The sequence below is a fragment of the Paenibacillus sp. JT22N15 genome, assembly GCF_059383755.1.
The window spans coordinates 1-57,671 of the sequence record NZ_JBXENV010000006.1; the positions used below are offsets into that span (position 1 = coordinate 1).

Sequence of the window (57,671 nt, forward strand, 5' to 3'; positions counted from 1 at the left end):
GGTATCTGGAGTTCTTTTATAACCGAAAACGTTCAAACAGCACGCTTGGCTACATGTCACCCTTGCGTTTCGAACAGCTTTATTACGAAAAAATAGCATAATGGGCGTGTCTACTCTATTGACAGAAGAGCAGGAAAGCCGTTATAGCTCACATTATCCCGTCAAACTAACTAATAGCAGCGCATTAGCGTCTTCTGAGTCCGCAACCTATGCCGTCTCCTCTGTTCTGGTTGAAATAGCTGCGGCTGTGTCCGCCAAGTCATTGCACGAAGACGCCTTTCGTTATGTGCGTTCAAATTCATATTCGAGGAATTCATAAGCGAGGACATTTTAAGGCAGGAGCTGAAGCGCGTTTGACGTGAAATTCAATTAGCATCTGGCTCGTTCACATTTGCATATATATCCTAAGTAATAAACCATCTGGAACAAAAAACTCCCTTCTGTGCGCTATACAGCAAACTGAAGGGAGTTTATTATTATTTTTTGCTCTATGATGAGCTTACTTAGGAAATTGCAAAGGGATAAAATGGTTGAATATCCCCGCTGCTTTGATTTTTTCGGGTCCACTAATTTTGGTGGTGCACACACTTAAAACGACATAGCTTTGGCAAGTTGTTACTTTCTCAATAATCGTTGTGCCAAGCAGGTCCACACCCAAATTGATAATTAAACTATTGTTTTTCTCTTTAATGTGCCCTTTCAGCCACTCAGCGTATTGCTGCTTGCTAGGTACTGTTAAAGCAGCTGCTACAAGTAGGAATAGAACGATAATAACCGTATATTTTTTCACACCCAACCATCCTTTTAGAGCATAGTCATATTTCGAATCAGTCTCGATTTCCCTAGCAGCCTCGAGCCATTACGATGTCTATATTGTATTGGATTATGTTAGCATGTCTACAAGCATTATAGCTATTATAGCTAGTAAGCAACTTAAGAGGAATACATTTTTGGAATTTATTTGATGAGAGAGAAAGGGTGGTAAAGATGAACAAGTATGGAGTTGTGGCTGTTCATGCTGCGCGGCTTATTTTAGATGACAATAATGTGAAGCCCATAACAGCCTGGAATTCAGCTGCTACCAATGTATTTGGCGAAGGTACTTCTCAACAGAAAAAAGGATGTCCTAAAAATTCCTTTCTTGGCTTGTGTGAGGAGGGGCTAGTGAATGGTATTCATAAAGGTAAATATACGTTTACTGATGGGCCGCAGTTAAATAAGCAATATGCTGTTCGTGCTGTTCAAATATTAAGGAGCAAGCCTGAACTGATTGAGGATAAGTCTGCATTATGGCGGGAAGTTTTGAATGGGGTTCAGAAACAGCACAATTCACAAATGGATGTTGTACTCGCATTATGGAACAGCAAGTTAATTGTAGAGGAGTAAAGGGGTATGCAGATTTTCCTAGGTGCGAATACGTAACGTCATAAAATCCTTAACGCATTCGCACCTTAAGAAACTGTCTAACTATGATTTAACCACCATCATTTTGATTGCTTTGCCAGCCATTCCATAAGGGTGACGGCTTTGCCTTCAACCTTTACAGGCTTGCCATTATAGTCGCTCGACACTTCATTGTTCAGTACATAAATCCAGGACCAGTGCCCATTATATTCATAAGGACTGTTATCTCCTTTGCCTTTGACATACTGGCCGCTCAAATCGAGCACAGTGTCAAAATAAGAATAATGGACATTAGGCGCACCTGCAGCAATAAGCCTCTTATAAGTTGGCGTTGTGTTATTTGCAGTATTCACGGTTTGATCCGCTCCGGCGGCCGTAAACCAGATAGGGATATTTTTAAGCTTGGCGATATCTTTATTGGTTAGCCAAGTATCAAAATAGGCCTCTGCCGCCGGATAAGCAGCTGCAAAATAATTAGGATTCTCAAGAAGCATTTTAAGGGACATAAAGCCGCCGTTTGAACAGCCGCCAATATATATTCGCTTCGGATCAATATTCGCTTTATTGTCTTTGACATATTGTTTGATTAAAGCCGTCAAGGCGTTCGTATACATGCTGCTGCCATCTTGCGTATATTGCCCAGTGCCGTTATTCATCCAGAAGGTAGGGGTTTGTGGTACGAGAACAGCCGCATCGCCAAAAAATTTCTGTACAGCGTCTTCAGCTAACGCCGTTACCCGGTTGCCCAAAAGAGCAATTCGGGGATCGGTTCCCCCTTCTCCAGCCCCGTGCAGCCAGATGATCAGCGGGAGCTTCTTCCCATCGGTGTCAGGCAAATAAGATGCATAGGTAAGCGCAATGTCGCCATATTTAGCGTCTTTATAATCGAATTTTCCTGTTAGATCAAATTTGTCAACGGATTGCTCGATAACCGTATACGGGGTCTCCTGCGTTGTCGTCAAATCGTTGATTACATTACCAGCGGCGTCCTTGAGCACCTTCTGCTGAATAATCGTATATTGAAGGTCTACATATTGATTCGTAAAGGTCTGCAGATCAAAGTTAAACGTGCTTGCTGTAGCCAGATCAGGGTGGACGCTCATCTCAATCGTAATGTATTGGCCTGTTTGCTGGTCTAGCTTGTTGCCTTCCTCGTCTGAAAGGTAGGTGCTATTTATGCTTCTGCTGCCGCTATCGAAGCCTTCATAGGAGCTTTGGGTATCGAAGTTAAACATGGGATAATTTCGCTCTACTAAAATTTTGAAGCTGTCTTTAGCCAGCGAATTTCCTTGAATGGTGCTTCCTGTGTTCAAGACGATTTTATGCACGCTGGGACCCCAGTCAAAGCCTTTCACAACTAAGGAGTACGAGGGCTGCTTAGATTCGGAGCTTGAATTGTTTGCGCTTACATTTGTAAATGCAAAATGGGTTGAAGTAACCGCCAAAACAAGAAGGCTGGAAAATAACCCTTTATTCATCTTCATCATCATTCTCCTCCAGTTCAATAGCCTGCTGTAAGTAAGCGTATCACCTCAACCATAAAATGACAATATGATTTAAGGACTAAGCGCGACCCATTCTTTTACGAGCCAGCCTATTTGAAAGGATTCATAAAAATTGTCCGAAAATTCATATCCATTTAAGGTTGCATGTCTATAATTAATATTGTTCACATCCATATGGGACAGAAATGAGAGGCTACCACTATGAAAAAGACATTAGCAGCAAGCATGCTGATGATCAGTATTATGTTCAGCAGCACATTGGCGTCAAACGCAGCAGCAGCGGACAACTTGAATCGACTACAAGGCAACCAAAGTTCAATCGCGAGCGCACAACCAGATGGAGCGGACAACCCTGCTTCCAAATAGTCGAGCATACCTTAACGATTGCAAATAGCCAAAAAAGACTGATGAATGCTCATCAGTCTTTTTTGTACGCTTTTCCAGATGGAGCAGGGCGGAGGAGCAACTTGCTGCTAACCCCGCCTAACCGCTCAAGAAAGATGAACATAAAAGCTTGTAGACTCGCCTACTGTGCTTTTCGCGTAAATTTTCCCTTTATGCTGGTCGATAATGGACTTCGCAATCGCCAGACCAAGGCCGTAACCGCCTTGCTTGCGCGCCCGGGAGGAATCGGTACGATAAAACCGGTCAAAAATGCGGGTCAGATGCTCGGCGGCAATTCCTTCACCGGTGTTGGTGACCGCCAGCACAATATCGTTCTGCTGCTTCTGGAGCGACATGGTGACCGTTCCTTTGGCACTCGTATATTTGACAGCATTGTCCAGCAAAATCATAACGACTTGCTTAATCTGCTCACTGCTGCCCTGCACCATTAAATCGGGTTCAATGTCGTAGTCCAGAGACACATTTTTCTCAAAGATAACAGCCTCCATCGTTAAAATAATATTTTCAACCGCATCACTCATATTGAACTTGCTGTAGATCATGCTTGTTCGGGCATCATCCATTTCCGTTAAATACAGCAGGTCATTGGTCAGCTTCGTCATTCTTTCTGTTTCTGATTTGATGTAATGCAGCCACTTCGCCTGGTTGTGAATGGTATCTTCACTGTTGGAGAGCAGCACATCCGTATTGGTGTTAATGATCGTAAGCGGTGTTTTCATTTCATGCGAAGCATCGGCAATAAATTGCTTTTGTTTATCGAACGCTTCTCTCACGGGTCTGATCGACTGATTGGCGAAGAAACGGCTGGTGAAAAACAAGATGATCAGCATCGCGAGCCCAACGACAGAAAACGTATAAATTAAATTGGTCAAAATATCTTGCTGGGCAGTGACGTCAAGGAAAACCAGATTATAGCCTTCATTCGTCTGCTGCTTGAGAAAAGCCCAGTGGCTCCCATCCAAGCTGAACTGTCCGGTATTTTTAGTGACCGTCGAAGCCTCCTGCACCGCAGCTGCATAAAATTCACTGTCCATTTCGAATGGAGAGGTCGTGCTTGTAATGTTCCACTCGGCATCTGTTTTCAGCGAAAAAGCAACTGAACGCTCTGGACGTGAATCCCCATTATCCATAGGCCCGCTATCCATAGAACCTTTATCTATTGCCCCGTTATCTAGAGGTGCAGAAGGAGATTCGCCCTTGTGTCTGCCGGAGGGGGAAGCATCAGAACCGCCAGAGGGCTTCTGATAAAAATCGGCTACCCGGTGAATCTCATCATTAATATCTGCCTGCACATTCCGGTACGTAATGACGTAAATGGAAGCGAAGGCGATCAGCATGACTACCGAAATGATGACCAAATTCACGATCAGGAACCGATTTCTGAGCTTCGTGAACATTAGGCAGTCACCTCTAATACATACCCTACGTTTCGAATCGTGTTAATGCGTACGGACGAATGCAGGAACGTAAACTTTTTCCGTAAAAAAGAGATATAAACCTCCACATTGTTGTGCTCCGCTTCTGAATCAAAGCCCCAAAGCTTCTCAATAATCAACTCCTTGGAGGTAATCGCCTGCTTCCTGACGATCAGCAGCTCGAGTAGAGCACTTTCCTTTAAATTGAGCTTGATTTCTTTATCTTTAACGGAAAGCTTCAAATTCGACGTGTTTAATTCGATATCCCCGAACTTTAAGGCATCCTCCGGCAGCACCTCGCCTTTGCGTCTTAGTGCAGCCCGTATTCGGGCAAGCAGCTCCTCGGATGAAAACGGCTTGGCGATATAGTCATCCGCCCCATGATCAAGTCCAGCCACCATATCGGTAATTTCCCCTTTTGCGGTCAGCAGAATGACGGGGGTGGATACGCCCTCTTTACGAAGCTGCGTCAATACGCTGATTCCGTCCATTTCAGGCATCATAATATCAAGCAGCAGCAAATCATAAATGCCGCTCCGCGCATAATCGAGCCCGGAAACGCCATCATGGACCGCATCAACGGAGTAATTATGCTTCTTTAATATTTGGCTTAAAGCTTCAGCTAAATGAAGCTCATCTTCTACAATTAAAATTCTCATGGCCAGTCATCCTTTATATATAGGTTGTGTATCAAGTTGAAACGGCTGTCGCCGTCCGGCTCGGCGCGTTTCATTCCGAGAAATATAGAGATAGGATAACGAAATGATATCCTTTCCTATATTTTTAATAAGGCCATTATATCAGGATTACCTTTAGTCAACCTTAATGTTTGCAGCGGAAAGGGGAATGGCGATCGGAAGCCGATCTTTTCATGAAGTGAAGCCCCATTCGCACCACTTTTTTTAAAATTAAAATTTTGTAAATTCATTTAAGTTTCGTTAAAGGTTTGGGGACTAAGATACGAATATAGCAAGCGAGAACAGGGCGCAAACAACGAACCAGATCGCCAAGCGAATAACATGCGAGACCAAATAGAGAGGATTTGAACGATATGGCCATTGAGGTTTTCAATCGATACGAGAACAAATATTTGCTCGATAGTGTTGCCTACCGCAATTTTTACCTTCAACTGCTGGAATACATGGAACTGGATGATTACAACAAGCAGCATGAATTTTACTCCATCACCAACTTGTATTATGACACCGAGCATGATGCCTTGATTCGCAACAGCCTGTCCAAGCCGAAGTATAAGGAAAAGCTTCGCCTGAGAGCTTACGGCACTCCTAAGGAGGATGCGAAGGTTTATCTGGAAATTAAGAAAAAGGTGTTCGGGCTCGTTAACAAAAGAAGAACGGGACTGAAGCTGAACGAAGCCTATGAATTTGTCCGTACGGGACTTCAGCCAGAGCTGCAGGGGTACATGAACAAGCAGGTGCTGCAGGAAATTACATATTTTCTTCAGCAATATGAATTGCAGCCTAAAGTGTATCTGGGCTATGACCGCAAGGCGCTGTTCAGCAAAGAGAATCGCGACCTCCGCATTACCTTCGATACGAATATTAATTGCCGGCGATATGATCTGAGGCTTGAGAGCGGCAATTATGGCGAACCGCTGCTGGAGCCTGGACAATGGCTCATGGAAGTGAAGGCAGAGAAGACGATCCCAATGTGGCTGTCGAGAATGCTGTCCGAGCATCAGATGTATCGCACAAGCTTTTCGAAATACGGCAATGAATACAAAAAAATGCTGAAAAACAGCAAGCTAGAAATGGAGAGTGTCCTTTATGCTTGATTCTCTTTTTTCCACAACGCTCACGACAACGGATTTGACCTTTAGCTCAGCCGTTATCACGATTTTGTTATCCCTTGTTCTTGGCGGAATGATCAGCTACACCTATATGAAAACGAATCCGAATGGCTACTCGCAAAGCTTTACACTGACAATGGTGCTGCTGCCCGTCATCGTGGCCATTATCATTTTGCTTATCGGCAGCAATATCGCTAGAGCGTTCAGCCTTGCAGGAGCGTTCTCGATTATCCGGTTCAGAAGCGCGCCGGGCGATCCTAAAGATATCACCTTTGTATTGTTCACCATGGCAGCAGGGCTTGCCTGCGGAGTTGGCTCGTTCGGTTACGCGATCTTGTTCACGATTATCCTTTGTGTACTCATGGTTATCCTTAACCGCGTTAAATTTGGCGTAAGAAAGACGCTGCAAAAAGTACTGAAAGTAACAATCCCGGAAAATCTGGGGTATGAAGAAGCATTTGCTGAAGTTTTTGCCCAATTCAAAGTGGGTTACGCGCTTAACAAGATTCGGACGACTGAGCTAGGCAGCTTATACGAGCTGGTTTACACCGTGACCATTGATGAGCAGACGAATCAAAAGGAATTCCTCGATGCGATTCGCTGCAGAAACGGCAATCTGGACATTTCATTAACGATGAGCCCTACCACGTATGATTTTTAAGCAAACCAAACCCGAGAGGATGATTCATATGAAAAAGAATAAATTTCGCGAGATGCTAGGTGTTTTGCTCATTTGCTCGGTCGTATTATCGGCCTGCAGTACTTCATCGCAAGCATCAACAACAGCAGCGGTTACTACAACAGCCACTACCGCAGCAGCTGCGGCGAGTTCACAAAGCGGCGAGACCATTGCTGCCGCGCCAGCAAGCGTTGCCGTATCGGATGTAGTAACGTTCGATGAGGCGGACAAGGCGGTGGATTGGAGTGCCGAGACGTCGACGGCCATTAAGCTGAACGGAACAAGCGCAGCGGTTACCGGCTCAGGTGCAAAAGCTTCGGGCAGCACCGTAACGATTTCGGCAGCCGGCACCTACGTTCTAAGCGGAACGCTGAGCGACGGGCAAGTTGTCGTGGATGTACAGGATGATGGGGACGTTCATCTCGTGCTTAATGGAGCTAACATTCATGATAACGACAGCGCTGGAATCTACATCAAGGAAGCGGGCAATGTAGTCATTACGCTGCAAGAAGGTACGGAAAACACGATCTCCGATGGTGAAACCTACGTATTCGCGGATGCTGCTACGGATGAGCCAAGCGCAGCTATTTTCAGCAAAGCGGATCTGACGATTAATGGCACAGGCAAGCTGACGGTAGTCGCAAGCTACAATGATGGAATTACAAGCAAAGACGATTTGAAAATCGTATCTGGAACCATCGATATTACGGCTGCGGATGACGGTATTGTCGGTAAGGATATGGTTGCTATTGAGGAGGGCACGGTAACGATTAAAGCCGAAGGAGACGGCATTAAATCGACCAATGACACCGATGAGGGCCGTGGATTTATCGCCATTGCAGGTGGAACGTTCACCATTGAAGCGGGCAATGACGGCATTCAAGCTGAAACGGCGCTGATTGTGGATGGCGGCACCTTCAATCTGGTAACAGGGGGAGGCAGCGTGAACGGTGAAGTGAAGCAGGAGGAAGGACCAGGCGGCATGGGCATGCAAAGAGGCGGTATGAATGCCACTTCAGCAACCGGCACATCCCAAGGCGCAGCGGCGACAGCAACTACGGAAACGACAGAAACCGAATCAACGAGTGCTAAAGGGCTGAAGGCAGGCGGAGATATGACGGTCAACGGCGGTACCTTTACGGTTGATTCCGCAGATGATGCCTTGCACAGCAACAGCAATGTGACGGTAACAGGCGGCGAAATGGAAATCGCGACTGGTGATGACGGCATCCATGCTGACGCACTGACAACGATTGCCGGAGGCAGCATTAACATCACGAAAAGTTACGAAGGCATTGAAGGAGCAAACATTACGATCTCCGGCGGCGAGACGCATGTCGTTGCTTCCGATGACGGCATCAATGTAGCAGGCGGCAGTGATGAGACGAGCGAGGCGGCAGGAGGCCGAGCAGATCAGTTCAGCGCATCCTCCAGCAACCTGCTTACCATTAGCGGTGGATATGTGACTGTGGATGCAGCAGGCGATGGACTGGACTCGAACGGCTCGATTACGATGACGGGCGGCACGGTTATTGTGAATGGACCAACGGGCAACGGCAATGGTTCATTGGATTACGACGGCAGCTTTGACATTAGCGGAGGAACGCTTGTGGCAGCAGGAAGCTCAGGCATGCTTCAGGCCACAGCTGATGATTCCAGTCAAGCCACAATCGCGATGACGTTCTCCCAAGCTCAGCAGGCAGGTACGTTAGTCCATCTTCAAGATAGCGACGGCAACACGATTATGACCTTTGCACCATCGAAAAACTATCAATCTGTAGTGATTAGCTCACCGGAGCTTGCGCAAGGCGGTTCCTACACCCTCTACACAGGTGGAAGCTCGACCGGCAGTAATACAGATGGCATGTATATTGATGGTACCTATACAGGTGGAACGAAAGTGACCGATTTCGAAGTATCAAGCATCGTAACTTGGTTGAATGAATCCGGCGTAACGACTGCCAGCAGCGGAGGCGGCTTCGGCGGTGGTGGAGGTGGAGGCGGAAGACCTCAAGGCGGAGGCCGATAATAACGGAAATAGATAAAAAAATGCCCTTTCGGACATCTTATCCGAAGGGGCATTTTTTTCCGTTATTCGCATTTTCATCAAACGCTTTCATTTTCGGAAGGTTGCGATTAAAGGGACGGAATTAAGGCCGTTATCAGAAAATTCGCAATCAAAACCGAATGATTAAAGAGCGCTTATTGTAAATGTTCGTTTTAAATCATTGACAAACAAGGAAGCAATTGATTAAAATGAGTTTCTAAAAATAGATGCATCAGTGCGCAGTATAATTTGACTTTAGGAGGCTAGTGAATAGCGATGGAACGATTTTTTCGCTTGAAAGAGCATGGTACGAACATTCGTACGGAGATTATGGCAGGACTGACGACCTTCATGACCATGGCGTACATACTGGCTGTTAATCCGATTGTGCTCACACCAGCCGGATTTGACTGGGGAGCCGTATTTTTGGCGACGGCACTGTCAGCAGGTATTTTCACGATTGCCATGGGGCTGTTCGTTAATTTTCCCGTAGCTCTCGCGCCCGGAATGGGGCTTAATGCGTATTTTGCAGCTACGGTTATTTCTTCACAGGCGACTGGAAAACCGATTTCCATCGCGATGGGACTTACAGCGGTTTTTATTTCGGGTATTATTTTTATTATATTGACCGTCACTCAAATCAGGCAAATGCTGATTACAGCCGTACCAGACAGCCTTAAGCATGCGATTACTGTCGGTATCGGCTTGTTTATCGCGATTATCGGCCTGAAGGGCAGCGGCATTATGACGATTGCCGTATCCAGCTTCACGGACATTAAGCAGGGCGCTTATACCGACGTATCGGGCTCGGAGACGGTTATTCACCTTGGCAGCCTGCACAATGGTACGGTAGCACTCACGGTTGTGGCGCTATTCATTATCGGGATTATGATGGTGCTTCGCATTCCTGGGGCGATTTTGTGGGGAATTTTGCTCACGACGGCCATTGCGATTGTTATCGGTCAGGTGAACGTCAGCGAGAAACTGAGCGGACAAACATGGGTGCCTGATTTTTCAAAAATGAATTTATTCCACTTTGATTTCCCAGGTGTATTGGAAGTTGGCCTCGTGACCGTCATTCTAACGTTTACGTTCGTCGAGCTGTTCGATACCTTCGGAACGCTTGTCGGCACGGCGAACCGCGCTGGCTACATGAAAGATCCGGTGGAAGGCAAGAAGCGCATCGGCAAAGCGATGTTCGTCGATGCTATCGGCGTTAGCGGCGGCGCAATGCTCGGAACGAGCACAGTGACAGCGTTTGTGGAAAGCTCCTCCGGTATCGCGCAGGGCGGACGTACAGGCCTCACCTCGGTTACGACAGGTATCTGCTTCCTGCTGGCTGTGTTCCTCTCGCCGCTCGTTGCACTTGTGCCTCCAGCAGCTACGAATGCGGCTCTTATTATTGTCGGCGTGCTGATGATGCAGTCGATCAAGGAAATTGATTTTTCGGATATGGTTTATGCAATTCCGTCATTTTTGACGCTCGCCTTGATGCCATTTACGTACAATATTGCGAACGGCATTTCGTTCGGTATCGTATCGTACGTTGTATTGGCCTCGGTTGCCAACCTGTCAGGCAAAGCAAAGGAAAAATACCATATTCACTGGCTCATGTGGATACTCGCCGTGCTCGTCATCGGGCGCTACGTATTCATGGGCGGCGAATAAACAACAAAAAGCGTTCAACCCGCTCATGCAGCAGGGTTGAACGCTTTTTTTACGTTTAATAAGGATAAAGAAATTCGTACAAGCCATTACTTGAAAAACAGGAAGCTCGTTGGCAGCTTGCGGAGCTGGCGATCGGAAGGGCTATTAATGACGCTGCCGTTCCAGATCAGCGACGAGGAGCCGCCGCCATCGAGATTAAAGCCATTAACGGCGCCGTAGCGCTTAAGTAAAATTTGCAGTTCTTCCAGCGTCGCGCCGGAGCTGCCATTCTCGTTATAGCCATCGGCGACGAGAAGTAGCAGCTGATTGTCCTTGTAGTTCGCGATGACCGTGCGAGGTGCGCGCTTCGGGCTATTTTTCCACTTATCGGGAATCGGCATGGCGGCACCATTTTGCAGCAGAACAGGCACGAACGAAGCGCCAAACTTCATGTGCTGGCTATCGAGCTGCGCCTTGCTCGTGAACTTACCGCCGACGAGCTCGTTATCCTCGTTCAAGCCGACAAAAAATAAATCGGCAAACGATGGCTCAAAGCCATTCACATATTCGCCGTCAATCATCGTCGTGCTTAGCGGGTAGCGAACGCCCTGAGCGTCTGCGAAGCCTCCGGCATTGATACCGATATACGCGCCGAGGCGCTTCACCGCTGCGAGCGTCGTCTCCGCGCCGCCATACTTGTCTCCGCCGAGCGACATTTTCATTGCATCGTCTGATTTCAGCTCGATTTTCACCGCGTAGCTTTGAAAGTTTTGCGTCTTGATTTGGAAGAGCTGGGCGCGAAGCTTGTCCGTATTAACGGTAGCCGACGGTGCTCCAAGCTTGCTCGTAATGAGCTGGTCGTAAATTTCAAGCGGTATGCGGGCTTGGGCAGCTGCGGTGCTGGCGATTTGCTTCATTTCCGCATTGGTCCGGTTATACAGCGTAATTTCCTTCTTAATCAGCTTTCCCGTCTGCTCGGCTGTTGTACGAGCCTGCTCCAGTCCCGCCGCTGTCTTCGAGGTGAAGGCTGCGGGCTCTTGCCGCTGCGCTTCAGCCTCGTGAACGGGAAAAGCAGTGGTGGACAGCTCAACGGCCACCTCCGACAGCAGCAGCCAAAGCAGCATGCCGAGAAAAGGGGTACACGCGAGCAGCATCGTCCTATTGAGTGCTTTTACGGATACATTCATTTCAACACATCCAGATTTTTTTGCAGTTCGTTCAGCTTCTTCTTCACTTCATTAAGCTGGGTGTACAGCTTGTTGCTGTTGTCGGTCTTGGAATCGGCATTATCCTTCGTAAAGGTCAACAGCTCATTCAAGGCATCCACCTTGGCATCGAGCTGGGCCAGCTCTTCCTTATAGGAAGCTTCCAGCTTGTCCATCCGCTGCGTGTAGTCCTGCTGCATCGCAGCGATTTGCGCGGACGTCTGGCGCTCCAGATCAGCTGCGACGTCGCGCTGGATTTTGTCGCTGTACCATTTGGCGCCCATAATGCCGCCGGAAATGAGAATGATCCAGACGATAACGAATACGAAAAAAGCGCGATTGCTCCGTTTGCGCCGCCGCAGCGGCTCATGGTGGCTGGAGAGCTCAGCTTCTTGCAAGTTGCTCATATTTTAACGTTCACCTCATTTTGAAAGTCATATTGTGTGCTGCAACGAGGCTGAACGAACTGCAATCGTAACCTGACTTATACGGCTATAGTATTGGACGGAAAAAAAGCCATTTTGTTGCGCGTGTCACTACATTGTAACAAAGAATAGGGCGCAGGTCTTGTTGTCCTTTTGCGGAGGCTGGCAGTTGAGGTATAATAAGGGTCAGGCGATTGTATAGCAGCAGCGGCTGCAGCAAGCCTGTAAAGGAGGCTGTATAGACATGTCAGTTGAGTTTAATGAAACCCAGAATGAGTCACCATCCTATGAAAAGGCGATATTCGCCGGAGGCTGTTTCTGGTGCATGGTTTCTCCATTCGAGGAGATGCCCGGCATTATCGAGGTAGTATCGGGCTATACAGGCGGTCATGTGCCGAATCCAACCTATGAACAAGTCTGCTCGGAGACGACAGGCCATACTGAAGCGGTGCAAATTACATTTGATCCGGCGATTTTCCCCTATGAGAAGCTGCTTGATGTTTTTTGGCAGCAGATCGATCCAACCGATCTGGCTGGCCAGTTCGCGGATCGCGGCAACTCGTACCGTCCCGGCATCTTTTATTATAGCGAGGAACAACGGGAGAAGGCGGAAGCCTCGAAGAAGGCGCTTGATGCAAGCGGCCGATTCGATAAGCCTGTCGTAACGCCGATTGAACCGGCGCAGCCTTTTTATTTGGCGGAAGATTATCATCAGGGCTTCTACCGTTCAAATCCGCAGCGCTACAAATCTTACCGCAAAGGCTCTGGACGTGAGGATTTCCTCGCAAACCATTGGCAATATAAGAAGAGTCTGGGAGAGCTGAAAGAGCGACTGACGCCTATTCAGTTCGAAGTGACGCAAAACAGCGGCACGGAGCGGGCATTTACTGGCGAATATTGGGATCATAAAGAAGAAGGCATCTATGTGGATATCGTGTCGGGAGAGCCGCTGTTCAGCTCGCGCGACAAGTTTGATTCAAGCTGCGGCTGGCCAAGCTTTACGAAGCCGATTCAGGAATCGAAAGTAACGGAGCACCGCGATATTAGCCATTTTATGATCCGTACGGAGGTCCGCAGCAAGGCGGCTGATTCGCATCTGGGGCATGTTTTTAATGATGGCCCTGGACCAAATGGCTTGCGCTACTGCATTAATTCCGCAGCTCTTCGTTTTATTCCAAAGGATCAACTTGAGGCAGAGGGCTATGGCGAGTATGCGGCCTGGTTGAAAGCTTAATTTGAGGAACGGGGGAATGGACATGCAAGTGGAAGAGGCTATAAGGGGAAGACGTACAATCGGAAGGGTCAAACAGGACCCGATTGATCGCCGTCTCATTGAAAAGCTGCTGGAGGCGGCTAGCTGGGCGCCGAGCCACCATAATACGCAGCCATGGAAATTTATCGTCATGACAGGAGAGGGCCGCGCCAAGCTGGGCGAAGGCTACGCGCGCGTTGCGCTGGCTTCACTGGAGACCGGCATAGGTACCGCTCTTGAGGACCGCCTGGCGAAGGAGCGCTCTAAAGCCTACCGTGCCCCTGTCGTCATTGGCGTCGTATGCTCGCCGGCAGAGGACCCGCGCGCTGTCTATGCGGAAGAGCTGGCGGCCGCGCATGCCGCTGTGCAAAACCTGCTGCTCGCGGCCCATGCCAATGGACTGGGCTCCATCTGGCGCTCAGGCGAGCCCATGTACCATCCGCTGATGAAGGACACATTTGGCCTTGATGCGGAGGAGCAGTTTGTTGCCCTTATTTATCTCGGATATCCCGATATGCAGCCATTGGAAGCGAAACGGACATCCGTCTCCGATAAGACGGTATGGCTGGAAGGGTAAAATGAATTATAGATTTTAATAGCCGAAGTCCCAAGCCTTCCTGAACCGCATTAGCATGCGGGGATGGGAGGCTTTTTGGCGTGGAATAGCAGCTTCAGGACACTTAAGCCGATAAAAAAGTCGTGAAACTGGCAGTGATAGGTCGTCCAAGCGGCGGCACATCGAGGGAAGGCCAGACTACAATGAAGAAAAACAGATGAGCAGCCTGGTGAATAACCGAGAGCTTGGTCACTGCCCTTCCAGAGGAGGAACTGAATATGCTATTTTCTAATCCTATATTAAGCGGTTTTTATCCTGATCCGAGCGTGTGCCGTGTCGGGGACGATTATTACTTGGTGACGAGCTCGTTTGAATATTTTCCAGGCGTTCCGATTTTTCATAGTACGGATTTGGTCAACTGGCGGCAAATCGGGCACTGCCTGACGAGAGAAAGCCAAGTACCCCTGCACGGAAGCCCAAGCTCCAGAGGGATTTTTGCGCCGACACTAAGGCATCACAATGGGCGCTTCTATATGATTACGACGAATGTATCGGTAGTCAAAAATTTTTACGTATGGGCGGACAGCCCTGAGGGCCCTTGGTCGGAGCCGGTATGGCTTGAGGATTGGCCGGGTATCGATCCGTCGCTGCTCTTCGATACGGATGGGAAAGTCTATATTACCGGAACGAGCGTCATGTTTGGCGGTGAGCTTCCGGGCATTTACCAGGCAGAGCTGGATTTGCAGTCGGGCCATCTGCTTAGCGAGCGGAAGCTGATCTGGGAAGGAACAGGCGGTTCCTTTCCTGAAGGGCCGCATCTTTACCGAATCGGCGCGTGGTACTACCTCATCATTGCCGAAGGCGGTACCGAATACGGGCATATGGTCACTGCGGCGAGGAGCAAGGAGCCGTTTGGACCGTTTGAAAGCTGCCCGCATAATCCGATTTTGACGCAGCGCAGCACGGATAACCCGATACAGGCGACCGGACATGCCGAGCTTATCCAAATTTCCGAGCAGCAATGGTGGGCGGTGTTTCTTGGCATCCGCCCGATAGGCTACCCGGCGGCGCATCATTTGGGCCGCGAAACGTTTGGCGCGCCAGTGACTTGGACTGCGGACGGCTGGCCGATCATTGGCAACCATGGCCGGGCGGCATTAGAGCTGGAGTCACCGTCATTGCCGCTCTGCGAGCGGGAAGCGTGGCAGGAGCTGGATGATTTCAATCAACCGCAGCTCGCGCTCAGTTGGAATTTTTTGCGGAATCCGAGCGAGTCAAGCTGGTCGCTTGCGGAGCGTCCGGGCTGGCTGGCGCTGCACGGCAGCGCCTATACGCTGGACGATACGGAGTCGCCTGCATTTGTTGGCCGGAGGCAGCAGCATTTTAAGGCAAAATGGTCGACTTTAATGGCATTTCAGCCGCAGCAGGACGGAGAGGAAGCGGGGATGACGGTGCTCATGAATGAGCGCTACCATTATGAAATTGCACTCGCCAGGCTGGAGGGCAAAAATCGGGTGATTTTGCGCCGCCGGATCGGAAGCCTTTGGAAAATTGAGCATTCGGCGGATTACAACGACTCACTTATCGAGCTTGGCATTGCAGCAAATGAAACCCATTATACGTTTACCTACTCAGTACCGGATGGGCAGACGCATGTATTAGGAACGGGAGAATGTGCCATGTTATCCAAAGAGGTAGCTGGCGGCTTTACAGGGGTGTATGCCGGACTTTATGCAACGGGAAATGGAGAAAACAGTACAGCGCCAGCGTATTTCGACTGGTTCAAATATGAAATAGAGGCATAGCAGGAAGCGTATGGCAGCTGGGAGCGATTTTCGACAAAGGTTTCGACAAATTTCCCGATAAAGATTGATCTTCCTTCCTAGAGCGTGCTAAGTTTCATGATAATGGCATTGAAATTTTGGCTCATTATCTATATAGTCGCGGAGAACGGGGGGCTTGTGGATGAACAGTCGATTGAAAATTTTATCGTGGAGCTCGATCCGAACGAGATTGATTACCAGCGTTTTACTATTTACATTGCCGCTCATCGTATTGCTGCTGTATAACAGCTTTTATTCGATTGATGTCGTGCGCAATCAGGTGGCCAACTCGAACCGGAATATGATGACCTTGTATATGGATCAGATTGACCAGAGCCTCGAGGATGTTGATCAATATGTGAACAGCATCGCCGCTGTTGATCCGGATTTGCTCGTAATGGGCACGACAAGGCAGCCGGATGAATATTATATGGCGAAAATCAGCCTGTCCAACAAGCTGTCGCAAGCGCTGGCGATTTATAAAAGCATGGATGCTTTTTTCGTCTATTCGGATCAGGAGAAGGAATTAATGCTTAGTCCGCAAGTAGGCAGGCCCTTCGGAGAACGGGAAAGAATGCGGGGGTTTTTGAACCAGGTGATGCTCGACAAGAACAGCAACGGAAGCTTGCTGAATACCGCTCATTGGAAAATTACGCAGTTGAATAATCAATATTATATTTATCATATCGTGGAATCGGGCGGCAGCTATATTGGTGCCTGGGTAAATGCCAATCGATTAATTGGCGCGCTGGGATTGATTGATCTGGGTGAAAAGGGACAGTCGCTGCTGACGACGAGCGATGGAATCCCGCTAACGACGTCCAGTCTGTTTCAGGAACATGGTATTGAGCTCAATCATAGCTTGGCTGATTATTATATGACCGGGGATCAAACCCGGTTTCTTGTCGTAGGCTCCCCTTCGCTTCGAGGGGATTTTAATCTAGTTGCGGTCATACCAGATGAAAAAATACTTGAAAATCTCCCATATTTGCGGAGTCTGATCACCTTTGTCGCGCTGGGCTCGCTGATCATTTTACCGCTTGGACTGCTTATGCTGCGCCGGGAAATATTGATCCCGCTAAACCGGATTTTAGCGGCGATGAAGCGGATACGTGAAGGCAATCTGGACGTCCGAATCAAGGCTGCTCCTAGTGCCGAGGAGTTCAAGCTAGTTAACGAAACGTTCAATACGATGATGGCGGATATTCAGCAGCTGCGAATTGATGTATACGAGGAGCAGCTGAGCAAGCAAAAGGCGGAATTGCAGCATTTGCAGCTGCAAATCAATCCCCATTTTTTCATGAATTCTCTGAATATGATGTACAGCCTTGCCCAGGTGCGCAATTATGAGCTGATTCAAGAGCTGACGCTGTGTTTGGTAGGCTATTTCCGCTATATGTTTCGCAGCAATCTCAGCTTCGTTTCCTTGAAGCAGGAGCTGGATCATGTAAGCAACTATGTCCGCATTCAGGAGCTGCGTTATCCGGACAGCCTGACAAGCAGCATCGAGGCGCCTGATTATATGATGAATGCCAGCCTGCCGCCGCTCATTATTCAGTCCCTTGTTGAAAATGCCGTAAAATATGCCGTAACGCTGGATGAAGCGGTGCATATTCATATTCGCATCGAGCTTCTGGATACGACCGATGAACCCAAAATGCGAATTGTCGTGCAGGACACCGGCAAAGGCTTCGATGAAGAGGTATTGAAGGAGCTTCAGGAAGGAAGAAAATTAATGAGGGAACAAGGCGGTCAGGTCGGCATTTGGAACATTTGCGAACGGCTGCGGCTGCTCTATGAAGGCCGGGGGCAAATATCATTCGCCAACGCTCACGGTGGAGGGGCGATTGTTGAAATCATCCTGCCGATGAATGCGGAAGCGGAGCATAGCTAGCGAAGGGGGAGTTTACATGTATTCGGTACTCATTGTCGATGATGAAGTGCATGCGGTCAAGGCGATTGAATCGGCCATCGATTGGGACAAGCTTCAAGTGAGCGAAGTGTATACCGCCTATAATATCCGCCAAGCGAAGGAAATATTCGATCAGCAGGCCATCGATCTGATGCTGTGCGATATTGAAATGCCGCAGGGCAGCGGATTGGAGCTGCTGGGGTGGGTGCGTGAGAAATACCCGAAGACGGAGTCGGTGTTTCTGACCTGCCACGCCGATTTTGAATTCGCGAAGCAGGCGATGAAGCTCGGCAGCCTTGATTATATTCTCAAGCCGATTCCCTATGCGGAGCTGGAGAAGGTTATTGTCAAAGCGACCGACAAAATCAATAAGGACAGCGAGCTCGCCCAGTTCAGCGAATACGGGCAATATTGGTTTAAGCAGCAGCCGATTATGACGGAGCGGTTTTGGCTGGACATTTTGAACCAGACGATTCCAGCTTATGAAATCTCGATTAAAGAGGCGGCAACTGAGCGTTATTTGCCCTATATGGAGCATTTGCGGCATTTGCCGATTCTGATCTCGGTTCAGCGCTGGCGCAAAAAGCTGTCGGTACGCGATGAAAAAATTATGGAAATTGCCCTGCGCAATGCGGCGGAGGAGACGATTTTGAACCATGGCGCTAGCGGGCATTTGGTGCAATGGGAAAAAGACAAGCTCGTTGCGCTGCTGCCGATGGAGATCAATAACGAGCCGGAGCTTGCGGCTTTGCGAGACGCCTGCTCCTTGTTTATTTCGGCTTGCAATGCCTATTTCTATTGCGATCTTTCCTGCTACATTGGCGAGCCCGTGCCTAGCTACCAGCTGTCGGCGATGGCAAGGCGGCTAGCCGGCCTCGATCAGAACAATGTTGCGCTTAGCAATATCGTTTTGCATACTAGCGGCAGATCAAGCCTGACGCCAGAGATGAAGCTGCCCGATTTAAGCCTGTGGGCCGTGCTGCTGAAGGAAGGCTCCAAGGACAAGCTGCTCGCGGCAATAGACGCTCATCTTAAGGAGTGCATTCGGCTGGGAACGCTTGATGCGAAGCGGCTGCATACGTTTCATCAGGATTTTCTGCAAATGATGTATTATATGCTCCAGTTGAAGGGTATTGGGGCCCATCAATTGTTTGGCGATGATGAGTCTATTGAGCTGTCGAGCCGGGCGAGCCGTTCGGTGACGGACATGTATGCCTGGATCGATCATATTGTGACCAAAGCGGCGGATTATGCGAAGTCTGTTGAAGAGACTCAGACGGTAGTCGAGCGGGTCATTGCTTATATTAAGCTGAATCAGAACAAGGAAATTACGCGCGAGGAGCTGGCGAATCATGTGTTTTTGAACCCAGACTACTTAACGCGTATTTTCAAAAAGAAAACAGGCTTGTCCATTTCCGATTATTTGCTCAATGAGCGTCTGCTTGTAGCGAAGGAGCTGCTGATGCAGACGGATATGCCGGTCAGCGCGATAGCGGTTCACGTAGGCTATGCGAACTTCTCGCATTTTTCAAGGATGTTTAAGAAGTACGCAGGCGTCAATCCGCTGGAATTCAGGCAAAACTATGAGCTCGAGCAGCAGGGCCGTTGAAATGGTCGGAAAACGCTTACCAAAAAGTCGTCTGCGGGGCAGTAGCGGGTATGGGGATTCTCTACAATGAGGATAGATTCACTCGTTAGAGACGAGCCGAATCTCGATACTATAAAGCATCGGGGGAATTACGAATGAGAAGGATAACAACAATGATTAGCTTGGTCCTCGTGCTGGGCATGGTGCTGAGCGCATGCGGCGGCGGCAACAAAGGCAGCAATGGAGAAGCGGGCACAGGCACAGCAGGAGCAACCAATTCGGGCGGCAAAACAGATGCGGCAGCAGAGCTTACCGTTGCGTATGTGACGTTCGGCAATACGCCTACTGACCTGCAGGCGGTTCAAGATGAGCTGAACAAGCTGACTAAAGAGAAAATCAATGCAACGGTGAAGCTTCTCCCAATCGGTATCGGCGCTTGGAACCAGCAAATGAATCTCATGCTTACGAGCAACGAGAAGCTGGATCTGATCGTAACGGGCAGCAGCGCGACGTTTGGTTATGCGCCGCAAGTAGCGAAGGGCCAGCTGCTTCCGATTGACGATCTGCTAGAGCAGTATGGACAAGGCATTAAATCGGCAGTAGGCGAAGATTTTATTAAAGCAAGCAGCATTGGCGGCAAAATTTATGCTGTGCCTTCGATTCGTGATTTGGCGGTCAATTATGGCGTGCTGGTCCGGAAGGATCTTGCTGATAAATACGGCATCGACGCCTCCAAGATCAACTCCCTTGACGCGTTGGAAGGAATGATGAAAACGCTGAAAGAGAACGAGCCGAGCATGGCGGCTATCTCTCCGGGAGCGGCTGGGCAATCGATTGCTGACTACCTGCTCAAGCTTGATAAATTAGGTGACGGCTTTGGCGTGCTGATTAACAATGGGCAGGATGATTTAAAAGTAGTCAACTACTTTGAGACGCCAGAATATGCGGAGCTGCTCAAGCGTATTCGCGGCTGGTATCAAGCCGGTTATATTTTGAAGGATGCGGCGACGAACAAAGAAGGCATCGCGGATTTGATTAAAGCGGGACGTACCGCTGCTTATGTGGCTAACCTGAAGCCTGGCATCGAAATGCAGGAATCGCGCATTGTGGGTACGACAATTGTGAAGGGTGAAATTACGGCTCCAGTCGCCAAAACAGAAACGGTAACTAACATTATGTGGGGCATTCCGCGTAATGCGACGAATCCTGAAGCATCCATGAAGTTCTTGAACCTGATGTACAGCGACAAAGATATTATTAACTTGATGGACTGGGGCATTGAAGGCAAGCATTATGTGAAAACCGATCAAGAGAACGTTATTAAATATGCAGATGGCGTAGATGCCAACAACAGTGGCTACAACCCGAATACAGGCTGGTTATTCGGCAACCAGTTCATGTCCTATTCTTTTGAAGGGGATAACCCGGATATTTGGAAAGAAACAGATGAATTTAACAAAAAAGCAACAAAATCCAAGGCACTAGGCTTTACCTTCGATTCCGCGTCGGTAAAAACCGAGTTTGCTTCGGTAACGAATGTTCTGAATCAATACAAGCTGGGTCTGGAAACAGGTACGCTTGATCCGGACAAAACACTGCCAGAATTTATCTCCAAGCTGAAAGCAGCAGGCATCGACAAAATCGTAGCCGAAAAACAGAAGCAGCTTGATGCATGGGCGGCAGCGAAATAAAATAGGCAAAGCAATCTGGCGCAAACACAGCAACCGCCAATCCTCCTCGTGAGGGTTGGCGGTTGCTTGTATTTTACCGATTACGCTTCGATTTCCAGACCAATGCCGAGCTCCCGAGCCTTTTGCACCCAATAGTTCGCTGTTGCAATATCAAAGACGGCCATTCCCATCGGGCAAAATAGAACGGGCTCAGCCGGATCGAATCCAGCAAGCGCGCTGCGGCATACGACATCGGCGAGCGAGCGGGTACCTTCTTTCTCCAGCCCCCGCTCCTTATGGAGCATCTCAATGTCGGTGTTTTCCCGGCATACCTCATCCCAATCATCGACGATGATGGCGTTTACGCTGCTCAAGGCTGCCGCGGTGTAGTCGCGCAGCGAAACGTCCAGCAGCAGGCTGCCTGGAAGGGGCGGAAGATCAATGTAGCGCTTGTCGCTTACCGTACAAGTAATAATGACGTTGCAGCGGCTGTATAGCTCTTGCCAGCTGCCTGCCACCTTCGTTCGTCCACGTAGTCCGACTTTCTTACCAGCGGCGGCATCGGTGACAGCAGTGCTGACAACATCGGCAGCAGTAGTTGCGGCAAGGTTGATATCGTCCAGCTCAACTCCGCGAATGTCATAAACATAAGCTTCATCGATTGTTTCGCCGAACAGCTGCCCGCACATGTCGTAATGCAGCTGGCCGACTGGGCCGAAGCCGATAATGCCGAGCGTTATGCGATGCGGCTTGCTTGGCTGCTGCGCGCTGCGCGCACGCAAATATTGGCGAAGCAGCACAGCGCTAACGGCAGCTGTCCGTGCTGCGCTCGGCAGCGGTGCATGGACAATCGCATACGGCTTGCCCGTGTCTGCATCATTCAGCACCAGCAGGCTGTGCGCTCTGGGCAGTCCGGCATGAAGGTTGCCAGGAAAGCTGGCAATCCACTTTATGCCGGCTGTATGCATGCTGCCACCGACATAGGCGGGCATGGCAATGATTCGGTTTGCCGCATGGCCGCCGTATCGCAAATATGGCTTTACCGGCTGGGCATAATCGCCGCTATCCATTACATGCACCGCATCTTCAATCTGATCCGCCAGCTCCTGCCAATGGAGTCCAACGGCACGGATATGTTTTTCCCCAAGGTAAATCAAGCTCGTTCCCCTTCCTCATGGTGGAATTGCTGCTGAACCCAATCATCATTGTAGACCGTATCCATATAGCGTTCGCCGCGATCATGTAAAATAACGGTGCAAACAGAGCCATCTGGCAGCTCATGCATCATCGATTGAAGGGCAAAAATAACGGCGCCGGACGATGGCCCGGCCAAAATCGCCTCCTGCTTCACCAGCATCTGGCAGCCAGCAACTATATCGGCATCGTTCACTTTTATCGCATAGTCCATAAATCGGCTTTGCCCGAACGGAGGAACGATGCCGGCTCCGAGGCCCGGAAACAATCTGCTCCCGCTGACACCGCCAAAAATAACGCTGCCCGCCGCATCGACCGCCACAATTTTCGTATCCAGCTTATGGTCGCGGGCATACAGCGCGCACCCGAGCATGGTGCCGCAGGTGCTGACGCCGCCAACGACATAATCAACCCGGCCCAGCGCCTGGACAATTTCCTGCATGGTGCCCTCATAATGCGACAAATAATTATGCTCATTGTTGTATTGATTCGGCCAGTAGCTGCCCGGAATGTCGGCAAGCAGCTGCTGAACGCGGTTCAGCCTGGCAGGCAGAAACTCGCCCGTGTCTGGGTCTGGCTCCTCAACGAGCTCAATGTCGGCGCCATAAGCGCGCATAATGCGGATGTTTTGCTGCGTCGTTCTAGGGTCTACGACGCTAATAAACCGCATTCCGAGATAGGAACAGATCGCGGCGAGGCTGATTGCCATATTGCCCGAGCTGGATTCGACGATGACAGAGCCGGGCCCGATGCGGCCCTGCTCCAAGGCCGCAGCAATAATGCGAGCGGCGGAGCGGTCCTTCGCGCTGCCATTCGGGTTAAGCATTTCCAGCTTGGCATGCACGGTAATTCCGCGATCATTCGCAAACAGCTTTGACAGTTGGACGAGCGGCGTCTGACCGATACAAGAAAGCCAATCTTTTCTCATGGGCGATTACCGCCTCCTAAAAATAAAGTTTTTTCGACTTGACCGCTCCCCGCTCAAGCGTCTCATCCTCCGCTGCCCGCGTCACCACGATGCCGGACAGCATGCGACCCCGAATCATTTGGCCAATCGCTTCAATTTTTTGCTCAATGGCTTGCTGAATAACGGCAAGCATGCTATCTTCCAAAATTTTGCTGCGAATATGGATGGACAGTTTATTGCCCTGCAGCCGGACGCGCAGCTCGGCGTCATTGACGAATTGCTGGACGACGCTTTCGATGTCGTAGAGGCTTATTTTTTCCCCGTGCTTCAGATCGGTTCCGATCCGTTTCGAGATACAGCTGAATGTTTGCCTTACCTGTCCATCAATCGTGACAGTGCCGAAATCCCTAACCACATCGTAGGTGACATAACGGACGGCGGGAAACAGGGTACGCTTAAATGACGTAAGCACAAGCACCGTTTCATTGTCATCGAGCGTATCAAAGCGTGGATCTACTTCGTCTGCGCGGAGCGCTTCGGCATGAATGCCAGCATCTAGCACATAAACGCTATGCTCGTGAGAGTAGGAAGCAATGGCGCCGATCTCTATGGAGCCGTAGGTGTCGAGAATATCGCTTGCGCCGATGCCGAACCGTGCAGCCATATTGGCCTGCCAGGCTGGCGGCGCAATTTCGCCGACAATAATAATTTTTTGTATGCCGAAGGCCTTTGGATCTGGTGCGGCGGCAGCGATGGCATCGAGAATGGAAGGCATCGTATACAGCAGCTGCGGGCGAAAAGTGGCGAGGCGCTTGATATGCTCCTCTATCGGCAAGGCGAAGGAAAGCGAGTCTGCTTGGAAGCCAAGCTGCTGAAAAATCGTAATGGCGGTGCTAGCCGCATGTCCCGTTCCCATATCGGCGAGCGCCCTTGTGACAACTGCCGGGCCCCTTGCCAGCCACTCCCGGAAGCAGGCCGCTTTGCTGGCGATATATTGCTCGTCATCCTCCGGAGAATAATAAATCGCTTTGCGTATGCCGGAGGACGTTCCCGACGTACGGTACACGGAGAGCCCGGGTTCCGTACGCAGCTCCTGCGTGAAATAATGCGCCTCCAACCTGTCTGCCGTCATCAGCGGCAGTTCTGGCAGTATGGCGGCGTTTGGATCAATGCCTCGCTCTGCAAGCAGCTCTCCATACCAAGGATGAAAATGGCAAATAAGAGCAAGCTGCTGCTGAATCGTCTGTTTTGGCTCCATCTATGCATATGCCTCCTAACTAATGGACCGCTGGCGGTCACGTATTGGGAATCGAAGCAAAAACGACTTTGTCGTCCTTCTGGGACGAGCGAAGAGCTTTGCCCTAGAATTCTAAGCGGATATAAGGATGAAACTTATAAATTCTTAGAATCGAACAAACATTCTGACAGGCTGCCTTAATTAAGCATATGAAGCCGCAGCATGATGGTTCGTTCTATGCCGACAGCGGCCTACAACCATTTTTGAAAAGGTTCGTATGCTAATAGAGAATTGGAATGGAGGGGTAAAGTGACGAGGAACAGAAAGTTAGCGAAGGGTTTGCGAGCAAGGAGCCATAGTGGCAAGGGAAGCAAAAGTGTACGTACTAAAGGTGGAATTATTGGGGGTAAGTGGAGCAAAACGATTGCGATGCGGAAGGATCTAATGCTGAAGAAGCACATCCCGCGGACAAAGTTGGCGACGAAGGACAGCTTGCGCAGCATGCTGAAGCAATACGGAATGGTCTATGTGAAGCCGTCACATGGCTCACAGGGGCGCGGGGTCATGAAGATGCAGAAGCTGGGGGCGAAGTACACGTATCAATTAGGTTCGAAAAAATCGACCTTCACCACTTACGAGGCAGCTTACCGTTCGATTCATAAGGAAATGAAGGGGAAGCGATATTTGGTGCAGAAGGGCATTCGCCTGCTAAAGCATAAAGGACGCCGTTTCGATATTCGGCTTATGGTGCAGCGCGCACCGCAGGGCGGCTGGGCAGCGACCGGGACGCTTGGCAGAGCGGCCCATCCGGGCAAAATTGTAACAAATGGCAGCCAAGGCGGCTCGATCTATTCGACCGTGCAAGTGCTTAAGTCACATGCTGGGCCAGCAGGGCGCTGGAAATTGCTGAAAAGCATGGATCGGCTTGGCCTTCGTACAGCGCGGCTGCTGCGCGGCATTTCTCCCGGCATCAAGGAACTGGGCCTCGACTTTGCCATCGATGCGAAGCTAAAGCCATGGATTCTAGAGGTGAATACCGTGCCGGCCGTTTGCCCGTTCTCGCTGCTTGCCGATAAGTCCATGCTGCGCCGTATCGTCCGGTATGGCAAAGCCTACGGAAAAACCTACCAGCTGAAATGCACCAAGGCGAAGCGCGGAAAATAAGCGAGGAGGCCGTGTCTATCGCGAACGGGTGACCTTATGTTTGGCCTGCCAAGGAGGCAGGCCAGGCGTAAGGCCTTTTTTTCAGCCTGCTTGTTTCCCACGGCAGTGGCCTACTTGAACGTATATTCGTGCTCAAAGCGATTGATAAAATAATCCATCACCGGCGCATTCGGCCGGTTTTGCGCCCGAACCCAGCCAAAGTGGACAGGCTGCTGAAAAAAATCTTCAATTTCCAGCATCGCAAATTGCCGGATCGTTTCGTTGGCGTTTTGCCTAAAGGAATAGTCGTGGCCGATCGAGACGGCCAGCCCCTCCAGCAAAGCGCTTTGAATGGCGACATCGTAATCGGTTCGAAACAGCACCTCCACGGGCCCGTGCTGCCTGGTAAAATCATGGATGAACTGGTCGACGTGGTCGTCCTTGTACAGGACGAATGGGTATTGTCGCAATTCCTCCGGCGATATGGTAGCTCGGGAGGCAAGCGGAGATTGGGCGCCAATGAGTGCGACCATTTTTCCCTTGCACAGTGAATGAAACGAGAGACCGTCTATCGGCAGCTTGTCTTCCCGCATGGCAATCATGCCGAGATCAGCCATCCCCTCCCGCACGCTGCCAAGCGTATTCAATGAGCCATCCTCCGTTACCTCGATGCGGAGAGCGGGATGCTCCTTTTTCAGCCAGGCGATCACTTTAACCATCGTCTTCATTTGGGCGGGCATCGTGGACAAGCGAAGCTCGCCGCTTAGGCTGCTCAGATTGCTAGCGGCTTCGAGGCGGATTTCCTCGATTATTTTGGCTGCTTCATGCACTTTTTTTATAATGGCTGCACCCTCAGCAGTAGGCAAGGTTCCGGTTCGGGCACGTTTGAACAGCTTCAGCCCGAGTTCTTTTTCAAGACTAGTGAGGGATTGGCTGAGGGCAGATTGGGAAATATGAAGATTCGCCGCTGCTTCGGATAAGGATTTGGATTTGCTTAGTTCGACGACATACATCAACTGCTCAAGGTTCATAGGTCGCTTCCTTTACATAAGTTTTGCTTAATTAAATGTAAGTATAATTAAATATATTTAATTTAACAACAGGAGTACAATAGCGGTAAGGCAATATAAGCGCTATCATTTTGTTGCTAAAGGAGATGCTGTTTATGAAAGCTGCTGTTATTTATGGAGCTAAAGATGTCCGTATCGAAAATGTGAACGAGCCTGCAGCTGCGGCAGGCCAAGTGAAAATAAAGGTGGAATGGGCCGGGATTTGCGGAAGCGACCTGCATGCCTACCATCATGGGTTTGGCGTATCGGCCGAGCCTCATCCCGTTACAGGACGCGGCCTTCCGCTTGTGCTAGGCCATGAGTTTGCGGGCGTTGTGACCGAGCTTGGCGAAGGAGTAACCAATCTGGCTGTTGGGGACCGCGTAGCTGTAGAGCCGATTGTGTATGCCGAAGATGATTATTATGTACAGCGAGGCAAATACAATCTGGCTAGTCCGTTTGCTTTCCTTGGCTTGCAGGACGACGGCGGATTTGCTCAATATGCAGTCGCAAATGCCAGCAAAGCTCATAAGCTTCCGGATAATGTAACACTTGAAGAAGGGGCATTGATGGAGCCAACTGCCGTAACGGTTCATGCCGTTAAGGAGAGCCAGTTGAAGATCGGTGATTCGGTCGTCGTTTACGGGGCGGGCCCAATTGGGCTGTTAACGATTATGGCAGCGAAGGCGGCTGGAGCTGCGAGCATTATGGCTGTAGATATTTCGCCGGAACGTCTAAGCAAAGCGCTTGAAGTTGGCGCAACCTCGGTTGTGAACAGCTTGGAAGCAGATGCAACGACAGAAATATTGGCCCAGCATGTGAACGGCGTCGATGTGGCCTTTGAAGCAGCAGGCGCACAAGCGACATTTACCAGTGCTCTTGAGGTCATCAAAAAAGGCGGGCAGCTGCTCATTATTGCCGGTTATGCCAGCCCGGTTACTTTGGATGTGAACAGCATCTTGGTGAAAGAGATATCGATTAAAACGTCACTGGCCTACCATCATATTTTCCCAGAGGTCATCGCCATGGTTTCTTCGGGCCGCCTTGATGTGAAGAAGGTCATTACGAAAAAAATCAAGCTGGACAACCTCGTTGAGGAAGGTCTGGAGCTGCTCATCAAAGACAAAGCGCAGGCTAAAATTTTGATTCATACCCAATCCTGATTCTATTATTAAAAACAAATAGGCTGTTCCAAAGGTCATGCAAATGGGCCTTGGAACAGCCTATTTGTTTTTTTGGCTGGCACGAGGCTCTCAATGGTGGAGCAGGAGCGTCGTAATAGTGCAAATGAGAAGTCGTCTGAGCGGTAGAGGGCGCAAGGGTGCATGCACTATCATCAAAGTATAAGACAGCGACAAGCTCATGCTGAAGAAAGAAGGGGTTCACCTATGGAACAAACGACGGGAAATAAAGGGACAGTGGCAGCGGCAGCTCCCCAGCAGGCAAAGCAGGTTGCCAAATCAAACGTGAAAAAGAAACAGTTCAAGCGCTATTTGCCTTTGTTTCTGATGATGCTTCCGGGGCTGGCGTATTTGATCATTAACAATTATGCACCGATGTTCGGCCTCATTATCGCCTTCAAAAACATCAATTTTGCACAAGGGATTTGGGGCAGCGAATGGATCGGGCTGCAAAACTTCGAATATTTGTTCAAAACGACAGATGCCTACATCATTACGCGGAACACGATTTTGTATAACGGCGGCTTTATCATTTTGAATTTGGTCATAGCGGTAGGAATAGCGATTTTGCTCAATGAGATTCGCAGTAAAATTATGGCCCGCTTTTATCAAAGCGTCGTGCTGCTGCCCTTTCTCATATCCATGGTTATTGTCAGCTATTTGGTTTATGCGGTGCTTAGCATTGAAACGGGCTTTATGAACAAGACGGTTCTGCCGTTTCTGGGACTCGACGCTATTTCCTGGTACAGCGAGGCGCAATACTGGCCCTATATTTTAACCATTGTGCATGTGTGGAAAAGCGTTGGCTTCTACTGCGTCGTTTATTTGGCGGCGATTATTGGAATCGATCAGGAATATTATGAAGCGGCAACGCTCGATGGCGCATCCAAATGGCAGCAAATTAAATCGATTACGCTGCCGCTCATATCGCCAGTGATTACGATGATGACGCTGCTTGCGATCGGCCGGATTTTTTACTCCGACTTCGGCTTGTTTTATCAAGTTCCTATGGACGCAGGTGCGCTCAGTGATACGACAAACGTTATCGACACTTATGTATATCGCGGCTTGATGCAGCTCGGTGATATCGGGATGTCCTCTGCGGCAGGCTTGTATCAATCGTTGGTCGGATTCCTTCTGGTTCTGCTAGCCAACTACATTGTACGCAAAATCAACAAAGACAACGCATTATTCTAAGGAGTGAATGACATGACGCATGAAAATAAATTATGGCAGTGGTCAGCCAACCTGTTTATGATGGCCGTATCGATTGCCTGCCTGCTGCCCTTCGCCTTGCTGGTTATATCTTCTTTCACCGATGAGCAGGCAATTATCAGCAATGGCTATTCCTTTTTTCCAGAACAATTCAGCTTGACGGCTTACCGTTATTTGCTTGATCAATCGCAGGAGCTGCTGCGGGCTTATGGCATTACGATACTGGTTACCGTTCTAGGTACATCGGTCAGCTTAATTATTACATCTATGCTGGCTTACCCGCTGTCGAGAAGAGATATTCCGCTGCGCAACCCACTGGCGTTTTTCGTCTTTTTCACGATGCTGTTCAACGGCGGGCTTGTGCCGACTTACCTCATTTACACCCAATATCTCGATATTAAAAATACGATCTGGGCGCTCATTATTCCGGGCCTCCTGATGAATGGCTTTAACGTTATGCTCATGCGCACGTTTTTCATTACGTCCATTCCTGTTCCGATTTTAGAATCAGCTTACATTGACGGGGCAACTGAATTCAGAACGTTCCGTTCGATCGTGCTGCCGCTGTCGCTGCCGATTTTGGCAACGATTGGCCTGTTCCAGACGATTGGCTATTGGAATGACTGGTTCAACGGGCTCGTTTATTTAACAGATCCGAAGCTGTTCAGCATTCAGAACATTTTGAACCGGATACTGACGGACATTCAATTTCTGTCGAACAGCGGCCTTGGCTCCAATGCAGGTCAAAGCATGGCCAAAATGCCAAGCGGCACCGTGCGGATGGCGATTGCAGTAGTCGGCGTTATTCCAATCCTTATCGCGTATCCTTTTTTCCAAAAATATTTTGTTAAAGGCATTACAATCGGGGCGGTAAAAGGATAGGGGGACGACGGCGATGGCGGAACGTTTACGGCATGTGCTTGCAGGAGAGGAAGAAAACTACATTATGCCTCTTCTGTGGCAGCGCGGCGAGGAGGAAGGGCAGATCCGCGAGGAAATGGAGCGAATATATGCTTCAGGCATTAAGGCGGTCATCGTGGAATCGCGCCCGCATCCAGATATGCTTGGTCCCGGCTGGTGGCGGGATATCGATATCATTATGGACGAGGCGCGCAGCCGCGGCATGAAGGTGTGGTTTTTCGATGACGACCATTTTCCAACGGGACATGCAGCAGGCAAGCTGAAGGAAGCTCCGGCTGAGCTGCGCAGAACGTATTTGGCGGAGCGGCATATCGACGCTGTCGGGCCGGCTCCGCAAGCCTCCTTCCTGCTCAATACGCTGCTCCATCCAGGCGATAAGCTGGTCGCGGTTGTGGCGGTTAAGCGTGGAGGGAAACTAGGCGTTACTGGCGCTGAGCAGCTTAGCGGATTTATCGAGCTGACATCCAGCGTGCAAAATAGCGTGCTTTACTGGGATATTCCCGAAGGCTTCTGGCGCATTTTCGTCCTGATTGAGACGGCGGAAGGCGCGGAGGAAGCGAAGCGGAACTATATTAATCCGATTGTGCCGGAGTCTACGCAGGTGTTAATCGACGCGATTTATGAGGGCTATTACGAGCGGTATCGGGATGATTTCGGCAAGACGCTGGCAGGCTTTTTCTCCGATGAGCCGGGCTTCTACAACGATAAAACGACGTTTGACTTCAATTCCCGATTAGGCAAAAAGGGTATCGTCCTGCCGTGGCGCCACGACATGCTGGAGCTGCTGTCCGCCGAATTCGGGCAGCCTGCTGCGGCGCTGCTGCCGCTGCTTTGGTACGAGGGCGGCGAGCAGACGGAGGCGCTGCGCTATACGTTCATGAATACGGTCAGCAAGCTGTATGCCGAGCATTTCAGCGGCAAGCTGGGCGACTGGTGCCGCGAGCGCGGCGTCGAATATATCGGTCATATCATTGAAGACAACAATGTGCATGCGCGGCTCGGCTGCGGGCCGGGACATTTCTTCCGCTCGATGTGGGGCCAGGATATGGCGGGCATTGACGTTGTGCTGCATCAAATTATGCCGGGTTTTGACGAGGTGCCGTTTACATGGATCGCCGGGGAAACGGACAGCGAGTTTTTCCATTATGCCCTTGCGAAGCTTGGCTCGTCACTGGCGCATATCGATCCGAAGAAAAAGGGCCGGGCGATGTGCGAAGTATTCGGCGCCTACGGCTGGAGCGAAGGCCTCAAGCTGATGAAATGGCTGACCGACCATATGCTCGTTCGCGGCATTAACTATTTCGTACCCCATGCTTTTTCGCAAAAAGAGTTCCCGGATGCCGACTGCCCGCCGCATCTGTATGCACGCGGCGAAAATCCGCAATATCGCTATTATCGCCAGCTGAACGATTATACGAACCGCATCAGCCATTTGCTGAACGGAGGACGCCATTATGCGACGGCGGCGGTGCTATACCATGCGGATGCGGAGTGGTCAGGCGCTGAGGCGATGCTGATTCAGAAGCCGATTAAGGCACTGATGCAGGCGCAAATCGATTGCGATGTCATTCCGTTTGATGTTCTGGCAGCAGGAGCTGCCATGGTGAGCGGCGGCGAGCTGCTTGTGGGAAATGAGGCGTATCAATGCCTCATCGTGCCTTATGCTGAAGCGCTGCCGGCAGTGCTCGTGGAGCAGCTGGCAGCGCTGGCTGAAGCAGGGCTTAAGCTGCTGTTTGTAGATGGGCTGCCTGCCCGCACCATTGAGGGAGGCGGAGAAGCGGCGGAGCTTAAGCGCCTGAAAGCGCTGGAACACGCAGCAATTGTTCCGCTTGCAGAGCTTGCGGCGACGCTGCGCGATGAAGGTTTGTACGATATTGAGACGGCAGATGCCGCGCCGTATTTGCGTTATTACCATTATGGGCATCAGGACAGCGATGTTTATTTCTTTTTCAACGAGCATCCTTATGAGGTTGTGGATACGGTTGTCAGCTTTCAAACTTCTGCGCGGATGATGGTTTATAACGCCTTTGACAATCAACTGAGCGATGCGAATGTGGAACATATAGATGGTGTGAACCGCCTGAGAATTAGGCTGAGTGCTTACGAGACTTTGATCGTGCTGTCTGGCGAAGAGCTGCCGCAAGCGACGGTGCAGACGCTGCCCAATTATACAGCATGTGTGCCGATAGAGTTGTATGGCGAATGGACGGTTTCAACCTCCGGCTCATTTCAATATCCGGTATTTGAAAGCTATGGGAAGCTGAGCGAGCTGGAAAATATCAACGGCCCGCAACGGCTGCCGGATTTCACCGGAACGATCCGTTATGAGCTTGCATTCGATTGGGATGGCGAGGGCGAGCCGTTGTACTTGGATTTGGGTGCGGCGTTTGAAACGGCGGAGGCAGCGGTGAATGGCGTGAAGCTGGGTACGGCGATTGCCCCGCCTTATCGCTTTGCAGCTGGAATGGCCATTAAGCCGGGAACGAACCGGCTTGTCATTGAAGTGACTAATACGCTGGGCAAGCAGCAGAAGGATTTCTTCTCGCGTTTTATGCAGCAGGAGCCGGGTGGCCTGATTGGGCCCGTACAGCTGCTTGTAGCGCCGAAGGTCTAAGGGGTAAGGACTAAGGGCCAAGGCAGCAGCGAAATTTGTAGAGCAGTAAACCGAAGCGTGGTGAAAACGATGGAGTAAGGCTCCTTTTTCGCCGCGTTCTATACTTAGATGGTTAAACCGAAAGGAGCTAGACACTATGGAGCAAATCCCTCATTTAGTGAGCGAGAATGGAACATCCACTTTGTACGTAAATGGTGAGCCTTACCTTGCGCTTGGCGGGGAAATTCATAATTCCAGCGCTTCAAATCTTGCCTATATGCAGGAGAAAGTGTGGCCAGAAGTTCGCAAGCTGAATTTAAATACGATTATTGCCCCGGTCTATTGGGAATTAATCGAGCCAGAGCAGGGCACGTTTGATTTTTCGCTCGTTGAGGGGTTAATTGAGCAGGCTCGTGCGGAAAATATTCGTTTAGTGCTCCTTTGGTTCGGCTTATGGAAAAATGGCAAGTCCAGCTATGTGCCGAGCTGGGTGAAACGGGATTATGCGACGTATTTCCGTGCCTGTTATGCCGATGGCTCGCCTTCGGATACGATTTCTCCGCTGTGCGAAGCGGCGGTAACGGCTGATGCGGCAGCTTTCAAGCGTCTGATGGCGTTTCTTAAAGCGTTTGATGAGGGAACCCACACCGTAATCATGATTCAGGTGGAAAATGAAATCGGCTTTCTAGGCAGTGAACGGGATTATTCAGCAGCGGCGAACGCTGGATTTGAAGCGGCTGTGCCTACGCAGGTAGCTGAGGGTTATGGCGTGCAGGGCAGCTGGGAGCGGGCTTTTGGAACGGATGCAGGCGAATGGTTCATGGCGTACCATTACGCGCTTGCGGTTGAACGTATTGCGAGCGCAGGCAGTGAGTCATATCCGCTGCCGATGTTCGTCAACGCATGGCTGGAGCAATATCCATGGCGGGCAGGCACGTATCCAAGCGGCGGGCCAGTCGCCAAAGTGATGAAAATGTGGAAGCTTGCAGCACCAACCCTTTGCCTGTATGCCCCGGATATTTATTTGTCCAGCTTTGCGGACGTATGCCAAGAGTACACGCAGGATGGCAATCCGCTGTTCATCCCTGAAGCGCGGCGCGATGTTTCCTCAGCTGCCAATGTGTTTTACGCTATGGGCAAGCACGATGCACTAGGCTTTGCGCCGTTCGGCATAGAAGGCTTTTTTCCTGAGGAAGCTGCAAGCGGCGGACCAGATTTCAGCATTATGATGGCGCTGAATATTGATTTTTCCGGGTTTGTCGTGAATGGAACAGGCCCGTACCTTGCGGCAAGCTACAAGCTGCTTGGCGGCATGCTCGGGCTAATTCAGCAAAATCGCGGCACGGGAAAAATGACCGGCTTTCTCCAGCAAAACGATGGCGGCTGCATTCTTCCCTTTTCCCGCTACGATGTGAAGCTGTCCTATAAACGGCCGGCAGAAGGGACGCCTCCAGCGGGCGGGCTCATCATTGAGCTGTCCGAGGATCGTTTTATTTTCGCGGGGATCGGTTTTTCGGTGGAGCTTCTACCCAAACAGGGCGAACGCGCGAAGGTCGGCTTGATCCGCGTGGAGGAAGGAGCATTCGAGCAAAATGAGTGGGTTCGAGGCAGAGTGCTGAACGGTGATGAGTCTGCGTATCGCATTGCGGTAGGCGATTATGCCTCGGCGCTATATATTGAGGCTTATACGTATAAATAAGGCTTGATATGTACAAACAAAATCGTCGCTGTACCTAGGACATCTATGCAAACGTAAGAAAGCCAACTGCTGATCGAATTTAGCGTCAAACGTATTTCCGTTACCGGGAGTGCTACTCCTTATCAAAGCGGGCATACTTACTTCAAGATAGCTTCGTTCTCTTCATCAGTGCGAGCATACGTGCCGAGAGATAGCTTCGTTCTCTTCATCAGTGCGAGCATACGTGTCGAAAGATAGCTTCGTTCTCTTCATCAGTGCGAGCATACGTGTCGAAAGATTGCTCGTTCTTTTCACCAATGACCATACGTGTCGAAAGATAGCTTCGTTCTCTTCATCAGTGCGAGCATACGTGTCGAAAGATTGCTCGTTCTTTTCACCAATGACCATACGTGTCGAAAGATTGCGCGTTCTTTTCACCAATGACCATACGTGCAGAAAGATAGCTTCGTCCTTTTTGTTTCAGGGATTTAAATCGTGCGTAAGGGAGTGGCTTGGCGGACACAGCAGCCGCTATTTCAACAGAATCCAGGGTATGGCACCGTTTGCGGACTCAGGAGCAGCTAATGCGCTTGAAATAGCCATTTTGACGGGAAAATGAGGGCAATAACGGATTTCCTGTCCGCGTAGAACCTGAAATCGGGTCAAAAGCCTGAATAGCGGAACCTGAGTCCTCGCAAAAAGGTCTGAGCATTTCGACCGGAACTGCGTGAGCTCAGCATCAATCGTAGGCTGCGTTTCCACACCATTGAATCGTGAGATGATTGACCTCAGTAGGCGCTTAGCTTGCAGCATTAGGTAGACAATGTTTTGCATGCACACCTCAGTTAAATTTAAACAAGCTGCTTAATCATGCATATGCAAAATAATATAAAAAAAATAGCCCTCCTGGCTTCCGCTCAACGCGTTCCTGGAAGGGCTATTCGTCATCGATAGGATGGCGCGCTGGATGAATGGCGGACGATAAATTGCGTGTCGACGGCAATTTTAGTTTTGACCGCATGGTCCTGTTCGATGGCTTCAATGGCTAAATCGACGGCGAGATGGGCCATGCGCTCTTTTTCTACATGTACGGTCGTGAGCTCTGGCGAAACAATTCGCGCCTCAGAAATGTTGTCGAAGCCAACGACAGAGGTGTCCTCGGGAACGCGGAACCCAAGGTCAGTCAGCGTCTTAATGGCGCTGATCGCGATGTAGTCGCATTCGCAGAAAAAGGCGGTTGGCAGCTGGCGTCCGGCCGCTTGATAGGCCGCGAGCTGATTTTTCAGCTCCTCCTGAAATGAGGTTATCGTCGGGGCGACGGAAAAAATGTCTTTCTCGTCGATCGACAGTCCCCGCTCCTCTAATGCGGACATAAACCCAATGCGCCGATCATCAAAATTGCTGATCCGCACATTGGATGCCAAATAACCGATATGCTCGTGGCCAAGCTGGCATAGATGCTCACCCGCCTGATAGCCGCCCATCACATTGTTGATCGTAATGAAATGGACGGGAAGCGTCTCAAAGCAGGTATCAAGCACGACGAGCTGTGCGGGCAAGCGGTCAGCCAAACTGGCAATTTGCTCTCTATCGAGGTTCGTGCCGAGCAAAATGACGCCATCGCTGCGGATATCCTCCGCCAAGGCATGGCTGTCACTGGAAAAAGCGTTGACGTCAATTGACGTAAACAGCAGTGAATAGCCCTTGGCCCGGCAGCGTACCTCTATGTAATGAATGAGCTCACGGAAAAAAGGCTGCTGATAATATTGCTCCAGTACGATGCCAGAATTGGCTAAAACGAGAAAGGTCAGCGTTTTGCTGGCGGCTTCCGGCTGTGCGGCTCGTGTTTTAGGCAGATAGCCATTGTCCTTGGCAACCTGCAAAATGCGCTCGCGGGTTTCTTGTCCGATTCCCGGCTTGCCGCTGAAGGCAAGCGAAACTGCTGATTTCGAAACGCCGGCAAGGGCGGCGATGTCTTCCATTTTCACAATAAGTGATTCTCCCTTCGAGCTTTAAGCCGTTTGTTTAGTAAGTTTAGTGTATATCCAGCGGGCATTAAAAGCAATGGACATTCGTGGTTTAGCTAAATAATTTAGTTAATACACTAAATTAAAGCGTTTTATTTATATAAACTTATTGACTAGTCGCAGCTTTGCTGCTAAATTGGGAATATGAATGCAGGAAAAGTCCATCAAAAGTTTCGTTTTAGTTTAGTTTGTTTCGCTAAACTTATAATAGGCTAGAAGCAGCAGCCAATAGGAGGATGCGAGGATGATTTTTAGTGAGGAAACGAAGATCGGATACATTTGGGCGAGCCCCGAGGGACGGAAGGTTTTGCTGAAGCATGCTCCTGAGCTTGCGCATTCGCCTTATCTTTCTTTTATAAAAATGAACACACTGCCGCGCTTCGCAACCTCAAACCAAGCGTTAATTCGCTCACCGGAATGGGTGGCGGAGGTGCTGGCTGAGCTTGCTGGCATTGAATACGTAATTGAGGATGAAACGGCGCAGGAGGCTGCTTCTGCTTTAGATACGGTGAGCAAGGAAGCTTCAGCAGCACAGCTGCCGAACGAGGCACCGCTAGAGGCTGAGGGGTCGGCGAAGCTGCTCGCGCAGAGCGAAGTCGCGCGCTGGGCCGTTTATGAGCTGGAGCTGCATGGCCCCGCTCATGGCAACCCTTTCACGGACGCGACTCTCAGCGCCGTGTTCAGCCAAGGAAACAGAAGCCTGACCGCACAAGGCTTCTACGACGGAGACGGCATCTATCGCGTGCGCTTCATGCCCGATGCCGAAGGCGAGTGGCGCTACCGCACGAGCAGCAGCGTCCGCGCCATGAACGGCATTGCCGGCAGCTTCGCCTGCCGCAGCGCCGAAACCGGCAACCACGGTCCGGTGCGGGTAGCGGACACGTATCATTTTTCCTACGAGGACGGCAGCCGTTATTTGCCTGTAGGAACTACCTGCTATGCGTGGACGCATCAGGGGCAGGAGCTGGAGGAGCAGACGCTCGCCACGCTCGCGCAGACGCCGTTCAACAAGCTGCGGATGTGCGTATTCCCCAAAGCCTACCTATTTAATGATAATGAACCGCCGCTTTATCCGTATGAGCGTTTGGCAGATGGGCAATGGGATTTCACGCGCTTTAATCCGGCGTATTTCCGCCATTTGGAACAGCGGATCGCTGATTTAGGAAAGCTGGGCATCGAGGCGGACTTGATTTTGTTCCATGCGTATGATCGCTGGGGCTTCTCCGAAATGTCGAAAGCGGCAGATGACCGCTACCTGCGCTACATTACAGCGCGTTTGGCGGCTTACCGCAACGTCTGGTGGTCGCTCGCCAATGAATATGACCTGATGTGGGCGAAGGAGGAGCCGGATTGGGAGCGTTTTGCCCAGATCGTTACGGATAATGATCCATACGGGCATCTCATTTCCATCCATAATTGCTTCGGTTTTTATGACTACACCCGACCTTGGGTGACGCATTGCAGCGTTCAGCGAGTGGATGTGTACCGGACAGCGGAGAACACCGACCAGTGGCGCAAGGACTGGAATAAGCCGATCGTCATTGACGAATGTGCCTATGAAGGCGATATCGATATGGGCTGGGGCAATATTTCGGGCGAAGAAATGGTGCGCCGCTTCTGGGAAGGTGCGGTTCGCGGCGGCTATGTCGGCCATGGAGAGACTTATTTGCACCCGGAGGACATTTTGTGGTGGTCGAAGGGCGGCAAGCTGCATGGCACAAGCCCAGAGCGGATTGCCTTTCTGAAAAAAGTGCAGGAGGAAGGGCCGGAGCAGGGCCTAAATCCATTGCGATCCGAGTGGGACGCACCATCGGCTGGCATTGCCGACACTTATTATTTGTTTTATTACGGCTTCAATCAGCCGCGCTATCGGAACTTTACGATGAAGCCGGGCATCGCGTATGAGGTGGAAGTGCTGGATACGTGGAACATGACGGTGACCAAGCAGGCTGGTATTTATGAAGGAACGTTTCGCATTGAGCTGCCGGGCAGGCCATATATGGCGATTCGAATGCAGCGCACAAATACGAATGAATAAGTAAAAGCTTGGCCTAATCATTCATTATGAGTCAACAAGGGGGAGTCAGCGGTGAAAAAGTTGAAGCTTGGCTACGCGCCGACAAGGCGGTTTGTTTTTAGTGCAGAGGATGCGTTTCGGTATAAGGTTCTCATTAAGGAAAAAATCGAAAGCTTCGGCATGGATATTGACATTGTCGATCTGGAGGGTCTCAATAGCGAGGGGCTGCTCTATGATGATCATATTAATGCGGAGGAGATTGCGGAGCATTTCCGGCGTGAAAATGTCGATGCGGTTTTTTTCCCGCATTGCAACTTCGGCACGGAGGATACCGTTGCCCGCGTAGGCAAGGCGCTCGGCAAGCCGGTGCTGCTGTGGGGTCCGCGTGATGAGTCGCCGCTTGAGGACGGCATGCGCCTGCGCGATACGCAGTGCGGACTATTCGCTTCCGGCAAGGTGCTGCGCCGCTTCAACGTGCCGTTCACCTATGTGACGAACACAAGGGTCGATGATCCGGTGTTTGAGCGCGGGTTCACGAACTTTATCGCCGCGGCCAATGTGGTCCGTAAGTTTCGTTCTTTAAGAATTTTGCAAATCGGGCCGCGCCCGGCTTCCTTTTGGACGATGATGTGCAATGAAGGCGAGCTGCTTGAGCGGTTCGGCATTGAAATTCATCCGATTACGCTTGTCGATATTCAGCGCGCTTCGCAGCGCATTGAGAAAGGCAATAGCTCGGAGCTGGCGCAAGCGATCGACTACATTAAAGCGAAGCTCGACTGGTCGGAAGTGACGGAAGCCGATGTGCGCCGTATTGCTGCGCTTAAGGTAGCGATGAAGCAATATGCGGTGCAGACAGGCAGCACAGCGATTGCAATCCAATGCTGGTCGTCGCTTCAGGATGCGATGGGCATTATGCCTTGCCTAGCCAATGCAATCCTCACCGATGAGCAAATTCCGGTTACCTGCGAGACAGATATTCACGGCGCTATTACGTCAGTTATGGTGCAAGCTGCGACGATGAATCAGCATCCAACGTTTTTCGCTGATTTGACTGTGCGCCACCCGGAAAACGCCAATGGAGAGCTGCTTTTCCATTGCGGCAACTTCCCGGTTTCCTTGTCTGTCGAGAACAAGCCAAAGCTGCGCAAGCATTTTCTGTTTGATGATCATGCGCCGGGAACACATGAAGGAGAGATTAAAGGCGGCGGCATGACGCTGGCCCGCTTTGACGGCGACCACGGCGAATACCAACTGTTTTTGGGCAAAGCCCGCGGGATTCAGGGACCGTACACGCGTGGTTCGTATGTATGGGTCGAGGTTAACGATTGGCCGCTATGGGAAGAAAAACTGGTCAAAGGTCCTTACGTTCACCACTCCGTCGGCATTCACGCCAATGCGATTCCAGCGCTGTATGAAGCGTGCCAATATATTCCTGGCTTGAAGCCAGACGCAGTTGATCCGACAGAGCGGGAAATTCAGGCATGGCTGCGCGGTTCAGGCTTGTAATCGGGATAGAAGGCAACGCGGAGGAAAACAACGAGGAGGGCTAGCGATGGGGAGTAACGCAAGCATGACCAGCAAGGAACTCAAGAGCAAGGCAGCACAAATCCGGATGGATTTGCTGCGCATGATTCATGGCGCAAAGACGGGACATACGGGCGGTTCATTGAGCAATACGGATATTTTAACGGCCTTATATTATAAAATTATGACGATTGATCCGGCCCGTCCAAAATGGCAGGAGCGCGACCGTTTTATTGCAAGCAAAGGGCATTCCGTTGAATCGTTATGGTGCATTTTGGCTGACCGCGGTTTTTTCCCGAAGGAGGAGCTTGCGACGTTCAGCCAGTTTGGAACGAGGCTCATCGGCCATCCGAACAATAAAGTGCCAGGCATTGAGATGAATACGGGAGCGCTTGGGCACGGGCTGGCGATATCGGTAGGCATGGCGCTTGCTGCGAAGAAGGATGCGAGAGCGAGCCGCGTATTTTGCCTAATGGGCGACGGCGAGCAGGCGGAAGGCTCGGTCTGGGAAGCGGCGATGGCTGGCGCTCATTACAAGCTCGACAATTTGGTTGGCATTATCGACCGCAACCGGCTGCAAATTAGCGGTTCGACGGAAGAGGTTATGGGACTGGAGCCATTGGAGGAAAAATGGGCCGCTTTCGGCTGGCATGTCGTCTCCATCGATGGCAATGATATAGACGCGCTTGTAGAAGCTTTCGAGTCTGCCCCGGCTGTGGCTGGCAAACCTACGCTCGTTATGGCGAATACGGTGAAGGGCAAAGGAGTGTCATTTGCTGAAAATGTTCCGCATTGGCATCATCATGTGCCTAACGATGAGGAGCTGGCAAAGGCGCTAGCTGAGCTTGAAGCCGTCATCAACAGCTACTCACAGGAAGGGCAGGTGCAATAAGCGATGGCGAATAAAATACCGAATCGGCAAGTCATTTGCGAGACGCTGGTGACGCTGGCGCAGGAAGACAAAGATATTATGGTGCTGGCGAGCGACTCGCGCGGCTCGGCGGCAATGGCGCCTTTCGCCAATGCTTATCCCGAGCAGTTTGTAGAGGTCGGCATCGCGGAGCAAAATATTGTCGGCATCTCAGCAGGCCTTGCCCACAGCGGCAAAAAGCCATTCGTGACGTCGCCGGCTTGCTTCTTGAGCATGCGCAGCATCGAACAAATAAAAGTCGATGTCGCGTATTCCGGCACAAATGTGAAGCTCGTTGGCATTAGCGGCGGCATTAGCTACGGCGCACTCGGCATGTCGCACCATTCGGTGCAGGATATCGCTGTGGCACGGGCAATTCCGGGGCTAGCTATTATATTGCCGGCGGATCGCCATGAGACGAAGCGGATGACCGAAGCGCTTGCCGTACATGAGGGCGGCGTATACGTCCGTATCGGCCGCAATCCGGTCGAAGACAGCTACGAGTCGGATGACTACGAATTTGTCATTGGCAAAGCAGTGACGATGCGTGAAGGCAGCGATATTACGATCATTGCGACGGGAGAGACGGTACGCATCGCCTTGGATGCGCAGGCAGAGCTGGCGGAAGCAGGCGTGTCGGCACGTGTGCTGAACATGCATACGATCAAGCCGCTTGACGAGGAAGCCATTGTGCGGGCTGCGCAGGAAACGGGCGGCATCATTACCGTTGAGGAGCACAGCATTCATGGCGGGCTAGGCGCAGCGGTTGCCGAGGTAGTCGTGCAGCAGCATCCGGTGCCGATGCGGATTTTGGGCATTCCCGATGAGCCGGCGATAGCTGGGAAATCGAACGAAGTGTTTGACCATTATGGCATTAGCAGCAGCAATATAAAAGCGATTGCTCTAGGCATGCTGAGAAAGTAGAGGGCTTTGGCGATGGACAAAAGCTATCTGCTGACGATTGATCAAAGCACGTCCGGCACGAAGGCGCTCGTCATTAATCGCGCGGGCGAGGTTGTGTCCCGCAGTGCTGCGGAGCATAAGCAGTATTATCCACAAGCAGGCTGGGTGGAGCATGACCCGCTGGAAATTTATGAGCAGGTGAAGCGGACGGCGAAGGAAGCACTGAAGGCGGCAGGCATAGCAGCAGGCGAGCTTGCGGCCCTTACCATTACGAATCAGCGGGAGACCGCTGTGATGTGGGATAAGGAGACGGGCGAGCCCGTTCATCGCGCCATTGTATGGCAGTGCCAGCGTACTGCTGAGCGCTGCGATGCGCTAAAGGCAGAGGGCTTGGAGCCGTTTGTACAGGCGAAGACAGGTCTGCTGCTTGATCCGTATTTCTCGGCGGCAAAATGGGGCTGGCTGCTGGAGCATGCCGCCGGCGCCAAGGAGCTGCTCGCAGCAGGCAGGCTGCTCGTCGGTACGATCGACAGCTGGCTGCTATGGAAGCTGACGGGCGGGGACGTGCATGCAACCGACTATACGAATGCGAGCCGAACGTCGCTGTTTAATATTCATACGCTGGAATGGGATGCGGAATTATGTGGGCTGTTCGGCCTTCCACCTGCGCTGCTGCCCGAGGTGAAATGCTCGGATGAGCGGTTCGGTTACACGAACGACTCGGATTTATTCGCTGAGCCCGTCGCGATAGCGGGCGTCGTTGGCGATTCGCAAGCTGCGCTTTATGGGCAGCTGTGCTTGGAGCCCGGCATGGCGAAGGCAACCTACGGCACCGGGACGTCGGTGCTGATGAATGTGGGGAGCAAGCCAGTCGCTTCCAGCAATGGGCTGGTGCTCGCCATTGCTTGGGGGCTCAGCGGCAAAATGACCTATGCGCTGGAAGCGGTCATTCGCACCTCCGGCGACAGCATGCGCTGGGTGCGGGATAATCTGGGGCTGTTCAGCTCGTTTAGCGAGCTTGCACAGCTGCTTGAGGAGACGCCAGACAATGATGGCGTCTATCTAGTCCCAGCCTTCGTTGGGCTGGGCGCGCCCTATTGGAAGCCGCATGCCCGGGCGGCGATTACCGGCATGAGCCGGGGAACGGGCAAGGCGCATATTGTGCGCGCCGCCCTGGAAAGCATCGCCTATCAGGTGCGCGATGCGGCCGAGCTGATGCAGGCGGAGACCGGCATCGCTCTGAAAGGTCTGCGGGCCGATGGCGGAGCGTCGGACAATGCCGTGCTCATGCAGTTCCAGGCGGATATGCTCGGGCAAACCGTCGCTAAATCCGGCGTAGCGGAGCTTTCCGCAATGGGCTCTGCCTATATGGGCGGCGTAGGTGCAGGCTTTTGGGCGAATGAGGAGCAACTGGTTCAGCTTTTGGACGCTAAGGAGAGCGCTTATCGCTCGTATGCGCCTGCGATGAAGCAGGAAGAGAGCGAGCGCTTGTACAAAGGCTGGAAGCAAGCTGTTGCCTCTGTATTGCATGACGGCTAGTTAAGTCAACAATTAAACGACTTTTTGTATGACTTTAGGCAGCGAAGCATGTTATAATGCTTATAGATTATGCGTACAATGCAAAGAGAGCCGTGCGTCAACACGACTCTCTGCGCAATAGCCGCTTTTAAGGGCGGTAGGCTCCGCAATGAATGAGATACACGAATAGACCGCATTCCTTTGCTAGAGGGCGGTCTATTTGCGTTTATTGGACAGCAGCGCTACGATAAGCGTACCAAAGGTAAGCATAAGCATGAGTGCTTCGAAAACTGTCACAGGGCATCCCTCCCTTCTTGAGGAGGTAGCCGACCGCGCCTTTAAGCCTATTCTATTACTTTGCGATTATACCATGGAGCAGGCTGAAATGGATAGATATGTATATTTAGAATAAGCTTTAGCAGCGCAAAATAGCCAACATTGACGCAGGTACAAGCTTTAAGGTATAAAAAGAGTGTAAACGCTTTTATTTTCACATCGAGAGGGGAATTACCTTTATGACATTGGAAATTGGATTGCAGCTGTTTTCTGCCAAAACCGAATTTGCACGCGATCGCGCCGGCACTTTAAATAAAATTGCGGAGATTGGCTACAAAAACATCGAAATCCCACTCGATTTTACAGGCCAGGATATGTTTAAGTTGGGGGACTTAAAGGCTGCTGATTTGAAGCAAATGGTAGATCAAGCAGGCTTGAATGTGATTGCCACGCACATTTTCGTCTCGGACGATGCGCAAATCGCTGATGTCATTGCCTTCAATCAAGAGCTGGGCAGTACGAAAGCGATTATTCCGATTTCATTTTTCACCAATTACGAGGATGTCCTTGCCTTCAGCGAGAAGCTGAACCGCTATGGCAGCCAAATGCGCGAGCAGGGCATCAGCCTGCTTTATCATAACCATTTCCATGAGTTCCAGAAGTTTAATGGAAGCTATGCGCTCGATATTATTTTGGAGCATACTTCTCCTGAAAATGTCGGTTTCGAGCTTGATACCTACTGGGCGCTTCGCGGCGGCGTTGATGCTGTAAGCTATATCGAGAAGCTGGGCAGCCGCTGCGAATTTATTCATCAGAAGGATTTGCCGGCGAGCGTTAACCCGGTTAACCTTTTTGAAACGCTTGATGAAAATGAGCCTGTGACGATGGGAACGTTCATGTCGATTGGCAGCCCAGATGCATTCACCGAAATTGGAGAAGGCACGATTGATATTGCGGGCATTTTGCGGGCGACCCAAAAGCATACAAGCACTAAATACATCATTGTAGAGCAGGACGCAACAAACAAAGGCGAGCTGGAAAGCATTGAGATTAGCTATAAAGCTTTGACTAAGCTGTTGGCTGAGCTGTAGAATACAGCAATTATAAACGACTGCTATCATAGTTGAAAAAGTAAGAGCCGAGATCTGTTTTGCAGATTTCGGCTCTTTTTGATTTTGCCCAAGTAATTCCCAGCCGACCCAAAATCGAATGGGCTAAAGCATTGACTAATTTCCTGAAAAGATTTATAGTGATAAATAGTTTAGTGATGAAATATTTATTAATTGCGCTTTATGGCTAAGCGCTGGAATGATTGTTCGAGGAAAGCAATTACGATGAAAGCAATCAAGAAAGGAGTGAATACATGCCAAGCAGGGAAGACGTCGTCGAGCTCTCCACTATGTTCAAATTGATCATGAGAAATGCAAATACAGAGTGGAACAAGCGGATGCAAGGGAATATGTCGTTGTCCCAGTTCAAGCTGCTTTATTGGCTCAAGCAGGGTGGTCAGCAAAGAGTGTCCGATCTGGCGGAGAAAATGTGCATTTCCGCTGCCGCCATAACGGGATTGGCTGATAAGCTGTCTGCTGACGGCAACATTGATCGGGTTCGGGATGAGGAAGACCGCCGTGTCGTATACATCGATATTACCGATAAAGGGAAAGCTACACTCGACCAAATATCGGATGATCAAAAAGAGACGCTGAGCATGATGTTGGATTGTTTGGACCCAGAGGACATCGCGCATTTAAAACGGATTTTCAAAAAGCTAAGCGTTCAATTTCATACTTAATTCACACCGGATGAGAGGAAGAGATTTTATTTATGGAACATTTATCACAAAAAAGAAAGCTGACCATTATGGTGGCAATTATGTTCGCTATGTTTTTTGCAGCGATCAACCAAACCATCGTCAGTACGGCGATGCCAAGAATTATTGCGGAGCTGCACGGTATGGAGCTGTATACATGGTCGATTTCGATCTACATGCTCACTTCAACCATTGCGACCGTTCTTGTCGGCAAGCTGTCGGATATTTACGGACGTAAGCCATTTATATTGGCTGGTATTTTATTTTTTATCATCGGCGCTTTTCTTGCAGGGACGTCGACTGACGTTTATCAAATGATTTTCTACCGTGCGATTCAAGGTGTAGGCGCGGGTATTATTATGGCAACAGCCTTTACCGCAGTAGGAGACTTGTTCCCGCCAAGGGAACGCGGCAAATGGACCGGAATTATGACAGCCGTTTTTGGTTTTTCCAGCGTTCTTGGCCCAACATTCGGCGGTTATATCGTTGACCACATGGCGTGGCACTGGGTGTTCTGGATTTTCCTGCCGATCGGCATTATCGCCTTCATTATGATTTTGATGCTGTTTCCGAAGACGGAACGCAAGCAATCCGAGTCGATTGACTACTTGGGCTCGCTGTTTCTGACAACTACGCTTGTGCCGTTGCTGCTTGCTTTTACATGGGCAGGTACGAAATATGCTTGGGGCTCTGCCCAAACCATTGGTTTATTCGCAGTAACGATCGTATCAGCGATCATTTTTGTAGCCGTTGAATCCAAGGCGAAAAGCCCTGTGCTTCCGCTTCATTTTTTCAAAAATGGAATTGTAACGCTCTCTAATGTGATTGGCTTCCTGATGAACTTCGGGATGATGGGCGCTTTGATTTACCTCAGCTTCTTCGTGCAAGGCGTGCTGGCGATTTCGCCAACCTATGCCGGATATGTAACGATGCCCATGTCGATTGGTATGGTCATTACGAGCGCGATTGGCGGCCAATTGATCAGCAAATCGGGCAAATACAAAAAATTCGCCTTAATCGGCATGCCGCTCATGGTGGCAGGCATGGTGATGATGGTGTTCATGAACAGCGTGTGGATGGCGGTTCTGGCGATGACTGTTTTCGGCCTGGGCCTCGGCCTTGGGATGCCGGTATTCTCGCTGGCCATTCAAAATGCGGTTCCATTCAAGGAGCTTGGCGCCGTTACGGCGGCAATGCAGCTGTTCCGTAATATGGGCGGCACGATCGGGATTGCCGTAATGGGCACCGTGCTTTCAACCAGCTTGAAAAATAATCTGACGGAGCTTGCCCAGTCTGGGGAAGCGGTTGACCTAAGCAAGCTTGATCCGAAAGTAGCCCAAGAGTTTGCCGTATTTGCCAATCCGCAAATGCTGACGAACCAGCCGGAGCTGGAAAAGCTGCATCAAAGCTTGCCAGCCGACCTTCAACCGTTATTTACTAAAATGGTTGAAATGCTTCGCGAGGCGCTCGCTTCGTCACTTTCAACCGTGTTTCTGGCAGGTACGCTCATTTTGGTGGGCGCGGTTATTCTGACCTTCTTCCTGAAAGAAATTCCGCTCCGCACCTCGAATGCAACGCCACAGCCGGCAAATCCGGATGCAGCGTCGGATACGGATGCAGGCAGCAAGCTGCGCGGCAAGCTTGTCGGTCAGACGACAGAATAAGCAAATTCAAATCTGTACGCTTCTACATCAAAATGAATGCCATTAATAAAAAAGCTCTCCTGCATGAGGTCAGGCTTCACAAAAGCCGACTTTAAGCAGGAGAGCTTTTTTGTAGAGGAAAACCAGAAGTGATTGATGTGCAATCAGGCATCTCTTGCGCAGCGGAATCCCATATTGCCGGAAGCGCTGTCGGGCGTATTGGAGCTGCGGGCGGCAACCCGATAACGATTGCAGTAGGAGCGATGGCACAGGTAGGAGCCGCCCTTCATCACCTTGCTTTGTCCTCTTGGAGGCCCTTGAGGGTTTAGGAGCGAAGCTGATTGGTGATAATCAACACTAAACCAGTCAGCGCAGAACTCCCATACATTTCCGACAACATTGTACAGGCCATATCCATTCGGCAAATAGGCATCTACAGGCGCAGTCCCTGCATACCCATCCATGTTAGTATTCAATGTCGGAAATTTCCCCTGCCAGATGTTGCAGCGATATTGTCCGTCGGGCTTCAAATCATCTCCCCAAGGATAACGCTTTTGATCCAGTCCGCCACGAGCAGCATACTCCCACTCCGCCTCCGTTGGGAGCCGTTTCCCCGACCATTTGCAATAGGCTAAGGCATCGTTAAAGGAAACCTGTACGACAGGATGATCCATCCGGTCTTCAATGCTGGAATCCGGCCCATCCGGATGCTTCCAGTCGGCGCCCTCCACGACCCACCACCAAGGTGTGCGTTGAACAGATCGGGTAACCGTCCGCGCACATGCCTCTGAAACAAAAAGATGGAATACGTAAGACCAGCCATATTGCTCGGATTCGGTTGCGTAGCCAGTATCATCAACAAATTGTTTGAATTCCCGGTTGCTGACCGCATAGGCATCTATATAAAACGGAGATAGCTCAACCTCGCGAACTGGTCCTTCCCCGTCGCTGGGAAACCCTTCTAAATCGTCAGTTCCCATCTGAAAAGTGCCACCTGGCAATAATATCATAGAAGGCTGAGGCGGATTTTCGGAGGGTTTGCTTGCTCTCAGCGGTTTATGGAAGCAAGTAGATGAAGATAATGGAGCTGTGCTGCTGTCTTGGCGTCTTGCTGCACAACAAGACTTGTCAGGCTGATGATTCATTTCATCACTCATTAATCGATATCCCTCTTTTTATATGATTTCTTATCTACGGATCACGGATACGCAAGCTTACTCGTGCTTGATACCATGTTGCAGCAGTCGGCGTCTATACGCCATTGGCGACATGCCCTCAGATTGCTGAAAAGCCCGGGAGAAATGGTGCTGGTCTTCAAAGCCTATTTGACTTGCAATATCTTTAATCGGGTAGGAGGTCAGCATTAGCAAATCTCTAGCCCGCTGGAGTCGGGCATGGCGAACGTATTTCATGGGAGACAAACCATAAGTCGTTTGAAACAGCGTCCGCAGCTGCTCCTTGCTAAGCGATACATAGGTGGCAAGATCTTCAAGTGATGGCGGCTTATCCAAGCGTTTTTCTACATAATCACAAATCTCGAATACACGGTCATCATAAGAGACGGGGTGTTCAGGAAGCCGGTAACGGATCGTTTGAAACAGCTGCTGTACCCACAACATGCCCTTTGCGCGAATTTTTAAATGCTGAATCGTTTGGTCTGTATTTAATTTGAATAAAGGAAATGGTTTGTCGTAGCCCTTTTCGCTCGATTTAATGTCCTTTTCGTCAAATGGCTGCAGAAAAGCATTATAATCGTCTGCCAGCCTTCTCCATTCTTCAATTAAAGCGTGTATGTCTTCGGAAGGAGCATCAGAGACGACATGGGGAAATCTGTAGGAATGAATAAAATCCATCGCTCCGACCTTGGCTTCACAGGCCAATGACAAATAATGAAACGGCTGATCGGCGCTAACCTCTCCCCAGGCTAGAGCTGTTTTGGGAGCAATGGAGACGATGTCTCCTTTCTTAAGGGGATAACGAATGTGATTAAGCTCAATGACAGCTGTCCCAGACAAGACGATCCAGAAGGTTGTGTAAGGGAAAATATACATATGCTCACGCCTCTTCGATAACTTCCATTCCTTTAACCAGCGGATATTAATGTTCAAGTGATCCAAAGAGCTTTGATTGCTAAACTCAATGAGATTTTTCATGGTGAACGACCTTTCCTGGCGGCAGTCTGTATTTTTGAAACATATTAGCTTGCTTGTGATAAATACGAGCGACAGTCATGATGCTATAATTGTAAGCATTAACGAGCTTTAATACAAGTAAGTTAATAGGAATAATAAGTTTGTGTTTCAAATATAGGAAAGTCTATCATTTCGTTATCCTTTCTCTATATTTCTCGGAATGAAACGCGCCGCGCCGCCAAAAGGACGGAGACAGCCGTTTCACCTTCAGACCAGATAACTGGATGACATTTTGCTTGTATACTCGATATGAAAAAATCCAGGGGGAAATGGTATGAAGAAGATTATGGCTCTATCACTTGCAATTATGCTGACATTGACAGCTCTTTTATCCGCATGCTCGTCGGGCCAGCCCAATAAAGAGGGGGCGACCGCAGCTGGCACTTCAAATGATGAGGTGACATTGAAATTGTGGTATCCGGGAACGGATCAAATTGTAACGGATGCTGTTAACGCAACGATTCAAGGGTTTGAAGCGAAAAACCCGGGAATAAAGGTAGAGGCTACCTTTATTCCATGGGCTGATTATTTTCAAAAGCTGACCGTTGCTTATTCCGGGGGACTGCAGCCAGACGTGCAGGGCTTAGGATTCGGGCAGCTGATATCTACGGTAAGCCAAGGCAAATACTTGAATTTAACGCCATATATTGAAGCGGATAAATGGGAGGGGCAAGCCGACTTCTTCCCTGATATTTTGAAAGCTGGCCAATATGAAGGAGGTCAATACGGGCTGCTGCTGCCAGAAATACGTCCCCTCGCTTGGCGCAAGGACTTCTTTAAGGAGGCAGGCTTAGATCCGGACAGTCCGCCGAAGACGTTTGATGAAATATTTGAATATGCCGAAAAGCTCAAGGTCGTCGAAGGCGGCAAAACGGTTCGCGGCGGTATCGACATCCAGACCAGCAATGGGGAGCAATCTTATTTATCCCTGCTTCTGTTGCTTGGGGAAGATTTTTATGATGCGGAAGGGAATCCGACGTTTGACTCCCCGGTATCCGTTCAGCTTGTGCAGAAGCAGGTTGATTTGTACAATTCGGGAGCCATTATTCCGTCCAATCAGCAGCAAGTCTCGGGAACGCCGTTTCAAAACAGTCAGGCAGCGATGGCATTTACTTCAACGCAAGGCGCGGCGTCGCTGCAAAAGTCGGTAGGCCAAGGCAAACTTGGCTGGGCGCTGCCGCCAGCAGGGCCGGATGGGGAAAGAACCGCGCTCATGTTAGGGACGTTTCTGTCCGCTGCCGGTCAGACGAAGCATCCGCAGGAAGCATGGGCATTTATAAAGTATTGGTTTGAAAAGGACAATGTGCTGGAGTTTACCTCCAAGACGGGATCGATTCCGCCGCTTCAATCGCTTAAAGGTGAATATGTGAAGCTAGGGGAAGGAAATGAGATTGCCTTCGAGGCGCTTAAAGATGCAAGGGGCTACGGCGCCTCAGGCAACTGGTCGATTAACGTAAAGTATTTGCGTATTGCGCTCGAAGAAGCTTTTAACGGGATAAGACCTGCCGAGGAAGCCTTGAAAGAGAATGCCAAAAAGGCTAGAGAGGAGATTGCAAACGCCAAATAAATTTGCAATCGAGGACAGGGACGGATTACAAGCCGTCCCATCGATCTCAGGAGGGTGTTATGCAAAGAGGCTGGAACCGTTTCATACCTTATTTTTTAATATTACCGAATGTCCTGTTGTTTACGGTGTTTATTTTGGTGCCGCTGCTCTGGATATTTTATTTAAGCTTAAACGACTATACGATGCTGAACGCCCCGAAATGGGTAGGTCTGAAAAATTATTCGCTTTTGCTGAAAGACAGCATTTTTCATCAGGCCGTTAAAAATACAGCCTTGTATTGGATGGGCACTGTCGTCCCTAGCATGCTGCTGGGCCTAGTGCTCGCTAATTTGCTTTCAACGCGGCTGAAGGCTTTATCTGCGTTCCGTGCGCTCATCTATTTGCCGGGCGTCATTTCGTCGGTAGCGGTTGCGATGACATGGCTATGGATGCTCGACCCGCTGCAGGGACCTGTTAACAGTCTACTTGGGCTTATCGGAATCGATGGGCGGAACTGGTTGCAAGATCCCGCAACCTCGCTGCCGACCGTCATCGTCATTGGTATTTGGACCGGAATAGGCTACGCCATGATTATTTTTTTGGCAGGCATTCAAAGTATTTCTGAAAGTCTTTATGAGGCGGCGAGCTTGGATGGTGCTTCTGTACTGAAAAAATTCTGGTACATTACGGTACCGCTGCTGAAGCCGATGACATTATTTCTTTTTGTTACGTCAACGATTCGATCATTTCAGGTGTTCGATTTGGTATTTGTATTAACGGGCGGTGGCCCTGCGAATTCAAGCACGACGATCGTTACGCAAATCGTGGGTGCCAGCTTCCAAGAGTATCGGATGGGGTATGCCTCTGCAATGGCCGTATTCCTTCTTGCATTAACGCTGTTTATCACCTTGATTCAGTATGCCATAGGCAGCCGGAATCAGGCAGGCGAGTAGAGGTGAACGATGAGATTATCTAAAGCAGAACAAGGATTGGCTTACACGGCCTTGCTTTTATTTTCGCTCGTAACGATATTGCCATTATTGCTGGCCTTCTTTACTTCCATGAAGGGAGATGAAGAATTTTCACTTCAAGCGATGCGGCTGCTGCCTTTAGAGTGGCATCCCGGCAATTATGTGAGGGCGCTTGAAATGGGGGACTGGCTAACCTATTTAAAAAATTCCGTGTGGGTAACGTCGATTGCGCTGACAGGGAGCCTTTTGTTTAACTCCATTGCCGGATTTGCTTTTGCGCGCATAGCATTTAGAGGCAATTTGCCGATTTTTCTAACGCTGCTGGCTGGAATGATGGTGCCTGCGCAGGTTATTATTATTCCGCAATTTCTAATTATGAAGTCGATTCCTTTATTTGGGGGAAATGATTGGCTAGGAGCGGGCGGTAGCGGATGGCTCGACAGCTATTATGCTTTAATCGTTCCGGAGCTTGCAGGAGCGTTTGGCGTATTTATGGCACGTCAATTTTATTTGCAATTTCCTAAGGCGCTCGATGAGGCTGCTTATATCGACGGTGCCGGGTATCTTCGCTTATTCCTTCGCATTTATGTGCCGCTGAGCGGTCCATTGTTTGCGACGCTTGGCATTTTTAAATTCGTAGGCGTTTGGAATGATTTTTTCCATCCGCTCATTTATACGAATAGTGCTTCTATGCGCACGCTCCAGTTGGGTCTGCAAACCTTTCGCGGCGAGCACCAGGTTCAATACAATTTATTGATGGCAGCATCGCTTCTTATATCTGTGCCCATTATTGCGATGTTTTTCATATTCCAAAAGCAATTTATTCGCAGTATGGTCGCGTCAAGCGTGAAAGGATGATTACTAGTGAAAGCTATTATGATTATGTTCGATACGCTGAATCGTCATATGCTCTCCGCCTATGGAGGGCCTGATTGGATTAAAACGCCTAATTTCAAACGGCTTGCCGAGCGGACCGCTGTGTTCGACAACAGCTATGTGGGAAGTATGCCTTGCATGCCCGCCCGGAGAGAGCTGCATACCGGCAGATACAACTTCTTGCACCGAAGCTGGGGACCATTGGAACCATTCGATGATTCTGCCATCGAGAGGCTTGGAGAAGCTGGCATATACACGCATCTGATTACCGATCATCAGCATTATTGGGAGGATGGCGGGGGGACGTATCATACCCGTTTTAACTCCTTCGAATTGATTCGCGGACAGGAAGGCGATCCTTGGAAGGCCGAAGTGAACAGCGCTGATATTAATCTTGGCAAGGACTTTCCTCCTCAGGTAAAAAGAATGCTGGTGCAGGATCGCACGAACAGGAAGTTCATTAAGGAGCAGGAGCAATTTCCGCAGGCGCAAACGTTTGCGAGCGGGCTTGATTTTATCGAACGGAATCATGGGGAGAGCCATTGGTTTTTGCAAATGGAAACATTCGATCCGCATGAGCCATTTTATAGTCCCGAGCAATTCAAGCAATTGTATGCCCATGAGTACGAAGGCGGTCTGGGCGATTGGCCGATGTACGGACCGGTGACCGAAACCCCAGAGGACGTCCAGCATATGAGGTATGAATATGCCGCATTGTTAACGATGTGCGACCACTACTTGGGGAAAGTGCTTGATATGATGGACAAGCATAACTTATGGGAAAGCACGCTGCTGATCGTCAATACCGATCATGGTTTCCTTCTGGGCGAGCATGACCAATGGGCAAAATGTGTGCAGCCATTTTATAATGAGGTTGCTCACACACCGCTTTTTATTTGGGACCCTCGAACAGGCGTGCAGGGGGAGCGCAGGCAAAGCCTTGTACAATCCATTGATATACCGGCCACGCTTTTAGAATTTTTCCAAGTACAGCTGCCTCCTGACATGCAGGGCGTTCCGCTGCGCCAGACGGTTGAGTCAGATAAGCCAGTCCGCAAAGCGGCATTATTTGGCATTCATGGCGGACATGTGAATGTCACCGATGGACAGTATGTGTATATGAGGGCGTCCATATCTGAGGAGAACCAACCTCTGTATAACTATACGTTAATGCCAACGCATATGCGCAGCCGGTTTCATCCCTCTGAATTGCAAAAGCTGGAGCTTGCCGAGCCCTTTTCTTTCACGAAAAATGTTAAGACGCTTCGCATTCCAGCGGAGATGAGAGGCAACCTCCATGCATTCGGAACGCTATTGTATGATGTAACGGCAGACCCTGAGCAGGCCCATCCGTTAAAGGATCCAGAGGTAGAGTCAAAAATGGTCGAGCTGATGACGAAGCTGATGCGGGATAATGACGCTCCTCCAGAGCAATTTGAACGTATGGGGCTGAACAGCCCGCCGGTTGACCGATGAGAGCGAGTGGCTGCTTCTTTATGGTAAAATAGCTGTATTTCCTGCCTATTTATAAAGGATTGAATGGAGGACAGCTCATGGTACAGAAAAGAGAGGCTGCGGTCGTAGCATTACCGCTCTTTCATGTCGTCGGTTATAAAGTGGAAGCGAGCGTTCAAGAGTTTGAGTCGGGACTTGGGAAGAAGACCTATCTTTCTTTAATCGAAAGAAAAGCAGAAATTCAGCACAGGAAAAATGACCATATTCTTTTAATCCAAATTTATCCGATGGCTGCTGATTTTAATCCCCAGACAGATCGGTTCACAAATATCGTTTGCTGCGAAGTAAGCGAGCTGGGCAATGTGCCCTTGCAAATGGCAAGCCATAAGGTTGCTGAAAGCAAGTATGCCGCCTACACGCATATTGGGCCCGAATCGGAGCTTAGCCTGTCGTATAACTATCTTTATGGCGAGTGGATGGAAGAAACGGGACATGTGCCGCAGCATTATGATTTCGAAGTTTGGGATGAACGATATAAACCTGAAAGCACAGAAAATGAGATTGATATATTTGTCGCGCTGAAGGGACAGCCAAGGTATAAAGAACGAATGTTATAACGATTGAAGAACATAACAAAAAGCGAAAGCCCTCCCGCAGCGGAGGGCTTTTTTGGCAAGGCAGCCATAGTGCTGCTACACCAGCTTGCGGACGGTGAAATTATGCTGCAGGACGTACCAGTTTTGGGGAAAGGGCACGCCGAGCACCCAGTAGCTGACGCCTCTGAGCTTATAGTCTTTCACAATATTGAATTTGGCTTGTACGCTGCGGGCGTCCTCATACCAGACTGTATGCTGTGCGCCTTGTTCATCATAATAAGTATAATGAGGCGACTCGGCTATCGGATCATATTGAATCGTCGCGCCATATTTAGCGGCCCGGGCGACGGCTTGGGGCGGATTCACCGTAGGCGCCCATTTGCCGCCTTTCACGTAGGGCAGCGTCCAGTCATAGCCATAGAGCGGCATGCCCATGACGATTTTGGAGGCAGGGATGACGGATAGCGCATAATTCAGCACCTTGACAACTTCGTTGAGTGGAGCGACAGCGAGCGGAGGTCCGCCAGACCAGCCCCATTCATACGTCATCAAAATAACGAAATCGACAATCCGTCCATGGGCCTCATAATCATGCCCCTCGTATAACGTGCCTTTCTGTTCCGCGCTTTGCTTCGGGGCAAGACAAGTAGATACGAGCAGATGATAGGGATGCAGCGTATCCACCAGCTTTTGCAAAAAGGCATTATAAGCTTCGCGGTCCGCTGCCCGAACATATTCGAAGTCTACATTCAGCGCTATATAGCGCTTCTGCTGCATCACGGACAAGACGCTTGCAATGACCGCATTTTGAATCGCAGCATCCGTCAGCACAGCATGGGCAATATCACTGCTGAAGGTGCCGTTCTCGAAGTTGGTCAGCACCATCATCGGTGCTGCTTTCTCTTGAAAGGCCGCTTCAATAATAGCGCTGTCGTCGAGTGGCACGAGTGTACCGTCCAACTGGACACGATAACTGAAGGGGCTGAGATAAGTAAGGTTGGCGCCAATTTCATGTACGAGCGCTACGCCGTTTGCGCCGAATTTTTCCGTATAGCCGTTCACTTCAATGATAGGCTTCTCTGGCTGCGGAATGACGAGTATTTGTCCTGTCTTAATGAGGGCGGGGTTTTTGAGCTCGTTGGCGCGCATGAGTTGTTCGATTGTAACGCCATATTTCAGGCCAATCGACCATAGGCTTTCTCCCGGAAGCACCTTATGATTGCCAGCCTCTGAAGGTATAATGATTGCCTGGCCTATGACGAGCGGAACATCAGCGGATATGCCATTTGCTGAAGCGATAGCATCTGTGCTGACGCCGAAGCGCTGTCCGAGCTGCCACAGCGTATCGCCTTTTTTAATGGTATGGATAAACATATCGTGTCCAACCTCCCCCAAGCATAAGTTCTTTATCTACTTATATTCGACCGTTCTATGAAAAAAGACTTCGGCTTCGCTTTTTCGACTTGTGTGGTGAGGGTGGGCTACTACCACTATTCACTCGTAAATAAAAAGGCCCCCAAAATAAAAATGGGGGCCAAAAGCGGCATTGTAGCTTTTCTGATTTGTTTTGTTTTAAAAGTATGGTGAAGGGGGCGTAGTGGAATGAAAGGCTTGAACTGGAGAAGCGTCAGCGTTCGCTTTTACCCTTGAATTTCCCCATTTAGAGGGGTGGTTATAGAAATTCAAGGGTAATGGCGATCGGAAGTCAAGCTTTTCATGCAGCGCAGCCATCTTTCACCAATCTTTTACGACGATAACCGAATCGAAAAGCGGTTATCGATTGGGGCCACCAGATTAACAATCACGCTTTGACACCCAGCCGGGTGGCTATCGTCGCGAACGGAAGGCATCCAGTGCTCGAAGGCGCCGGACGTCAGCTCAATCGCTGAGCCATCGGCGGTTTCATAGCGGCAGGAGCCCTGCTTCAAAAAGTAGTTGCTGCTGCCCGCAATGGCTTCGAGACCTTCGCCGCTAAGCTTGCCATCTTTGGCAAAAATAAACGTCAGCTGCGTCATCACATCTTCCTGCACCTTATCGGAATACAGATGAATGTCCCAGCCATCTGCTGTTTGCGTTAGCTCGGATTCAATAAAATGCTCCTGCAAATGGGTCGTTTCCCGTTCTCCATGGGGAAGCAGGTACCAAGGAGCGGCCGCTGTAACGCCGTCTGCTTTCAGCGGCGGAAGCAAGCCCTTTGGAATGGGCCCGTTGTAGCCTTTATACATGCGTTTGCCGAGCTTGTAATGCCCGTCCTCCGCTTGAAACTGGTCGAAGCTGACAACGCCTGGTGTAAAGGCGGTCGATACTTTAACGGCGAGCAGGTTCGCCGAGCCATGACGGAGCGAGAAGAAAGATGGCGCATTCGTCATGACCGTTGCGCTTGTCTCTCCATTGCGGACACGGACTAGCGGCGCGCCGAAGGCGGTATGCGCAGAGCTGTGTGTAATGTGGAGCTGATGCCCTAGCTTTTTCATCTGCTGCAAATCTTCATGAATCGGGTGCTGCCCGTTGATCACTTTTACATACTGGTCTGGAAGTGAAGCCCGCTCAATATGGCTGATGTCCATTTGCTCAGGATAGAGCAGGTAGCTAATGAGCGGATGGTCTGTCACCGAGAAAAACTGCTTATAGAAAGGACCTGCATAATCGGATAATGCGGCAAATAGCGGATCGCGGTCATAAGCAGCCATCAAGCGGTAGGTGAGAAAATAGCCGGACATATCCGAAGGCTGTCCATAATCCTGCCTGCCGGAATAGTCGGTTACGACCTCGCCGGATGGGTGGACCAAATATTGCATCATCCGCAAATTGCTGCGTACGCTCTCCAGCAGCTCAGGGCGATCAAGCGATAGCGCTGTATGATACAGGGCAATATCGCTTACGGCATTGTAGATGCCATTGCTTCGCTCGGTCCATTCGCCATCGGCCGTAATATCAATGCCTTCC

Annotated in this window: 47 protein-coding genes (1 of these 47 running past the window's edge); 31 read left to right on the forward strand and 16 right to left on the reverse strand. The window is 50.2% G+C overall.

Translation table 11 applies throughout. The annotated features are described in order from the left end of the window. Positions 1-499: 499 nt before the first annotated feature. Positions 500-790: a hypothetical protein gene (locus AC50X8_RS12835; RefSeq protein ID WP_494880004.1), complete on the reverse strand. Its 291-nt coding sequence runs from the start codon at positions 788-790 to the stop codon at positions 500-502. Between the two features lie 197 nt (positions 791-987). Between AC50X8_RS12835 and AC50X8_RS12840 the strand changes: the two genes are divergently transcribed. Then, a complete protein-coding gene (locus AC50X8_RS12840) occupies positions 988-1,386 on the forward strand; it encodes a DUF6979 family protein (protein ID WP_494858891.1) in 399 nt (132 codons plus the stop codon). 98 nt (positions 1,387-1,484) lie between these two features. On the opposite strand, the gene AC50X8_RS12845 is transcribed toward AC50X8_RS12840, so the two are convergent. Further along, positions 1,485-2,888 carry a prolyl oligopeptidase family serine peptidase gene (locus tag AC50X8_RS12845; RefSeq protein ID WP_494880005.1) on the reverse strand — a complete coding sequence of 468 codons (1,404 nt, stop codon included), beginning with the start codon at positions 2,886-2,888 and terminating at the stop codon, positions 1,485-1,487. Positions 2,889-3,110: 222 nt separating this feature from the next. Between AC50X8_RS12845 and AC50X8_RS12850 the strand changes: the two genes are divergently transcribed. Next, positions 3,111-3,275 (forward strand): hypothetical protein, encoded by a 165-nt coding sequence (locus AC50X8_RS12850; protein WP_155972812.1) that lies wholly within the window; start codon positions 3,111-3,113, stop codon positions 3,273-3,275. A gap of 125 nt (positions 3,276-3,400) precedes the next feature. Here the strand turns inward: AC50X8_RS12850 and AC50X8_RS12855 are convergent, their stop codons facing one another. Both AC50X8_RS12855 and AC50X8_RS12860 read right to left on the reverse strand, forming a co-directional pair. Next, positions 3,401-4,711: a sensor histidine kinase gene (locus AC50X8_RS12855; protein WP_056030779.1), complete on the reverse strand. Its 1,311-nt coding sequence runs from the start codon at positions 4,709-4,711 to the stop codon at positions 3,401-3,403. Next, complete coding sequence (locus tag AC50X8_RS12860) at positions 4,711-5,388, reverse strand: response regulator transcription factor (RefSeq protein ID WP_056030776.1); 678 nt, start codon at positions 5,386-5,388, stop codon at positions 4,711-4,713. The genes AC50X8_RS12855 and AC50X8_RS12860 overlap by 1 nt, the downstream gene beginning before the upstream one ends. Before the next feature lie 392 nt (positions 5,389-5,780). Here AC50X8_RS12860 and AC50X8_RS12865 point away from each other — a divergent pair, with 392 nt between their 5' ends. The 4 genes from AC50X8_RS12865 to AC50X8_RS12880 all read left to right on the forward strand — a co-directional run bounded on the left by AC50X8_RS12865 (position 5,781) and on the right by AC50X8_RS12880 (position 10,933). Further along, positions 5,781-6,524: a polyphosphate polymerase domain-containing protein gene (locus AC50X8_RS12865; RefSeq protein ID WP_494880006.1), complete on the forward strand. Its 744-nt coding sequence runs from the start codon at positions 5,781-5,783 to the stop codon at positions 6,522-6,524. Continuing rightward, entirely contained in the window at positions 6,517-7,200 is a 684-nt protein-coding gene (locus AC50X8_RS12870) for a DUF4956 domain-containing protein (RefSeq protein WP_056030766.1), read from the forward strand. Before AC50X8_RS12865 ends, AC50X8_RS12870 begins: the two co-directional genes overlap by 8 nt. A 28-nt stretch (positions 7,201-7,228) precedes the next feature. Continuing rightward, the gene (locus AC50X8_RS12875; protein WP_494880007.1) at positions 7,229-9,247 is read left to right on the forward strand and encodes a carbohydrate-binding domain-containing protein; all 2,019 of its coding nucleotides are present in this window, start codon (positions 7,229-7,231) and stop codon (positions 9,245-9,247) included. Positions 9,248-9,541: 294 nt separating this feature from the next. Further along, on the forward strand, positions 9,542-10,933 hold the full coding sequence (locus tag AC50X8_RS12880) for an NCS2 family permease (protein ID WP_494858902.1): 1,392 nt from the start codon (positions 9,542-9,544) through the stop codon (positions 10,931-10,933). An 86-nt stretch (positions 10,934-11,019) separates the two neighbouring features. On the opposite strand, the gene AC50X8_RS12885 is transcribed toward AC50X8_RS12880, so the two are convergent. Together AC50X8_RS12885 and AC50X8_RS12890 are read right to left on the reverse strand one after the other, a co-directional pair. Further along, the gene (locus AC50X8_RS12885; protein WP_056030754.1) at positions 11,020-12,099 is read right to left on the reverse strand and encodes a phosphodiester glycosidase family protein; all 1,080 of its coding nucleotides are present in this window, start codon (positions 12,097-12,099) and stop codon (positions 11,020-11,022) included. Then, positions 12,096-12,524, reverse strand: coding sequence for a hypothetical protein (locus tag AC50X8_RS12890; protein WP_056030751.1), 429 nt, complete (start codon positions 12,522-12,524; stop codon positions 12,096-12,098). Before AC50X8_RS12890 ends, AC50X8_RS12885 begins: the two co-directional genes overlap by 4 nt. A gap of 262 nt (positions 12,525-12,786) precedes the next feature. On the opposite strand from AC50X8_RS12890, the gene msrB reads away from it, so the two are divergent. From msrB to AC50X8_RS12920, 6 genes are all read left to right on the forward strand, one after another. Beyond that, complete coding sequence (gene msrB, locus AC50X8_RS12895; protein WP_056030748.1) at positions 12,787-13,776, forward strand: peptide-methionine (R)-S-oxide reductase MsrB; 990 nt, start codon at positions 12,787-12,789, stop codon at positions 13,774-13,776. Positions 13,777-13,798: 22 nt separating this feature from the next. Continuing rightward, entirely contained in the window at positions 13,799-14,371 is a 573-nt protein-coding gene (locus AC50X8_RS12900; RefSeq protein WP_494880210.1) for a nitroreductase family protein, read from the forward strand. A 257-nt stretch (positions 14,372-14,628) separates the two neighbouring features. Beyond that, positions 14,629-16,155: a glycoside hydrolase family 43 protein gene (locus tag AC50X8_RS12905; protein ID WP_494880008.1), complete on the forward strand. Its 1,527-nt coding sequence runs from the start codon at positions 14,629-14,631 to the stop codon at positions 16,153-16,155. Between the two features lie 160 nt (positions 16,156-16,315). After that, on the forward strand, positions 16,316-18,067 hold the full coding sequence (locus AC50X8_RS12910) for a sensor histidine kinase (RefSeq protein WP_494880009.1): 1,752 nt from the start codon (positions 16,316-16,318) through the stop codon (positions 18,065-18,067). A gap of 16 nt (positions 18,068-18,083) precedes the next feature. Next, entirely contained in the window at positions 18,084-19,694 is a 1,611-nt protein-coding gene (locus tag AC50X8_RS12915; RefSeq protein WP_056030736.1) for a response regulator transcription factor, read from the forward strand. A gap of 152 nt (positions 19,695-19,846) precedes the next feature. After that, on the forward strand, positions 19,847-21,364 hold the full coding sequence (locus AC50X8_RS12920) for an ABC transporter substrate-binding protein (protein WP_494880010.1): 1,518 nt from the start codon (positions 19,847-19,849) through the stop codon (positions 21,362-21,364). An 80-nt stretch (positions 21,365-21,444) separates the two neighbouring features. Here the strand turns inward: AC50X8_RS12920 and AC50X8_RS12925 are convergent, their stop codons facing one another. From AC50X8_RS12925 to AC50X8_RS12935, 3 genes are read right to left on the reverse strand one after another with little or no spacing between them, the layout of a single operon-like run. Then, positions 21,445-22,500 (reverse strand): 2,3-diaminopropionate biosynthesis protein SbnB, encoded by a 1,056-nt coding sequence (locus AC50X8_RS12925; protein ID WP_056030727.1) that lies wholly within the window; start codon positions 22,498-22,500, stop codon positions 21,445-21,447. Beyond that, the gene (gene sbnA / locus AC50X8_RS12930; RefSeq protein WP_494858914.1) at positions 22,497-23,465 is read right to left on the reverse strand and encodes a 2,3-diaminopropionate biosynthesis protein SbnA; all 969 of its coding nucleotides are present in this window, start codon (positions 23,463-23,465) and stop codon (positions 22,497-22,499) included. The genes AC50X8_RS12925 and sbnA overlap by 4 nt, the downstream gene beginning before the upstream one ends. A gap of 16 nt (positions 23,466-23,481) precedes the next feature. Next, positions 23,482-24,702, reverse strand: coding sequence for a phenylacetate--CoA ligase family protein (locus tag AC50X8_RS12935; protein WP_056030721.1), 1,221 nt, complete (start codon positions 24,700-24,702; stop codon positions 23,482-23,484). Positions 24,703-25,020: 318 nt separating this feature from the next. Here AC50X8_RS12935 and AC50X8_RS12940 point away from each other — a divergent pair, with 318 nt between their 5' ends. Continuing rightward, a complete protein-coding gene (locus AC50X8_RS12940; protein ID WP_494859697.1) occupies positions 25,021-25,845 on the forward strand; it encodes a YheC/YheD family protein in 825 nt (274 codons plus the stop codon). A 110-nt stretch (positions 25,846-25,955) separates the two neighbouring features. Here AC50X8_RS12940 and AC50X8_RS12945 read toward each other — a convergent pair whose 3' ends face one another. Continuing rightward, positions 25,956-26,855 carry a LysR family transcriptional regulator gene (locus AC50X8_RS12945; RefSeq protein ID WP_494858918.1) on the reverse strand — a complete coding sequence of 300 codons (900 nt, stop codon included), beginning with the start codon at positions 26,853-26,855 and terminating at the stop codon, positions 25,956-25,958. 134 nt (positions 26,856-26,989) lie between these two features. Here AC50X8_RS12945 and AC50X8_RS12950 point away from each other — a divergent pair, with 134 nt between their 5' ends. From AC50X8_RS12950 to AC50X8_RS12970, 5 genes are all read left to right on the forward strand, one after another. Further along, positions 26,990-28,036, forward strand: coding sequence for a 2,3-butanediol dehydrogenase (locus AC50X8_RS12950; RefSeq protein ID WP_056030715.1), 1,047 nt, complete (start codon positions 26,990-26,992; stop codon positions 28,034-28,036). Positions 28,037-28,381: 345 nt separating this feature from the next. Further along, positions 28,382-29,251: an ABC transporter permease gene (locus tag AC50X8_RS12955; RefSeq protein ID WP_155972952.1), complete on the forward strand. Its 870-nt coding sequence runs from the start codon at positions 28,382-28,384 to the stop codon at positions 29,249-29,251. Positions 29,252-29,263: 12 nt separating this feature from the next. Beyond that, on the forward strand, positions 29,264-30,151 hold the full coding sequence (locus AC50X8_RS12960) for a carbohydrate ABC transporter permease (protein WP_056030709.1): 888 nt from the start codon (positions 29,264-29,266) through the stop codon (positions 30,149-30,151). Between the two features lie 13 nt (positions 30,152-30,164). Continuing rightward, positions 30,165-32,804 carry a glycosyl hydrolase gene (locus tag AC50X8_RS12965; RefSeq protein ID WP_494880011.1) on the forward strand — a complete coding sequence of 880 codons (2,640 nt, stop codon included), beginning with the start codon at positions 30,165-30,167 and terminating at the stop codon, positions 32,802-32,804. Between the two features lie 136 nt (positions 32,805-32,940). Next, positions 32,941-34,482 (forward strand): DUF5597 domain-containing protein, encoded by a 1,542-nt coding sequence (locus tag AC50X8_RS12970; protein WP_494858923.1) that lies wholly within the window; start codon positions 32,941-32,943, stop codon positions 34,480-34,482. 923 nt (positions 34,483-35,405) lie between these two features. Here AC50X8_RS12970 and AC50X8_RS12975 read toward each other — a convergent pair. Further along, entirely contained in the window at positions 35,406-36,449 is a 1,044-nt protein-coding gene (locus AC50X8_RS12975; RefSeq protein WP_494880012.1) for a LacI family DNA-binding transcriptional regulator, read from the reverse strand. A 283-nt stretch (positions 36,450-36,732) separates the two neighbouring features. Here AC50X8_RS12975 and AC50X8_RS12980 point away from each other — a divergent pair, with 283 nt between their 5' ends. From AC50X8_RS12980 to glpK, 5 genes are all read left to right on the forward strand, one after another. After that, on the forward strand, positions 36,733-38,526 hold the full coding sequence (locus AC50X8_RS12980; RefSeq protein WP_494880013.1) for a DUF5605 domain-containing protein: 1,794 nt from the start codon (positions 36,733-36,735) through the stop codon (positions 38,524-38,526). Between the two features lie 51 nt (positions 38,527-38,577). After that, positions 38,578-40,011, forward strand: coding sequence for an L-fucose/L-arabinose isomerase family protein (locus AC50X8_RS12985; RefSeq protein WP_056030699.1), 1,434 nt, complete (start codon positions 38,578-38,580; stop codon positions 40,009-40,011). A 64-nt stretch (positions 40,012-40,075) separates the two neighbouring features. Continuing rightward, positions 40,076-40,921, forward strand: a complete 846-nt coding sequence (locus AC50X8_RS12990) for a transketolase (protein WP_494880211.1) — start codon at positions 40,076-40,078, stop codon at positions 40,919-40,921. A 3-nt stretch (positions 40,922-40,924) separates the two neighbouring features. Further along, a complete protein-coding gene (locus tag AC50X8_RS12995; protein WP_494880014.1) occupies positions 40,925-41,863 on the forward strand; it encodes a transketolase family protein in 939 nt (312 codons plus the stop codon). 12 nt (positions 41,864-41,875) lie between these two features. Continuing rightward, a complete protein-coding gene (glpK, locus tag AC50X8_RS13000; RefSeq protein ID WP_494880015.1) occupies positions 41,876-43,381 on the forward strand; it encodes a glycerol kinase GlpK in 1,506 nt (501 codons plus the stop codon). A gap of 195 nt (positions 43,382-43,576) precedes the next feature. Here the strand turns inward: glpK and AC50X8_RS13005 are convergent, their stop codons facing one another. Further along, positions 43,577-43,657, reverse strand: a complete 81-nt coding sequence (locus tag AC50X8_RS13005; protein WP_442952516.1) for a putative holin-like toxin — start codon at positions 43,655-43,657, stop codon at positions 43,577-43,579. A gap of 218 nt (positions 43,658-43,875) precedes the next feature. On the opposite strand from AC50X8_RS13005, the gene AC50X8_RS13010 reads away from it, so the two are divergent. The 3 genes from AC50X8_RS13010 to AC50X8_RS13020 all read left to right on the forward strand — a co-directional run bounded on the left by AC50X8_RS13010 (position 43,876) and on the right by AC50X8_RS13020 (position 47,110). Next, positions 43,876-44,727: a sugar phosphate isomerase/epimerase family protein gene (locus AC50X8_RS13010; RefSeq protein ID WP_056030689.1), complete on the forward strand. Its 852-nt coding sequence runs from the start codon at positions 43,876-43,878 to the stop codon at positions 44,725-44,727. A gap of 323 nt (positions 44,728-45,050) precedes the next feature. Then, positions 45,051-45,428: a MarR family winged helix-turn-helix transcriptional regulator gene (locus AC50X8_RS13015; RefSeq protein WP_494880016.1), complete on the forward strand. Its 378-nt coding sequence runs from the start codon at positions 45,051-45,053 to the stop codon at positions 45,426-45,428. A 32-nt stretch (positions 45,429-45,460) separates the two neighbouring features. Beyond that, the gene (locus AC50X8_RS13020; RefSeq protein WP_056030682.1) at positions 45,461-47,110 is read left to right on the forward strand and encodes an MDR family MFS transporter; all 1,650 of its coding nucleotides are present in this window, start codon (positions 45,461-45,463) and stop codon (positions 47,108-47,110) included. Positions 47,111-47,253: 143 nt separating this feature from the next. Here the strand turns inward: AC50X8_RS13020 and AC50X8_RS13025 are convergent, their stop codons facing one another. Then, the gene (locus tag AC50X8_RS13025) at positions 47,254-48,246 is read right to left on the reverse strand and encodes a formylglycine-generating enzyme family protein (RefSeq protein ID WP_494858933.1); all 993 of its coding nucleotides are present in this window, start codon (positions 48,244-48,246) and stop codon (positions 47,254-47,256) included. 57 nt (positions 48,247-48,303) lie between these two features. Beyond that, positions 48,304-49,140, reverse strand: coding sequence for a helix-turn-helix domain-containing protein (locus AC50X8_RS13030; protein ID WP_494880017.1), 837 nt, complete (start codon positions 49,138-49,140; stop codon positions 48,304-48,306). Positions 49,141-49,555: 415 nt separating this feature from the next. Here AC50X8_RS13030 and AC50X8_RS13035 point away from each other — a divergent pair, with 415 nt between their 5' ends. The 5 genes from AC50X8_RS13035 to AC50X8_RS13055 all read left to right on the forward strand — a co-directional run bounded on the left by AC50X8_RS13035 (position 49,556) and on the right by AC50X8_RS13055 (position 54,746). Next, on the forward strand, positions 49,556-50,848 hold the full coding sequence (locus AC50X8_RS13035) for an ABC transporter substrate-binding protein (RefSeq protein WP_494880018.1): 1,293 nt from the start codon (positions 49,556-49,558) through the stop codon (positions 50,846-50,848). A gap of 59 nt (positions 50,849-50,907) precedes the next feature. Next, positions 50,908-51,780 (forward strand): carbohydrate ABC transporter permease, encoded by an 873-nt coding sequence (locus AC50X8_RS13040; RefSeq protein WP_494880019.1) that lies wholly within the window; start codon positions 50,908-50,910, stop codon positions 51,778-51,780. Positions 51,781-51,789: 9 nt separating this feature from the next. After that, the gene (locus tag AC50X8_RS13045; protein ID WP_056030671.1) at positions 51,790-52,656 is read left to right on the forward strand and encodes a carbohydrate ABC transporter permease; all 867 of its coding nucleotides are present in this window, start codon (positions 51,790-51,792) and stop codon (positions 52,654-52,656) included. 6 nt (positions 52,657-52,662) lie between these two features. After that, positions 52,663-54,150 carry a sulfatase gene (locus AC50X8_RS13050; protein WP_494858941.1) on the forward strand — a complete coding sequence of 496 codons (1,488 nt, stop codon included), beginning with the start codon at positions 52,663-52,665 and terminating at the stop codon, positions 54,148-54,150. A 77-nt stretch (positions 54,151-54,227) separates the two neighbouring features. Further along, positions 54,228-54,746, forward strand: a complete 519-nt coding sequence (locus tag AC50X8_RS13055; RefSeq protein WP_494880020.1) for a GyrI-like domain-containing protein — start codon at positions 54,228-54,230, stop codon at positions 54,744-54,746. Positions 54,747-54,821: 75 nt separating this feature from the next. Here AC50X8_RS13055 and AC50X8_RS13060 read toward each other — a convergent pair whose 3' ends face one another. Together AC50X8_RS13060 and AC50X8_RS13065 are read right to left on the reverse strand one after the other, a co-directional pair. After that, positions 54,822-56,099 carry a glycoside hydrolase family 18 protein gene (locus AC50X8_RS13060; RefSeq protein WP_494880021.1) on the reverse strand — a complete coding sequence of 426 codons (1,278 nt, stop codon included), beginning with the start codon at positions 56,097-56,099 and terminating at the stop codon, positions 54,822-54,824. A 371-nt stretch (positions 56,100-56,470) separates the two neighbouring features. Further along, a protein-coding gene (locus tag AC50X8_RS13065) for a hypothetical protein (RefSeq protein ID WP_494880022.1) crosses the window boundary here: on the reverse strand, positions 56,471-57,671 show its 3' portion. 566 nt of this gene lie beyond the right edge of the window; only the last 1,201 of its 1,767 coding nucleotides appear in the window; its start codon lies off the right edge, out of view; its stop codon occupies positions 56,471-56,473.

Bases quoted from the DNA above. Each gene is read 5' to 3' on its own strand.
- AC50X8_RS13060 (WP_494880021.1), bottom strand. From the start codon at position 56,099: ATGTTTATCCATACCATTAAAAAAGGCGATACGCTGTGGCAGCTCGGA.
- AC50X8_RS13040 (WP_494880019.1), top strand. From the start codon at position 50,908: ATGCAAAGAGGCTGGAACCGTTTCATACCTTATTTTTTAATATTACCG.
- AC50X8_RS12870 (WP_056030766.1), top strand. From the start codon at position 6,517: ATGCTTGATTCTCTTTTTTCCACAACGCTCACGACAACGGATTTGACC.
- AC50X8_RS12860 (WP_056030776.1), bottom strand. From the start codon at position 5,388: ATGAGAATTTTAATTGTAGAAGATGAGCTTCATTTAGCTGAAGCTTTA.
- AC50X8_RS12905 (WP_494880008.1), top strand. From the start codon at position 14,629: ATGCTATTTTCTAATCCTATATTAAGCGGTTTTTATCCTGATCCGAGC.
- AC50X8_RS12910 (WP_494880009.1), top strand. From the start codon at position 16,316: ATGAACAGTCGATTGAAAATTTTATCGTGGAGCTCGATCCGAACGAGA.
- AC50X8_RS13045 (WP_056030671.1), top strand. From the start codon at position 51,790: ATGAGATTATCTAAAGCAGAACAAGGATTGGCTTACACGGCCTTGCTT.
- AC50X8_RS12915 (WP_056030736.1), top strand. From the start codon at position 18,084: ATGTATTCGGTACTCATTGTCGATGATGAAGTGCATGCGGTCAAGGCG.
- AC50X8_RS13055 (WP_494880020.1), top strand. From the start codon at position 54,228: ATGGTACAGAAAAGAGAGGCTGCGGTCGTAGCATTACCGCTCTTTCAT.
- AC50X8_RS12880 (WP_494858902.1), top strand. From the start codon at position 9,542: ATGGAACGATTTTTTCGCTTGAAAGAGCATGGTACGAACATTCGTACG.
- AC50X8_RS13015 (WP_494880016.1), top strand. From the start codon at position 45,051: ATGAGAAATGCAAATACAGAGTGGAACAAGCGGATGCAAGGGAATATG.
- AC50X8_RS12950 (WP_056030715.1), top strand. From the start codon at position 26,990: ATGAAAGCTGCTGTTATTTATGGAGCTAAAGATGTCCGTATCGAAAAT.
- AC50X8_RS12885 (WP_056030754.1), bottom strand. From the start codon at position 12,099: ATGAATGTATCCGTAAAAGCACTCAATAGGACGATGCTGCTCGCGTGT.
- AC50X8_RS12990 (WP_494880211.1), top strand. From the start codon at position 40,076: ATGACCAGCAAGGAACTCAAGAGCAAGGCAGCACAAATCCGGATGGAT.
- AC50X8_RS12965 (WP_494880011.1), top strand. From the start codon at position 30,165: ATGGCGGAACGTTTACGGCATGTGCTTGCAGGAGAGGAAGAAAACTAC.
- AC50X8_RS12980 (WP_494880013.1), top strand. From the start codon at position 36,733: ATGATTTTTAGTGAGGAAACGAAGATCGGATACATTTGGGCGAGCCCC.
- AC50X8_RS13020 (WP_056030682.1), top strand. From the start codon at position 45,461: ATGGAACATTTATCACAAAAAAGAAAGCTGACCATTATGGTGGCAATT.
- AC50X8_RS13030 (WP_494880017.1), bottom strand. From the start codon at position 49,140: ATGTATATTTTCCCTTACACAACCTTCTGGATCGTCTTGTCTGGGACA.
- AC50X8_RS12865 (WP_494880006.1), top strand. From the start codon at position 5,781: ATGGCCATTGAGGTTTTCAATCGATACGAGAACAAATATTTGCTCGAT.
- AC50X8_RS12945 (WP_494858918.1), bottom strand. From the start codon at position 26,855: ATGAACCTTGAGCAGTTGATGTATGTCGTCGAACTAAGCAAATCCAAA.
- AC50X8_RS12875 (WP_494880007.1), top strand. From the start codon at position 7,229: ATGAAAAAGAATAAATTTCGCGAGATGCTAGGTGTTTTGCTCATTTGC.
- AC50X8_RS12850 (WP_155972812.1), top strand. From the start codon at position 3,111: ATGAAAAAGACATTAGCAGCAAGCATGCTGATGATCAGTATTATGTTC.
- AC50X8_RS12840 (WP_494858891.1), top strand. From the start codon at position 988: ATGAACAAGTATGGAGTTGTGGCTGTTCATGCTGCGCGGCTTATTTTA.
- AC50X8_RS12900 (WP_494880210.1), top strand. From the start codon at position 13,799: ATGCAAGTGGAAGAGGCTATAAGGGGAAGACGTACAATCGGAAGGGTC.
- glpK (WP_494880015.1), top strand. From the start codon at position 41,876: ATGGACAAAAGCTATCTGCTGACGATTGATCAAAGCACGTCCGGCACG.
- AC50X8_RS12890 (WP_056030751.1), bottom strand. From the start codon at position 12,524: ATGAGCAACTTGCAAGAAGCTGAGCTCTCCAGCCACCATGAGCCGCTG.
- AC50X8_RS12935 (WP_056030721.1), bottom strand. From the start codon at position 24,702: ATGGAGCCAAAACAGACGATTCAGCAGCAGCTTGCTCTTATTTGCCAT.
- AC50X8_RS12845 (WP_494880005.1), bottom strand. From the start codon at position 2,888: ATGAAGATGAATAAAGGGTTATTTTCCAGCCTTCTTGTTTTGGCGGTT.
- AC50X8_RS12855 (WP_056030779.1), bottom strand. From the start codon at position 4,711: ATGTTCACGAAGCTCAGAAATCGGTTCCTGATCGTGAATTTGGTCATC.
- sbnA (WP_494858914.1), bottom strand. From the start codon at position 23,465: ATGAGAAAAGATTGGCTTTCTTGTATCGGTCAGACGCCGCTCGTCCAA.
- msrB (WP_056030748.1), top strand. From the start codon at position 12,787: ATGTCAGTTGAGTTTAATGAAACCCAGAATGAGTCACCATCCTATGAA.
- AC50X8_RS12955 (WP_155972952.1), top strand. From the start codon at position 28,382: ATGATGCTTCCGGGGCTGGCGTATTTGATCATTAACAATTATGCACCG.
- AC50X8_RS12970 (WP_494858923.1), top strand. From the start codon at position 32,941: ATGGAGCAAATCCCTCATTTAGTGAGCGAGAATGGAACATCCACTTTG.
- AC50X8_RS12920 (WP_494880010.1), top strand. From the start codon at position 19,847: ATGATTAGCTTGGTCCTCGTGCTGGGCATGGTGCTGAGCGCATGCGGC.
- AC50X8_RS12995 (WP_494880014.1), top strand. From the start codon at position 40,925: ATGGCGAATAAAATACCGAATCGGCAAGTCATTTGCGAGACGCTGGTG.
- AC50X8_RS13035 (WP_494880018.1), top strand. From the start codon at position 49,556: ATGAAGAAGATTATGGCTCTATCACTTGCAATTATGCTGACATTGACA.
- AC50X8_RS12960 (WP_056030709.1), top strand. From the start codon at position 29,264: ATGACGCATGAAAATAAATTATGGCAGTGGTCAGCCAACCTGTTTATG.
- AC50X8_RS13025 (WP_494858933.1), bottom strand. From the start codon at position 48,246: ATGAGTGATGAAATGAATCATCAGCCTGACAAGTCTTGTTGTGCAGCA.
- AC50X8_RS13010 (WP_056030689.1), top strand. From the start codon at position 43,876: ATGACATTGGAAATTGGATTGCAGCTGTTTTCTGCCAAAACCGAATTT.